Below are 57671 nucleotides of genomic sequence, written 5' to 3' on the forward strand. Positions count from 1 at the left end.
GAACTATCTCATCAAGCTTAAAAGAAACTCTATTCTTAGTCGTTTAGGGGATTTAAGTTTACCTGGTTCTGAAAATGAGGATATGACCATTTTACCTCATTCTTCCTATTCCGAGACTGTTTATCAAGCAAATTCTTGGGATCACGCCCGCCGTGTCTGCCAATTTTCAGAAAGAAAGGATGGGGAACTCTTCTATGAAGTTACTTCTCTTGTGACCAATCTAGCTGGTGGTGCTAGCGAAGAATGTTTTCAACTTTACCGAAAACGAGGACAGTCTGAAAATTTCATAAAAGAGATGAAGTCTGGATTTTTTGGGGATAAGACAGATAGTTCAACTCTAATCAAGAATGAAGTTCGTATGATGATTTCTTGCTTGGCCTATAATCTTTCCTTATTTATGAAGCATCTAGCTAGTGGGTCTGTGAAGAATTTGACGATGAAACGTTTTCGGAAACTGTTTGTGAATATAGCTGGAAAATGCGTCAAAAGTGCTAGAAAACAAATTCTAAAACTGTCTAATCTCTATTCTCTGAAAGATGAGTTTCAGGCTCTCTTTGAGCGAATTTCCAGACTAGATTTCTCACTCCCCGTTATCTATGCAGTAGGGGATACCAGTCCTCCTTTGCTAGGAAATTAGGATACCGAATCAAATAGAATACATTTTTAAAAATCGAGAGTCGCACCAAGGGCGGAGTCTACCCTTTTTTAGGGTGCTAAGGTAGCAGATCCATCTTTATTTATAGAAAAGCTTGATCGTTCATAAAAATCATCAGAACTGCAATTGTTTATTACTTGTTTCTGATGATTTTTTTGATAGTTACGCAAAGATATTCAGGGTATGAATAATTCGGGAATAACGTAATTCAGGTAAGACTGGCCCGTGCTTCCAGCCTTGAAAATCGCTTGGAAATAGTTCATTTCCCACTAAAGCGAAACTTTCTCTTTGGGCAAAATACATTAACTTTTGTAACTTCAACTCCTGAGTTTCAAAGCGTGAATTTGAAATTTGTTCATAAGCATAGATTATATATCTTGCAACATCTATTGTTTTTGTCATCATTCTATAATCTCCTTATTGAATCATTAAACCAATTATAGCATAATTCAGTTATTTCTATCTTTTTCACTGAATTTTATCTCTTACCTTCTCATTTCCCAATAAAAAAGATGAAAGTCTCCTAGGCAGTTTAATTAATACTCATTAAATTTCAAAATCTGACCTTGTCAAGCCTGACGATGAACTTATTGATTGCGTGCTTTGAACAATCTACACCGGCTTTCCTAGCCATCTCTTTGAAAGATTCGAGACTTCCGATTTTGAAGGAAGTTAAGTATAAATCTATTTTTAAAAATTGTTAAATGAAAATCAGCATTAGTGGTCACAATTTCGTTCCCTTTTACTTCTTCCTCACCATTACCTGTGTTCCTTCATCTACCTGACTTCTAACCTCAATGTCCAATTCTAGTTGGTCGAGCACGCGCTTGGCTAGGTAGAGACCAAAGCCGCTGGCTTTTTGGTGTTCACGGCCATTAAATCCGGTGAAGCCTTGATCAAAGAGGCGGGGGATGTCTTCTTGCAGAATGCCAATGCCCTGGTCGCTGATACGGACCCCCTTATCCAGTTGAATCTGGACGGATCCGCCTTCTTGGCTATACTTGATAGCGTTATCTAGGATTTGGGAGAGGGCGAAGGAAAGCCATTTTCGATCAGATTTAAGCTTCCACTTGCCTTCTATACTAACAGCAATTTGTTTATGTAAAAAGTGGGTGCGGTATTTCTTTACTAAGTCAACCATGATTTGGCGCACTTCTACTTCTTCAAAGCGGAAATCACTGCTCTGATTGCTGAGTTTTAGGTAGTTAAGGAGGTTGGCTTGGTAATTATCCAATCGTAAGAGCTGATTGTCCACGTCTTGTGGATCCAGTTTCTTCGTCTGACTCATTAACGAGAGGGCTGCAAGTGGCACCTTCATTTGATGAGACCATAACTTGACCACTGCTTGGAGATCTTCTTCCCTTTTCTTATAGGACAAGAGTTGCTGGCGGGCATCGTCCTTCTCCTTTTCAAGCAAAGATAAATAAGCGCGGTCAATGGGCTTATTGAGAAGATAGAGGTCAGATTCATGAATTCCATCTTGTAAGGCTTTCATTCGATGAAAAAATTTCCAAAAAAGGCTTAGAATGAGAATAAGAAAGATAGTCCAGGATAAAAAGACAGATTGCAGAAAGAAGGCCCAGGGAAGTTGGTAAAGATAGAACAAAATCAGATAGGAGCTTGTCAGTAAAATATAAGCAAGAAAGAAGGTACGGTATTCTCGAAGAAAAGAGCCTATCATTTAACCAAGTACCCCACTCCCCGTACAGTATGAATCCGATCAAACCCCACTTCCGCTACCTTTTTCCGCAAACGGGTCATATTGACATTGAGGGTATTCTGGTCAATAAAATCTTCATTCTCCCATAAGTCCTTGAGCAATTCGTCCTTGCTGACAACCTGTCCCTGCCCCTTAAAGAGAGCTTTCAAAATCCGTGTTTCCGTTGGGGTTAGCTGTACCTGGTTTTGTCCTCGTCGTAAGCGCCCTTCCAAACTCAGATGAAAATCATCCACACTGAAGTCCTGAGCAGGTGCAAATTGATTCACCCGTCGTAAAAAAGCACCAATTTTGGCATCCAGAATTTCCAAGGAAAAGGGCTTGGTCACAAAATCATCACCGCCCATATTCATAGCCATAACCGCATTCATCTCGTCATCACTAGAAGATATAAAAATAATGGGCATGGTCATACTCTTACGAATCTCAGTGGTCCAGTAAAAGCCATTATAGTAAGGTAAACTAATATCCATCAAAATAATATCTGGCTGGATTTCTGCAACTTCTTGGCTCACTGCACGAAAATTCTGTACGCTCAGAACATGGTGGTTCTGGCCCAAATGTTTCTTGAGAAGATCGACAATCAAGGCATCATCTTCAACAATGTATACGACACTTTGTTTCATAGTGACATTCTAACACCTTTTGTCAGAAAAATAAAAAGATAACCAGGAATTAACAGAGGAAAAGCCAGAGACTAAAATCTCTGACTTTTCAAATTATCGTTCAATAATATGGTAGTAGGTACGACTGGTCCACTTATAAATAATATAGTAGGTAATTGCCACCAAGATAAGAGTTACAGCACTAACAGTGTAAATCAGATTAGATGAATAAATCCCAAATTCAGCCAGCATTTGTCGAAGCATCACAGTTGAGACCAAAAAATGCAGAATCGCTATCGCTAAAGGTAAAAAGAAGAGGATAACAATTTGGGAATTAATGGTTTTCTTAACGGCTTCCTGGCTCATTCCAATTTCCTGTAAAATTTTATAGGATTTTTTATCCTCATGTCCTTCAGAGTATTGTTTGTAGTAGATAATTAAGGCGGCTCCCAGAATAAAACTCATTCCAATGAGAAATCCTGTGAAAAGAAAACCACCTGTGAAACCAATCATTAAATCTTGGTATTCTTGTTTCTGCATGACACTACCAAGAATTTCACCCTCCTTATTTTCGAATAGATAGCTATCACCATTAGCACTTGCAATTTGAGAGACCTGTTCAGATGAAAGATCTGTCAGAACTCGGTAAACACTGTTAACTGGAAAGCCTGTTAGCTGGAGAGATTGGAAATAATTACTAAAGGATTCTAAAACCGTATCATTGGCAACTACAAGGACTGCAGACTGAAAGGTATTCGCCACATCAGGAAACTGAGCTTTGGTTAGATTTTGAACAACCTCAAAATGTTGATCACCCAACCTCAATGCCTTTAGATTTGTTTTTTCATTCATTCGAACAAAGGCCAGTTGATTATCAGCTAGAGTCGGTAATTGGTTCCCTAATTTTCGAAAATCATCTTGGGTAACCAGGTAAGTAAAGAGAATTTCTGTTGGATTCAAATCCCCCATTGTTTCTGGATTAATTGTAACCGATTCTCCACCCTGATAGCGGATGGCAGTCTGAAAAGCCCAGTAAGATAGAGCATTCTTCTCAGTTTCGGGGAAAGAGTTTAAAACAGACTCACGATAGAGGTTCTCACCTTGCTCTCTTGTTTCCGCAAAATATTCTAAGGATGTGTCTGTTGGATAAAGATTATTTACAATTTCATTTGTTCCTGCATACAAAGAAGTCGTTGTCGCTATGGTTACAAAGGTCATAACTGCTAAAAGCGTAATATTGGCCAAGCCCATTGCATGTTGCTTCATTCGAAAAATCATTTGGGAAGTTGTAATGAAGTGCTCTGGTTGGTAAAAATATTGTTTATTCTTTCGACGTCTTTTTAAAAACCAAGTAATAAAACTCATATAAAAAAGATAGGTTCCAGCAATGACCAAAAGAACTGCGATAAAAAAGCGTAAAATAATCTCTACTCCACTCGCTTTGGATGAGAGAGAAAGATAGTAACCAAAACCAAGGCTTAACAAGGCTAGAACCGCAAAAAGACTATTTCCTCTAGGTTCTCTCTCCCCCTTCTCACTGGTTCTGAAAAGAACAAGAGGATTGGTTTTTCCAATTTGATAAATGGCTATAAACTCCAGAACTAGGAAAATTCCTGCAAAGATCAGTCCTGTAAAGAACGAAGCTAAGGGACTCCCCGTAAAATTTAGTTCATGATAACCCACCAAATTAACAAAAAGAAGATAGAAGAGATTGGATACAATCGTCCCCAAGATGGATCCGGCAATCACTATCAACAAAAAAATAAAGAATAGTTCCAAACTAGCAATCAGCGAAACCTTTTTTTTATTCATTCCCAGCATATTGTAGAGACCAAATTCTCGCGTTCGTTGTTGCAACAGAAATTTAAAACTATAAATTTCCATATTTAAGGAGAAAATTGTTAGTACTACAATACCCAAAGATAAGGTTATGCCGCCACTTCCGAGGCTAGCAATCACGGGGCTGAGCATGAGGGAAAAAACTGCCGACATGATCGTAAAGAGGACAAGACTGGCTAATACAAATGGAGCAAAGATACGGGAGGACTTTTGAATATTCTGTAAGGCTAGTTTAACATAAAACATCTATTCACCTCCTAGCAAGCTAGACATTGCTAGCGAAATTTCTTTAGCAAAATCTTGATTTGTTTTTCCCACTTTATAAAGTTGATGGTATATCCGACCGTCTTTGATAAAGAGAACTCGATTGGCGTGACTAGCCGCATTGGCAGAATGGGTTACCATAAGGATTGTCTGACCAGAATGATTGATTTCTTCAAAAAGATGGAGTAAGTCTTCTGAATTTCGATAATCCAATGCTGCTGTCGGTTCATCCGCTAAAACCAGTTGTGGTTTGGTGATTAAACTACGAGCAATGGCAACACGCTGTTTCTGTCCACCAGATAATTCAAACGGACGTTTTTGCAATAAATCTTGAATACCCAGCTGGGGAGCTAACACTGCCAGGCTGCGTTCCATCTCCTGAAACGATTTACGAGCTAACACAAGTGGGAGAAAAATATTGTCCTGAATCGTTAAGGTATCCAAGAGGTTAAAGTCTTGAAAGACAAACCCTAGATTTCGAAGGCGAAAATCAGCTAATTTTCCCTCTTTAATTCTAGTAATATCTTGGCCATTTAAGATAACAGAACCTCTACTCGGTTTATCTAGGGTGGCCAAAATATTAAGAAGAGTTGTTTTACCAGACCCACTTTCCCCCATAATCGCAATAAACTCACCTTCTTCAACTTTAAAATCCACATCCTGGAGGGCGCGTGTTTCCTCTTTGGAAAAACGAGTCCGATAAACCTTTTCTAAATGATTGATTTCTAATAACATCTGTTTCCTTCTTTCTTTACTTTTTCTGTCTCTATTATAGAAAAATATCCCTACTACAAATCTTACAAGACGAGCTCCTAACTTACATTTTTGTAAGAAAAAAGAGGTTGGGACAAAAGTCTCAACCTACCTATTTTAGTTAGTGAACCCACTTTGACGCATTTTATAAGAAATGGTAACTCTTGTTTGATTTCATACTTAACTAATTTCAAGATCAGAATACTCACGGCATATCAAAAAAATGACGAGCACAGCTGATGATGATAGTTCAACAGGTCTGAGAGACCTGTTGAATATACTCTTTTAGTTTATCTTTTATTACTGTGTTAGCTCGTCTTGCCGTACTTCAGTACTGTCTACGACTCGCTGCCTTGTACTAAAAGTAAACTAAAAGACTATATTATCAATTAAGCGTGTAAGACACGCAATCAGTAAGTTCATCAAAGAGGCTTGACAAAGTCAGATTTTGAAATCGAATGAGTATCAATAAGAATTGTTTATGACTCGCTAGACTAATGGGAGAAGACATATTGTTTGAATAGAGCAGCTTTGACTGTAGGGCTTAACTATTCTTCTGAAATATCTCGTTGCACTTCATTTTCTAATTCGAAAAAAGGTTGAATATTTTGAACATATTCTAAAACCCCCTGAAACTCTCCCTGCTGATCTCGGACGGCTTTATAAACAACATAAATAAAGGTTGCTTCATCCTTTTTAAACCACATTGGAACTTCGTCTCGCTGGCCTGTTCGAAGGAGGTCAATAATCGTTCGAAACTTCTCTACAATTTTTGGAGGGTGGCATAATTCTACGTGGCGTCCAACTTGGCTTGGCGTACGCTTAAACAACATTTCATCACTAGGGTGACTGACATTATAATACTGAAAGATATCATCTTTATTCACAAAACTTAATTCTAAGGGAAGATGGTTTAACAGCAAATTTGCCTGTTCAAGTGATAAGTACCCATGACCGAAGGGTTGGACTTGCTGTGTATCTACCAAAGTTTCCTTCATTTTTGGAGTAAACGAAATGGAGATTGTTCCTGCAGGTGTGTCCAGTTGGTACTGGGATGATGAATTTTCTGTCCCCTCTTCTGTTTCTGTGGCTGCTTCGAGAAATTCTTGGCGCTTGGGAATCCATTTGGCAGTTGGATGCACAATAGCATAGCCGTAAGCATCACTTTCATTTGCAATGGCAAGCCAATCGTCCTGTGAAAAGGTTTCTAGTAGGATCATTAATAAAATGGATTCCTCCTTGAAAATCATCTCTTCAAATTCAGACGCAAACTGATCAAAGGCTTGACGGATGGGTCCTATATCATCCCCATCTAGATGATACTGGTTAAGAAGGAGTTGGCTCTCTTTAAAGAGATTACGAATATCATCATCCACTCCCCACATCACTCTCGGAGGAGCATCATGTCCGTATCTCTCCATAATCGGAAAAAAGAGTTTTTCCTTACGAGTATAGTGGTGTTCGAACTGAGATAGGAGTTTGAATTGTCTTTTTAAGCCTTGGAGTATCTGTGCGCTAATTTCCGGATCTAGGTCATGTTTCTCAAACTGATCAAACAAGCGTCGAATCCGTAGCAAGGCAGCCCGTAAAGCAAGATTTTCTTGCTTAAAAATAAAAACAGGATGTCCTTCTTGCTCACTATCAGCCACCTCAACATTCGCGATGGCCCCCTTAAAAAGATTAGCATGAACATTACACAATTTCATCACATCTTCAAAGGTAATGCCTGTATCACTTCCCATGAGCTCGTGTTCCATCATCGAAATCTCAAGGGCTGAGACTCCTGTAAAATGTTCATTAAATAGATCTTGAACAGACTCTGGACTGGCTCCATGATGCAAGTCTATTAAGATTTGCTTTAGTAAATCAATTCGTGTCTGATTAGTCATCTAATCCTCCAATAACTGTATAACCATTCCATTCCAATTGCTCTTGAATGGATTTCAATGGAATCTTTGCCAATTTCGAACCTTGCTTCAAACTTGTGATCTTTCCAACGGTATTGAGCATTACTGGATTGGATAGTGGTGTGAACCCCAGTTCAATCAAGAGATCTTTCACTTCGGGATGCTTATCTAAAACTTCGGCTACTGGAATTGTCAAATCAATTGTATTCATAAGCCCTCTCCAATATGGTTATCTTTAGTAGCTCTATTCTACTATACTTTTTTTAGATTTTGTATTTCCAATTTCAAAAACTCAATTCATTTTTTACATAAATAAATTTCAATGAGAATTTGTTTTCAAATGCAAGTCTGCATACTTCCCATTCTTGTAGTCTTATTTCAAGTAAGTAGGTCTTCCTGTTTTGGAGTACGGTAACTGATATACTCATTAGTTTATCTTATATTACTGTGTTGGCTCGTCTTGCTCTACTTATTTGAAACTTTCTTCGAAAGTTGTATCGGCAAGCTCAAATCTCTGCCTTGTGCTAAAAGTAAACGAAAAGACTCTAAATCCCGATTAATCCTTAAAAAGGAGCCGGATTTCTTCAATCTGGCTCCTGTTTCAGGATAAGGAATACTCTTTGGACCTTATTCGCTCACTTTCAGGATTCAATTGTTTTCCATGAGTGATTCGGTTTTCTTCTTAATCTAGTTTTTACCAATCAGTCCTTGACTAAGACAGCTTCTTGCTCTCCTAGTGGAATCGTTTGTTGGCTTGAAATCAAGACTCCCTTATTCTCATCACGTCCTTGCAAGTAATAGAGTGGTTGTTCCTGATCGTAATCCGCTACTGCTTCTTTGGCTAATAAACCAATTCCCTTCTCAGGATTTCGTAAGAGGTTAAAAATCAAGCCCATCTTGAGTTCAGGGAAATCACTAAGCATCGCATAGTCTCCATTACTGTCTCCAGCAATCAGAATTGGCTGGCTATCTCCCTGTTTTGGAGCCATAAATTGGTTAATCGTCTCTGTCTTACCACTTCCCTGGGTCTGAGTGAAGGCTGAATCCAATTCTGGCATAATCACGCCTTCTTCAGATTTAGAGAGACGCATGGCAAAGACATTTTCTTCTGGTACACCGTAACCGTATTCTTTAGAAGTCGCAAAAGGTAGAATAACATCATAGTAGGAAGCAGAATTAACATAAACGTCAATTCCATTTTTCATTAGCGTTTGGTATAGGTCTTGAACTTCTTTCACCTTCCGAATTCCACGTTTGAATTCGATTTCGACTTGTCCTGCTTGTCCTTTTTGGCTTCCTGGGCTCTCCCAGGTTTCTGAGACTAACTCATCTTTCAAGGATTTGGCAATGGATTCTTCAGATAGTTTTTGAACTTCTTCCGATGTCATCCCCGCATATAAATACGTTACCCAAGGATAAGAGATGTCTGAGCTAAAGGTATCCCCAATGGCTTCATAAAGGAATAGCAGTTTAGCTCTAAAATCTTTGTACTGATCTGTTTTTTGAATCTCTTCTAAGCTCTTCGTTCCTTCGAAGCCTTTAAATTCCCGATATAGATACTGGTAATCTGCCTCTAAGTCTGCTGAAATTTCCTTAATGGAAATCGCTTGGTCGTCTTCATTGTGATAATCCTCGCTAAAAACATCTTCTGGAACTTGGGTTCGAATGACATTTCCAAATTCTTCAGGAGTTACTTTAAAAGCAAGGTTTTCAATTTGATAAACAAAAGTGGCTTCCCCAATATCATTAATGATAGTGGTGTTGTCCCAGTCAAAAACGGCATAAGGTCGTGCCTCTTCTGAATAGTTTGGAGAGGATTTTCCATACTCTTGAATCAGTTGTGTTAGACGGGCATGGGCTTTGGATTCCCAATTTCCAGACATCAGTATTTCTGGACTCTTTTGACTGGTCGAGGATTGCTCCAGCTTATCCGATTTGCTTTCCTCCTTGGTCATATTAGCCTGACAAGCTCCTAAAAGAAGGCTGGTTCCGCATACTAAAACGGCTGCTGTTTTCCAATTCATTTTATTCTCCTTTTTCCTTTAAGGTTTAGCATAGTAACTTCCATAATCCCTAACAAAATTGTTTGGCAAAGCTAAATCGATTAATGTTTCCTTGTCCAAATACCTACGAATTTTTGATTCTTCTTTTAATCGATACAGCTTCAACCAATCGGGTTCCAAAAGTAAACTGGTTCCCATTGCTAGAAGAGGGATTCCAGACTCCAATGCCTCCTCACAATCTTCGGGTTTTCTCAATCTACCCACTCCGATTAGAGGCACACGTCCTTTTATCTTATCCCGAATGGTTAAGATGACTGGTACTTCTTCTTCTGGTTTTCGCAAGGAGGATCGCCATAAATTATCCATAGAAACATGCAGGTAATCAATTCCTAAGTGAATCAGCTGGTCTATTAATGCCAGGCTGTCCTTCAGTTCAATCCCTGGAACCTCAATTTCTTCTGGTGAGAAACGATAGCCCAATAGAAAGGGTTTCGGGCTCTCTTGCACAATCAACTGACGGGCACGTTTAACGAGGGTTTTGGCAAATCGCATGCGATTGTTTAAAGTTCCTCCCCATTTATCTTGGCGACGATTAGAATGAGGGGATAAAAATTGTTGAATCAAATAAGTATTAGCCCCATGAAGTTCGACACCATCAAAACCTGCTCGTATGGCTCGACCTATAGCATCCAGGAAATCTTGGATGACTTCCTCAATTTGAGCATTGGTCAGTGCTCTAGGAAGTTCAACTGCTCCATGTTCCGCAAGTACCGCACTCGGTGCAACGGGCTGTTCCGCGATAAGGTCTGATGGAACCATACGCCCCCCATGATAGATTTGCAGGATCGCTAGATTGCCTTGCGATTTCATGGCCTCTGCTAGTCTGGTTAGCCCAGGAATCTTATCATCCTCAGCAGCACTGAAACTATCCGCATAAGCCTGTCCAAGAGGGTGCACATAGGCACTCCCTGTAATCAGCAAGCCCGCACTTCCAGCCCGGCGCCTATAAAACGCCACATCCTCTTCCGACACAGCTCCACCCGCCAGACTGGCACTAATAGTCAGCGGGGCTAAGACCAAGCGATTCTTTGTTCGCATCCCATTGGGAAAAGGGTAAGAGGTTTCTAATTGCATCTTGTCCTCCTTCAGAAAAAAGACGGATTCACCATATAGCTGAGGAGAATCCGTGCTTCTTCTAACTATTCTGCCAGTCGGCAGGATAAGTAATGTAAACAAAGCGAGCCTTGCCTTTTACAGAAAACTGAATATCGCTCCCCTTTGGAATGAAGAGGGCTTGACCCGGCCCTGCTGACATGACCTCATCCCCAACAATGATGTCTAATTGACCGTCGATAACAAAGTCAACTTCATCATAGTCAAGATGCCAAGAGAAGGTGGTGTCCTCCATAGTCATCAAACCAAAGCCTAGACGTGGACTCTCCTCTAAACTAATTAAATCGCGGGTGTAGACCTGATCTTGAGCGTTTCCAGTGTCTAGTCGATCTTCTGGTCTCACATCCATTTGATTAACAGCTAAAGAGATGACCCCTGCTTTACTGACTTTTTTCGTAGATGACTCTGTTCCCAATTCTTCTAGGATGATCTGACGAACAAGCTTTTCTAACAGTTCACGGTTAATTTGACTCATAAACTACCCTTCTTTCTGCATGGATTTTGTCAAAATGAAGGCTAGAATAACAGCAGTCACTCCTCCTACAATTTTTCCGACCATCATTGGGAAAATCATATCTGGGCTTTGACCAGCTGTGAAGCCAAGGTGGTCTCCAATCACAAAGGAAGCGGACACCGCAAAGGCCACATTGATGATTTTTCCACGATTATCCATATCTTTCATCATTTGGAACATGGCAATATTATTGGCCAAAGATGCTACCAAACCCGCGGCTGCTACATCGTTCATCCCTAAAGAATGTCCAATTTTAGCTAAAGGTTTGCTTGCTACTTTGGTGAAAACTGCTACTAATCCAAAAGCTCCTGCTAAGGTAACCGCAATGGTTCCGACAACTTCAAAGGCTTCAACCAAGGTCTCTGCTCCACTTGGGTACAGACCCAACAGCCATTCATTCCCTGTTAAGAGTTGAGCTGCTCCAAAAGCCAAGCCAAGAGTAGCAATGGTCACAATAACCTGTCCAAAGACCTCAAAGCCCTTAATCATTTTTTCAGGAGCCATCACAAGACCAAGGAAGATAAGGGCAGATACGATAATAATTGGAATTAGATTGATGAGCAAGGTACCAAATCCCAAGCCTGGTACTAAAAGACCACCCACTAAACAGCCTATAGGGACCGTTACCAATCCATAGAGAATCCCACGCGCCAACAAAGGACGATCCTCTTTTTCAATAATCCCAAGCGAAACTGGAATCGTGAAAACCAATGTCGGCCCCATCATGGATCCAAGAACATAGGCAGCAAATTTTCCAACCTCCTCATTTTCTGCCAAACTTAAAGCGAGGGGAGCTCCTCCCATATCATTGGCAATGAAAGTTGTTGCAAAAATAGAGGGATCGGCACCAACCAGTCCATAAATAGGGACAATAATTGGTTTTAACAGATCAGCTAGTAATGGGGCTACCACCATAATCCCAGCCATGGACAAGGCCAAGGCACCCATGGCCATAATTCCTTCTTCAAATTGTTCACTCAGTCCTAATTTTCCACCAATACACTTATCAATTGCTCCAATCAGTAGGAAAAGGACCATCACATAAATGATTATCTCATTGATACTCATTTGCTATCCTTTCTAATCATCATCTTCATAAGCTACCTTATCGATGATGCCAACAATTAGCATATCAATTGGAACATCCACCTTATCCAAGGCCACACGAGCACTGCTTCCTGTCGTAACCAAAACTAAATCGCCTTGACCAGCTCCAATTAAATCTGCCGCAATCACATGAGCGGGATCTGTTTGTTGGTCATTTAATTGGCGTTCCACAATTAGAAACTTGAGACCATTTAAAGCTTCCTCTTTTCGAGTAGCCCATAAGCTACCCCTGACTTTTCCCACAAACATCTCCCTACTCCTTATTCAACTATCCTAATTCTATTTCGACGAAGGAAATCGCGAGCTAACGGGGTTATCAGCCAATCTTTGGCATCCAGGTGGTCACCCGGTAATAAGCCAAGAGCTTGTGCTTTTTCCTCTGTTAACAAAGTACGTTTCCCGGTTTTAGCTGTGACTTCTTTCTGCTGTAAAAAATCTTTCAAGCCTACAAGATTTGTAAATCGTAGTCCGTATGAAGCAACTTTTTGTGTCAGGATTCCAACACCCTCACGCAAAGATTTGCTAGAACCGTTCGTGGACGGTGCCTGTCTCAAAACAAAAACAGCCTTTCCCTGCTGTAGAGCTTGTAGAATCCATTCCTCTAAGGTTGTCAATGGACAAAGATTAGCTAACCGAAAAATAGCAGCATCCGTTAAAGATTCAACAACTAGAAGCTTTCCATCTTGCGCATCTTCTACCACTTCAAAACCAAAATTTTGAATCTGACTCTTTAAGTTTTCAGAGCCAAAAACATAAACTTTTTCTAATTCTTTACCAGTATTTTCTACAGTCAATTCTTCCAAGAGGCGGTCTGTCACAGCTTGAATAAGCGCTTCAATTTGTGTCATACACAACCTCCTATTTTTCTGAAATTTTTACAATACGACCACGCATACCCTTGACAAAGCCTGCTGCATTCGCTTCATCATAGTCGATGTGCATATAGGTCGCAAACTTCGGACTGACCCGTACCACAACATCATCGAAAATAAGCGATCGTTGTCCCTCTGCTCGAACTTGAACAATTTCATGATTGGATACACCCAAGCGTTCTGCATCCTCTGGTGTCATATGGATGTGTCTCTTAGCAACAATCAAGCCCTTGTCTAAAGAAACCGTACGGTTCCCATTCACAAGGACAATTCCTGGTGTCCCTTCGATGTCACCACTCTCCCTCACAGGGGCTTGAATGCCTAATTGCAAACAGTCTGTCGCAGATACTTCTACTTGAGATTCCTTGCGAACCGGTCCTAGAATGACCACATTTCGAAAGACCCCCTTAGGACCCAGCAGGGTTACTCTTTCTTGGGCTGCATATTGACCTGGTTGAGAGAGGTCCTTCATCTTTGTTAGCGCATATCCTGGTCCAAAAAGACTCTCTAAATCTTCCTGGCTCAGATGTACATGACGGCCACTGGCTTCAATTTCGAAACTCGAATCAAGTTGTTCTTGAACCCGTTCCGCTACTTTTTCAATCAATGTTTCTAATTTCATAACACTTCCTCACTCCACAATCATGCTTTGAATTCCAGCCACTATTTCATTCAGCTGCCCTAGAAGCACTTCCTTTTGACTCCGCAACTCAGTTGACCAAGCCAACTCGTATTCATAACGAATTTGATCCAATTCTATCGATAATTGATAAAGTTCCAAGGCCCAAATCGGTTTTTCCAAGACATGATTCATTAGTCTGTCAGCATTCGAATCGGTTTGAACTCTATCAAACCCAAATTCTATTTCCTCTCCTTTTCTCAAGAGCTGAATTTGCTGAAAATAACGAAGTAACCTTTCTTCTTTATCAAGCAAATAATACTGACGTAAGACTTTTTGGGCTTTTAAAAAATAGGGATAGACCTTTTCCAAGCGAAATAAAGTGTCCGTGGGTAGAGAGAAAAATTCCGCTTTTTTCGAAGATTGAACTTCTTTCCATGAAACGTTAATTCGATGGTCTCTGAGGAAGCTTTTAGCAGAAGGAGTCAAAATGGATCCGGCATCTAAGCTCAGTTGACCAGACCTTTCCAATTGCAATTCCCGCAACATTTTGCGAATTCGTGCTTCCGTATACAAAGCCATACAGTCACTTCCTTTCCTACCCTCAAGGGAAAGTGAAAGGACCTCGTTCAGTTTTATACTCTTTTCGGTTATCTTTTATGACCGTGTTAGCTCGTCTTGCCATACTTATTGGAAACTTTCTTCGAAAGTTGTATCAGCAAGCTCAAAATCTCCCCCAGAGATTCGAGCTGTCTACGACTCGCTGCCTTGTACTAAAAGTCTATATTAAATATCAAATGAACGACGGTCCCCTCCTCCTTGCTTCCTACTTAGGAAGAATAACTTCTACTTCAGAGTGTGGGCGTGGGATGACGTGTACAGAGATCAATTCCCCTACATTTTCTGCTGCTGCAGCTCCTGCATCTGTTGCTGCCTTAACCGCACCAACGTCACCACGAACCATAACGGTTACCAAGCCGGCACCAATTTGTTCTTTTCCAACCAAGGTGACATTAGCTGCTTTGACCATGGCATCTGCTGCTTCAATTGCGCCTACAAGTCCTTTTGTTTCTACCATTCCAAGTGCGTTTGCGTTCATTGTTTGTTCTCCTTTGTGTTAAAAATGTTTATTCGTTTGGTAAGATTATTCAGCTTTGCCTGCTGGTAAAATAACTTCCACCTCAGCATGGGGGCGAGGAATAACGTGTACAGAGATCAATTCCCCTACATTTTCTGCCGCTGCAGCTCCTGCATCTGTTGCTGCTTTAACTGCACCAACGTCACCACGAACCATAACGGTAACCAAACCAGCTCCAATTTGTTCTTTCCCAACAAGTGTTACGTTAGCTGCTTTGACCATGGCATCTGCTGCTTCAATTGCGCCTACAAGTCCTTTTGTTTCTACCATTCCTAATGCGTTTGCGTTCATCTTTTATTCTCCTTTTATTTTAGTTTTTCCAAAACTTTCGCAACAAGGGCTTCGATGAGAGCCTCATCACTCAATGAGCATTCAGGTTTCAATTCTTTAACAACCTCCGCCACTTGATTTTCAGCCTTGCGTAAATCTGCCAAACTCCGCTGACCAGTTGCAATCCGACGGACATTAATGAGATTCATCGGACTGATGTTATCTGAAGTGGAACTGCCTCCAATCCCTCCACAACCCAAGGTCAAGGCTGGAAATAGATTGGTTGTGGCTCCTACACCACCCAGTGCTGAACCGGTATTCACCAAAAGTCGAGATACAGGTGTATAAAGACTGAAGTGGCGGATAATCTCCTGATTTTGACTATGGATAGCAAAGGTATGACCAATTCCTTCATTTTGCAAAATACTATTGGTTAAGGTACTTGCCTCTTTCCAATCTTTTACGGTATAGAATCCCAATACTGGACAGAGTTTTTCCATAGAGAACGGATGTTGCTTCCCAATCCCTGTTTCCCTAGCAATGAGAACACGCGCAGTTTCTGGAACCGAAAGACCGGCCAGTTTCCCAATTTCTGGAGCGGTCTTTCCGACCATTTGAGGATTCATAAGACCACTTGGTTGAATGACTGCTGCTCCCAATTTTTTGGCATCCGAATCGGGTACAAAGTAGGCTCCTTGACGCTGGAACTCTGCAATAACCGCTTCCTGATTCGATTGATCTACAATAATCGATTGTTCAGAGGCACAAATCACACCATTATCAAACGTTTTTGAATCCAGGATTTGCTGGACAGCGTGTGGGATATCAGCGGACGACTCAATATAGGCCGGTCCATTTCCAGGACCAACACCAATAGCTGGAGTACCTGAGGAATAGGCCGCTCGAACCATGGCTGTTCCGCCAGTTGCTAAAATCAGCTTGGTGTCTTTATGACGCATCAACTCATTGGTTGCTGAAATCGAAACACGATGAATTGACGTCACTACACCTGCTGGGGCTCCAACCGTTTTTAAGGCATCTTGAATAATCGCAACCGTTGCCTCAATACACTTGAGCGCATGAGGGTGAGGAGAAAAAATAATACTATTCCCTGTTTTTAAAGCTAACAAAGCTTTGTAAATAACAGTGGACGTTGGATTTGTTGAAGGAATGAGACCTGCAATCACGCCTACCGGCAAAGCAACTTCTGTTATTCCCTTTTTTGAATCTTCCGATAAAACACCAACCGTCTTTAAATCTCTTATTTCTTCATAGACTCCTTGTGAAGCTAGGGTATTTTTTAATACCTTATCCTCCCAGCGACCAAATCCGGTTTCTTCAACAGCCAGTTTAGCCAAGTATTCCCGTTGTTCATAACAAGCCTTGGTAACCACCTTGACTAGCGTATCAATTTGTTCTTGATTCCATTGGGCCAGTTCTTTCTGGGCCTTCTTTGCCGTCCGAATCAGGTTTCTCACCTCCTGAATCGACGCCAAGTCCTTGTCTTCAATAAACATAGCCAATTACTCCTTTTCTATCTTACCAAGGGCTTCTAACAAACGAGCCTTATTGGCAAACTTAATCTCTTTCTTGCTAAGCTCAATCGCAGGTTCTTGATAAGCCAAACTCCGCAATTGGACCACTTTCATTGTTTCTAATTTATGAATATCATACTTAGAGGCTGGCTCCACCTCAGGTGAAGGGGCAATAACATCGCTCTCGATCTCTTCCTTTTTTGGAAAGAGCAAGTCTTCCGTTTGTTGGTCCAGGCGAGCAATGACATGACTGGTACGGAAATAGGATTTCTGACCCAGTTCTGCTTGCACAGCATCGACCGCTGCTCTAACTGCACCGATGTCTCCAACAATTTGCACGTTTTTCAAACCGGATTTAACAGTTTCTGCTCGCAATAAATGAACATTTGCAGCTTTTAAGGCAATGTCCGCCGCAACGACTGCCCCCAAGAATCCCTTGACCTCAATGAGTCCTAATGCTTTTTGTGTCATAGGAATCACCTGCTATCTAGTATGTTCTTGGATTATCTGCAATCTGCTCCACAGTTCTTGCAAAAGCGTCACAGGCAGCTCGACAGGCTGATTGGCTTCCGACCAAGAGTCCGCCAGCAAAGTTGGTCTCACTTGGAGGTCCATAAAAGGCCCCAACTTGTACATCTGCTGCTTTTAAAGCTGCATCCAAGCCCACCATAGCCTCAGCTGGAGGAGCAATTAAGTAAGCAATAGCCGTCCCTTCGGTTGCATTGGCAGCTTGAGATAAATAGGATCCAGCCCGTGAGATACAATGGGCAAAATAAGGAATCGAATTGTCGTCATTGGCTGAATAGAAGCTAGCCCCGTTTTCAATCTCATAAACAATCACATCCAAGGCACTCCGTACTTCTTCTGGATTGGGTCCTGCCACAATACCGATGACTTCACCAGCTAATTTCGTAGAGGCATTTCCTGCGCCCGCATACATACTACGAGCATAGACAATTTCAACATTGACAGCTTTTGTGGCTTCATCCAAAGCTACATAGGTCACATCATCACAGTCGGAAGTTACAATTCCCAAACTCCGATGATGGGGTTTTAGTTCCAAGGAAGCAGCCAAGCCTCTGTCTACATTTGGAATGAGCAAGGATGATAGAACACTTGCTCCTAATCGTTCCTGTCTTACCATTTCTTTCCCCTTTATCCTTTCAAGTCAACACCCGATTTTTTCTGATCGAGAATTTTTTTGATAATTTCCGCTACATAAGCACCTGCTTCAACCGCCGGAGTTCCTCCACGATGGATGTTTGAAAGGACTGTCCGTTTGGCTTCCGGCATTCCTCGCCATGGTTTATAAGCAATATAAGCACTCATGGATTCAGCTGTGACCAAACCAGGACGTTCGCCAACTAGCATACAAACCACTTCAGCTCCCGTAAGTTCAGCTACATGGTCCATCGCTCCCACCCGTGCATGTTTGATGAATAGTACCTCTGAAAAGTCTATTCCAAACATTTTCAAGCCTTGTTTCAATGCTGGCAGAAAATCTCGAAGATTGGCTTCAATTGCAGAGGAACTCAAACCATCCCCAACAATAATTTGGACCTTGGCATTGGGCTTGCACTCACGTTTAATAATCTCTGCTTGATCATCTGGAAAGACACGTCCAAGGTCTGGTCTAGTCAGATACTCATCTTTCGAGGTCGGTGACGTATGAACTGGAATCAGTCCCATCGCTTCCACAAATTCTGGAGAAACATAGGAGAAAACTGCATCTTGAGCAGCTGCATGGTCAGCACGGAATCTTAAGACTGACTGGGTCTTATAACGTGTTCCAGCTCTCCATAGTCCTAAACGGGCTGGAGTAAACTTTTTAATTTTTCGATAAGCTTCTTCGTTCAAAGCACTCGGCACTAAAAATTGTTCCTGAATATTGACTTCTGTGATATCTTCAATCATTCCATCCTCAATGACGGATTCTTGACTTGGCTTATGACTAGATTCGCTGACTTCAACTACCTCAACACTCGGAGTGGCATCCTCCTTTACCATCTCACTTAAGAGCGAGCGGATCATGTCTTTTAATTGTTTTTCATCCACTTGCGTCCCTCCTTCTTAGTTCCGTTGCATAAAGATGGATCCATCTCCACCAAGGGCGGTCAACCGGCCGTTTTCCATAAGACCCATTTTTTCCATCCACTCTTCAAATTCTTTAATAGGGCGTTTGTCCAATAGATCACGCATGGTTGCAGTTTCATGGTAACCCGTTGTTTGGTAGTTAAGCATGATGTCATCACCATGAGGAATGGCCATGATGTAGTTAACATTGGCAGCACCGAGTAGTACCAACAAGTTCTCAGCATCATTCTGATCGGCCTTCATATGGTTGGTGTAACAGATATCACAACCCATAGAAATCCCTGAAAGTTTGCCCATGAAATGATCTTCTAAACCAGCACGAATAACTTGTTTCGAATCATAGAGGTATTCTGGTCCGATGAACCCAACGACTGTATTCACGAGGAAGGGATCAAAGTGTTTCGCAAAACCATAGCAACGAGCTTCCATGGTCACTTGGTCAGCGTCATAATGGGCATCTGATGACAATTCTGAACCTTGTCCAGTTTCAAAATACATCACATTCGGACCAGCCGCAGAACCAACTTTTAAGGCTGTATCACGTGCTTCTTGGATTGTTTTTGCATCAAAACCAAAGGCCGTATTTCCTTTTTCAGATCCAGCAATCGATTGGAAAACCAAACCTGTAGGAGCCCCTTGATTCATAGCTTCAATCTGAGTTGTCACATGCGCCAAAACACAGTGTTGTGTTGGGATTTGATACTCTTCAATAAAGTCATTGAATTTATGGAGAATTCGTTTGGTACTTTCGACAGAATCATCAACAGGGTTCAAGCCTAGTAGGGCATCTCCACATCCATATGCAAAACCTTCCATGGTGGAGGCCATAATTCCATCTGGATCATCCGTTGTATGGTTGGGTTGTAGACGTGAGGAGAAGGTACCCGGTACTCCGATAGTTGTATTAGCGGTTTTGGTAATAACAATTTTTTTAGCTGCCACAATTAAATCCAAATTGGTCATTAATTTTGCAACAGCGGCCACCATCTCAGAGGTCAAGCCTCTTGAGATCCACTGAATATCAACATTCTTGGTGTTGGTATCCAAAATCCACTCCCGTAATTCTTCAACTGTCCAATGTTTGATTTTTTCGTAAGTTCGAAGATTGACATCATCGACGATAATCCGAGTAACTTCATCTTCTTCATATGGTACAACTGGATTATTAAAGAGATCTGCTAAAGTCAGTTGTGCCAACACTACCTTGGCAGCAACTCGTTCTTCAGCTGATTGAGCTGCTACTCCAGCCAGTTGATCTCCTGACTTATACTCATTGGCCTTGGCTAGAACTTCTTTCACTGAAGAAAATTCATAGACACGACCAAATAATTTTGTTTTAAGAATCATGAAACCTTTCCTCCTTTAGGAATCAAATACTAAGGTTTTGACAACGATTGGAAGGACAGACCCCTCCACAAGCGGTTGTCCAATGTCGATATAATCGCCATTTTGAACATCCACGGAATCAATGCAAACAAAGGGATAGTCGGCAGGTAGGCGTGTATAAAGGCATTGTCCCAGTACTTTTGCCATGTCTTCTTGGAGAATGACTAAGAGCGGATATCCTTTTTGAATACTCGTCTTCATCCCTGACACAATCGCATCCGCATAAGCCTCAACCTCTAGGAAACTAGGACTTCGTTTACCTGAGAAAGCCAAAGCGATTTGTTGGACTTCATTTTCCAATTGAAACCACTCTGATTTCTGGGCTATCATCTCTGCCAAAGCCTCACTTTCAAGCTCTTCATCGCTGGCAGATAGTTTTAAGACAGGTAGGTTTTTCAAAGGAAGGATACGGTCAATATAAGTAATGGTACTTCCACTAACATCAGTCGTATGACTACCAGCTCCTACAACTGTTGCCCGAATGGTTTCGGCAGATTGAATGACCTGTTTTTCTCGGAATATGGCCGATTGTCGAATGGCTCTGCCCAGTAAAATTCCAATATCCCCATAAAGAAAATCGTCTACCTCCTTGTCAGCTACTGCAATGGCATCAGCAACTCCTCCTGAGAAGGACACACAAGCAATGTCTTGCCCTTCCTTTAGCGCATGATTGGTCACCAAAAGTTCAAAATAGGGACTGTTCTTCGGTAAACCTAAGGATTGTTCCATCACATCAACAAGTATCGTAATCAGTCTATCCAAATGTTGCCGATGAACAAGTTGACCTAAAGACAAATCCAGGTTTTCATTTTGGATAATCACTTGCAATTTTGGTGCAATGTAGCAAATCTTGTTTGAGTCATCAACTTTTAAAAGCCTTCCGCCTATATCAAAGCAGGCCGTATCCTGAATATCTCCCTCACGGAACAAGGCGTAATTAGATGTTCCCCCTCCAATATCAATGTTAACAACCGACGTATGGTGCTTTTGTGAGTAGAGATGGCTACAAGCACCCTTTCCAGCAATTATACTTTCTAGATCAGGACCTGCGGTTGCGACTACAAAATCGCCAGCGTAACCACTCAATGCTTGCAGGACTTGACTTGCGTTTTCCTTTCGAGCAGATTCACCGGTAATAATCACAGCTCCCATCTGAATATCGCTCTTTTGAATCCCAGCTTTTTGATATTCTTTTTGAAGAAAATTTTTAATATCGTCAACCAAAATTAGTTTATGATCGGCAAGAGGGGTAAAGATAATATCACTCTTATGCAGAACCTTCTTGTCTGTAATATAGATGCGAGGAATCGTAAAAACCGATGCAATATTTTCAATCGTGAGTTGAGAGAGGACTAATTGAGTTGTGGCAGTCCCAATATCCAAACCAACACTTAGGATTTTTTCTGACATGAAGACCTCCAAAAAAAGACGCTTAAAGAACTAGGCACCAATAGAACCCTAGTCTTTAAGCGTCATTGCTTGTATTCTTCCACTTCTTTGTAGAAAAAATGTTTATTCATGAAATAATATACTTGTCCGTGTTCCATTTGAACCTGATTGTACATCCAATCTTCCAGACAATTTATCTTGGACAAAACGTTCGACTAAGACCAGGCCAAGATGACCTTGGGAATAGCGACGCCTCGTATTGTAACCGCTACCATTGTCAGTTATCAATACTCTAATGATACCATTTTTTTTTGTGAGATGCAAGCCTACAGTTGCATTTTTCTTCTTAACATGAAAAGCATGTTTGAATGAATTTTGTAGGATTTCATTCGCAATCAGAGCCAAGGCTGTAGCCCGACTCGCATCTAATTCACAGTCCGCATCAACTTGACTCTGGACCTGAATAAAATCTTGGCCAAAGGAGCGACGAACAGTTGTCAAAACTTGTTCCAAAAGAGGAGCTAATGGAAGTTTCTGTCCTTTCTTATGACTGAGTAAGTCATGAATGCTAGCCACTGAAAGAATACGATGGACGCTTTCTTCCAAGGCCTCCTTAACATCCATTTTATCTGTCTGATAGGCTTGCAGTCTAAGGAGCGAAACCAAGGTTTGAAGATTATTTTTAACCCGATGGTTCATCTCCCTCACTAAAACCTTTTGTTCCTGTAGCTCCCGCTCCAAGTTGCGAATTTCCGTTACATCTCGACATTCCATTAGCAAGTATCCGTTTGTCAATAGTTGCCGTTTTAACTGGAAAAAATAACCGCCATAAGGCACCCGTACTTGGTCAATTTCATTTTTTTCGAGTCGAGCCCTTGCTAGGGCTTCTTGATAAGACAGGGTATCCAGCACCAAATTATCATAGTGCATACCTTCTAATTGATCTCGATAACCTAATCGACCTGCATATAATTCCCTAGCCTTGGCATTAGCATAAACCAAGGTCCCTTGAGGATCAAACACAAAAATTTGATTATCCAGTTGTTCCAAAAAGTTAGCCGGTAAATCCTGCTCCCAATCAAGAACTGGCTTTTCTGTTGGTGAGATAGAAGAAGAAAGAGACGGTGGTGCCATTTCAATGATCAACGTTCCAACCACTTCTTTTTCCCATACTAAAGGAAAGACTGTCTGGTAAATCACGGCTCCTTCTTGAGACATAGCCGTCAAACCGACTGAGGCTAAGCCAGTTTCCAAGGTTCGAATAACCCCAGGTTCATCTCGTAAATCTGCAACATCCCCCACAACATCCTCTCGATAAAGACTCCGTTGCTTTTGTGGACGTTTATGGTAAATGACCAAGGCTTGATTGGGTTGTGCCAAACTACGAACGTCAATAAAAACGTCCTGATGAGAATAGGTGTCACCTGTTTCCAGTTGGCTGGCCTGTTCCACAAGATATTCGATAGCCATTGGACTTAAATCTGTTTGCTGGGAACAGAGCTCTCGTATTTTTTCTTTATAGTTCATCATGTAACAAGAGTAATTTTGCGATTTCAATCATAGGAACCCTTTTTTGCATACTTATGGAACGAATTTGTTTAAAGGCTTCTGGCTCTGTCAGATTTTCTTTATACATCAGCATCCCTTTGGCTTTTTCAATGATAATCCGATCCTCAATTTTTTTACTGAGCTTATCCGTTTCATCTTTCAAAGCATAGGTTTCTCTTCCTTTTTCCAAACAAACTTCAATCATAGGAATCAGCGATTTGGCATCTAAAGGCTTAATTAAATAGGCACTAGTTCCATATTTCTTGGCTTTTTGAATGTATTGATCGTCGCTAAAACCAGAAAGTAACATAACACTATAGGCCAAGCGGTCATCAAGAATTTTTTTACTGGCTGTCAAACCATCTAATAAAGGGAGTTGGATATCCATCAAGACGAGGTCAGGATGAAATTTTTGACACACTTCTATAGCCTCAAAGCCGTCTTTGGCTTCGGCTACAACTTGGTAATCTCCAGATTCTAAGATATGACGAATATCTAAACGAACAATGGGGTCATCATCGACGATTACGATTTTACTTTTCATGTTTTCCACTCACTTACTACTAGGTCTTGGTAACGGTTGTTCCAGAAAATCCTAGGATTAGATGCAACCCATCCAGTACAGCTGCAAGGGCCGTTTCTACAGAAGCTACATCTCCCGTCATCACTACAGAACCGCTAAAGCGATCGACAAACCCAATTTCAACACCAGCAGCTTTCGTTGCTAAATCAACAGCGATAATAGCAGCTTCGCTGGGAGTAATTGTTAAAATGCCAATAGCACCCCGATCTTTTGCTTGGAGACCTAGTTTTTCAAAAATAACGGGATCGGGATTCGCAATCAAATGGGCTAGGGTGACTTGCTTACCAGGAACATATTCCTGAATCATCCTTTGTTTTTCTGTCATCTCTTCTCCTTATTTTATTATACTGATATTTTATCATTTTGCCAAATTATTCTCTATAACTAGTAGATAGAATAGTAGCTAAATCCGATACCGAGGGCTGACGAGGATTTGTCACTGTGCAGGGATCTTTTAAAGCAGACTCAGCAATGGATTCTTTTTCCCTTTCAAATAACGGCTGATCAATCCCGTAAGCTGCTAAAGTTTCAGGCAAGTCCAGTTTCCGTTGCAACTGTCTCAGCTTATCCAGTAATTGCTTCACACCTTGAGCTGGATTTGGGGCTGAACAACCCAGAATGCGAGCAAGTTGCTGGTAACGCTTTGCCACCTCTAGTTGTTGATTCCCAATCCTTGCACCTTCTAAACCTGCATTATAGGCGATAACCTTCGGTAAAAGGATGCTATTCATGCGACCATGTGGAATATGGAAGACAGCACCAGATGCATGTGACAAACTATGGACAATCCCTAACGAAGTCGTATTAAAAGCCATGCCCGCCATGGTTGAAGCAATGTGCATCTTTTCACGAGCTTCCATATCTTGCCCATTCCGGTAGGCTTTGGGGAGGTACTCAAACACTAATTGAACTGTTTTTTCAACCAGAGCATCAGAAAAATCAGTGGCCTGTGTCGAAACATAAGCCTCCAAAACATGGGTTAGAACATCTATACCAGTATCTGCAGTAATCTGCCGCGGCAAACTGCGTACCAAATTGGCATCCAGAATGGCAAGGTCAGGAAGTAATTCACGGTCCACAATTGGATACTTCCGTCCCAAGTCAGCATCTGTAATCACCGAAAAATCTGTCACTTCAGATCCTGTTCCACTAGTTGTTGGAATAGCAATCAAGGTAACTTCTTGGAACCCTCCCTCTTTCTTACCAAAGTAATAAATGGCTTTCGCAGCATCCAAGGCAGAACCACCACCGATTGCTAAAATAATGTCGATCGTTTGCTCCTGGCTAGACTGAATCCCAGCTACAATCACTTCAATAGGGGGGTCGGGACAAACTTCCGTAAAAATAGTTACTCGATTCGAAGAATCCAGGTGGTTTTTCACATACTCCAACTGCCCCGTCTTTTCTAAAAAAGGATCCGCGACCATCAAAATCCCCTGATTTTGAAAGCTTCTTAATTCCTCTAACGCATTGGTTCCAATTACCAGTTCTGTTTTGTAATGAATCCTATACATAGTTTCTCCTTTTGTACAAAAATAAGCCGCACGAAAAGACTAAACATCACCGTTGTCGCCTCTTCTGCAGCTTCATTGCTTGATTGGTTTCTATGTACACCATTGTACTTCACAAATAGTTTAGCACAAAAACGCTTACAAAACAAGAATATGAAATGACTGATTTCAAATACAAACTTTTTGGGAATCGCTTTCCTTTTCCCTTGCTTTTTTCTCATAAAAAAGGTAGACTTAAGTCAGAAGAAATTGATAATGTACTCTTAGACTCATGGAAGTTTGGTGTAAATCCAACACGGTCCCGCCACTGTGATAAGCCTAGCTTTAAGTCAGATCTTTGAATCTAAGTTTTAGTAGAAGTCGGGTTTCGATGTAAAGCTTCGGCCTCATGAATAAGATTCATTTTCATTCTACGATTAGTACCATTCATTTCTTGGACTTTGTCCAACTGCTTATAGCAGTTCAAGTCTTTTGGAAGCTCGTACTAATCGAGGATGCTTAGTGAATGACTACAATGGCGTAGCCAAGCTTTCAGAAAACAAAACAAGAGGTCGCCAAGCGACCTCTTTTCCTATGCTTTTTTAGACCAACGTTCCACATCTTCCTTAGTAATGGCATGAAAAACCTTACTTCCGCGTTCATAAGGAATGTCTTTTACTCCCATTTGGTAATTGACAAAACGAGCAAGGGCAAAAAAGTAATCGGATAAGCGGTTTACAAAAATCAACACCTCTTGGTTAATATCCGTAGACCACATAGCCGCTACAATATGACGTTCTGCTCGACGGGCAATTGTCCGAGCGACGTGTAAGGAAGCAGCCAGTGGATGGCCACCTGGTAGAATAAAGGTTTCTAACTCAGGGGGGATGGGGGCATAAAGGTCAATTTTTGACTCAATCCAATCCACAAGACTTTGGTCCACTTTATATGGATAAACACCCTGTGGGGTCGATAAATCAGATCCACAATCAAACAAATAATGCTGCAGCTCCAATAATTCTTCACGGAGCACATCCTCCTGACTCAGATCACACATCAAGTAACCAATCCAAGAATTCAATTCATCAATCGTCCCATACGCCTGCACCCGTTCCGAATCTTTGGCAACACTTTGCCCACCTACTAATTTTGTAAGGCCCTTATCACCTGTTTTTGTATATAATTGCATCTTATTCCTCCTGTAAAAATTCTAAAAGGTCCGTTAAACCGCGATCGTCTACTGCTGAAAGTTCAAAAACTCTTTGGCACCCCGCCTCGTGGAGCTGACGATGGGCCCAGTCCACAGCTTGCCCCTCTTCACTCAGATCCATTTTGGTAATCAGGCCGATCATCTCCTTGGTAAATAAATTGGAAAAACCTTGTGGGAAGAACTGTTCTTCCTTGCTAGCATCCAGCATCAAGCCAATAACATCCGCCTGCATAGCTGTTACATTTAAAGCATTATAATACTGTCGGTGTTGAAGAAATTCGCCCGGTGTATCAATAATATCTTCATGATATTGAACCACCTGAGTTTTTTGGTAATCCAAGTCTAAGCCATGCAGGCGTTGGGTTAAACTCGTTTTCCCCACACCAACTGGCCCGATAAACATTATTTTTTTCATCGTTTACTCCTAAAAAAGGCAAAGGGAACCCGTTCCAAATTGTATCGCTTCATCGCGATTGGAATCAGGCCCCTTTGCCTTGGTTTATTCTATGTAAGCAAGTTCATTTTACGCTAATAACTGCTAGAAATCAAGTCCTTTTATTTTAATTGTTCAAATTTAAGATGCACGCTGATGCGGTCTTCATAGCCATTTCGCTCTAAATCCCGCTGCAATCGGTAGGAAATATAATGCTCAGCAATGTTAATGTAACCTGCATCTAAAAGACGATTTTCAACCATGGACTGAATCATACTAATCGTTGCTTTTTCAACCTTGGCTTCTTCCAAATCCATAACCACTTTCTTGGTTACCTGTGCTAAATTTTGCCGCAAAGAGTCGTCCAAGACAAAAACAGATTGGGCTGCTTTTAAGATAGCCTGGTAGATTTTCTCTGGGTTAAATTCGGTTACTTGTCCATCACGTTTAATGACTTGCATATGATTCCTCCATTTCCTTACAAAAAATCCCTCACTCAAAAAGAGGAGGGATCCGAAAGGCACTTCCGTGTGATGAGCCGGTTCACACAACTCATCAAGGTCCGCTCCTGCGATATGACCTCCTCTGCTTCAATGTGCAACGTTACCGTTACAAATCGACTCATCGCATAGTTTCATTCTAGCAAATTGAAACCGTTTTGTCAACTTTCTAGAAAAGACCGAAAACGTTACCGTCCTCATCCAAGCCCATTTTCAATGCTGCTGGCTGCTTAGGTAAGCCTGGCATCGTTAAGACACTTCCAGCCAAGGCCACGATAAATCCTGCACCGTGACGGACCTGAAATTCACGGATGGTAATTCGGAAATCTTGAGGTCGTCCTCCTAGTTTTGGATCATCTGATAGGGAATAAGGTGTTTTAGCCATGCAAATAGGGAAGTGATCCCAGCCCTGAAGCTGGAATTCCTTCAGTTGCTTGAACGCTTTAGGAGCTAGGTCCACACCTTGTGCTCCATAAGCCTTTTGAACTAACGATTCAATTTTTTCCATAAAACTTCCCTGACGGTCGTAATAAGGGGTAAAGCTCTTTTCTTCTGACAAGTAAGGTAGAAGGGCTTCAACCAACTCTTGGCCTCCTTGAGGCCCTTTTTCCCAAACTTCTGTGAGGGCAAGAGGGATGGTGGCTTCTAGGCAGAGGTGCTTCATTAGATCCAACTCTGCACTAGTATCTCCAGAGAAGCGATTGAGAGCAACAACAACAGGTTTCCCAGTTGAGGCCAGAGTCTGAACGTGATGCTGGAGATTGGCAAATCCTGCTTCCAGGGCTGGCAAATCTTCCTGGGTTAATTCCTGTTTAGATAGACCACCATGCATCTTAAGGGCCCGAATGGTAGCAACAACCACAATCGCATCTGGAGCCTTCCGTAGATGGGGGACCTTGATGTCTAAGAATTTTTCAGCCCCTAAATCAGCTCCAAATCCAGCTTCAGTTACAGTAATATCCGCCAAGGACAGTGCAGTTTCCGTAGCCACCACCGAATTACATCCGTGGGCAATATTGGCGAAAGGACCTCCATGAACCAGTGCTGGAGTACCATAAATGGTTTGGACCAAATTTGGCTTTAAAGCATCTTTTAGCAAAAGGGTTAAAGCCCCTTCAACCCCCAAATCCTTCACAAAGACAGGACTCCCATCTCGTTTATAACCAATTAAAATATTGGCTAATCGCTGTTCCAAATCTTGAAGATCACGCGCCAAACAAAGAATGGCCATCATCTCACTGGCAACGGTAATGTCAAAGCCATCTTCTCTTGGCTGGCCATTGATAGGACCTCCCAGTCCAATCACAATCTGACGCAAGCTCCGATCATTGATATCTAGGACACGCTTCCAAACAATGCGACTTGGATCCAATTCTAAGTCATTCCCCTGATGAAGGTGGTTATCAATCAGAGCTGATAAGGTATTATGAGCAGAGGTCAAGGCATGCATATCCCCTGTGAAATGGAGGTTAATATCCTCCATGGGTAATACTTGAGCGTATCCCCCACCCGCTGCTCCTCCTTTCAAGCCCATGACTGGACCGAGGGACGGCTCTCGGAGTGCAATCATGGTTTTATGACCAGCAGCAGTCAGGCTATCTGCCAGTCCAATGGTTACAGTTGATTTCCCTTCTCCAGCTGGAGTCGGATTGATAGCTGTCACCAGTATCAATTTACCAGCCTTTTCTTTTTTCAAACGGGAAAGTGTTTCATAGGAAATTTTTCCCTTATAGGGACCATATTGTTCAATTGATTGAGCCTCTAAACCTAGGCTAGCTGCAATCTCTGTGATTGGTTTCAAGGAACTTTCTTGTGCAATTTGAATATCCGTTTTCATGAGCAATCCTCCTCTTCACTCCTCATTATACAGTAAAAGGTGTATAATGAGGATATGAAAATTTTAATCACATCCGGCGGAACGAGTGAGCCTATCGATCAGGTTCGGGCCATTACCAATCAATCGACTGGTCGCTTAGGCGCTCAGATTGCCCAAGCTTTTTTGGAAGCTGGTTTTTCAGTAACGTTGCTAACAACGCAAAACGCTGTCAAGCCTTCAGCACATCCAAAGCTCCAGCAAATTCTTATTCAAACAACCAAGGACCTAGAAGGAGCCCTTCAAGACCAGGTTCCCCAGCATCAGGTTCTTATTCATAGCATGGCTGTTTCAGACTATCGTCCTCTGCAGATGGTCCCTTTGGAAAAAATTCAAGAAGCAGCTAATCTTCAACGGTTTTTGGAGTCAGAGCAAAAAGAGGGAAAACATTCATCCAAAGCTGACCATCAAGTGATTTTCTTGGAGAAAACACCTAAACTCATTCAAAAAGTAAAGGACTGGAATCCCGACCTACGCTTGATCGGTTTCAAACTACTGGTTTCTGTCAATCCAGAGGAACTGATTTCTGTGGCACGGGCCTCCTTGGAGAAAAACCGAGCCGACTTGATTGTCGCCAACGATCTATCCCAGATTGACCAAGACCAGCACCCAGCCTTTTTAGTGGGGCCTGATTCCATTGAGCAAGCCAAAACCAAGCAAGAAATCGCTCAGAAACTACTTGATTTCATACTTAACAACATTCAAAATCAGAACACTTGACGAATTTTAAAAAAATGACGAGAAAGCCAATGAAGTTCGTTTAACTGGTCTGGGAGACCTGTTGAATATTATCGATAAGGCGTGCAAGGTACGCACTCAAAAAGTTCATCGAAGAGGCTTGACAATGTTTGATTTTGAAAGTCAATGAAAATTATAGTCTTTTAGTTTACTTTTAGTACAAGGCAACGAGTCGTAGACAGTACTGAAGTACGGTAAGACGAGTTAACACAGTAACAAAAGATAAACTAAAAAAGTATATTAGAAAGGATTCCTAGCATGGCCACCATTACTCTAGCCGTGACCGGCAGCATCTCCGCCTATAAAGCCGCTGATTTGGTCAGTCAATTAGGCAAATATGGTCACCAAGTTCATGTGCTGATGACTGAATCTGCACAAGCCTTCATAACACCCTTAACCTTGCAAGTTCTTTCCAAACATCCTGTCCATTTGGACACCATGGTGGAACCAGACCCAGCCAAGGTCAATCATATTCAATTAGCTAAGGAAACAGACCTATTCCTCGTTGCCCCTGCTTCAGCCAATACCCTGGCTAAATTAGCCAATGGTCTTGCAGATAACATCGTAACAGCTACAGCCTTGGCCCTGCCGCCTACGACTCCAAAGTTGCTGGCTCCGGCCATGAACACCAATATGTACCTGCATCCGGCAACCCAAAAGAATCTTGAGACCTTACATGACTACGGTTACCAACTTGTCTCACCTCGGGAATCCATTCTAGCCTGTGGAGATCGCGGTGTCGGTGCTCTGGCCGAAATTCCAGCTATTTTAGAAAGTGTAAAGGAGATTCTTGACCTTGCATAGATCAAATACAACTGCCGTTCTCGCCATTTTCCTAGCTGCCATGCTGGTGATTCAATGGCTCAGCGGGCTTATCTTCAATGTCCTCCCCTTTGTCATTCGCCCGACCTTGATTCATATCCCTGTCATTATCGGCTCCATTCGCTATGGTCCTAAAACCGGAATGATTCTTGGATTTTTTATGGGGCTTATCTCCATGATCAACAATACCCTCTTTATTCAACCCACAAGTTATCTCTTTACCCCCTTTGTTGAGAATGGAAGCTGGGCATCTTTGATGATTGCTTTTGTCCCTCGCATCCTGATTGGTCTCTTCCCTTCCTTTGTCTATCGCTGGATTCCCAACCGTTTGGGATTGGGGCTAGCGGGTGTTCTTGGTTCCTTAACCAATACCTTCTTTGTACTTTCAGGAATTTTCTTGCTATTTCCGTCAATTTACCAAGGGAACTTGCAAACTTTCTTAGCCGCCATTCTCACAACCAACTCTTTAGCGGAAATGGCACTAGCAGGATTTATCACAGCTGCTGCTTTTCCTATTTTGAAAAAAAATTAAAAAAGTGCTATAATGTAAGCGATTCCGAATATAACAAAAGGAGATTATAGTATGACCTATTTAGAATCTTACCAAAACTGGCTTGAACAAGAAAACCTTCCAGCTTACCTCCGCGAAGAATTGGAAGCTATGGATGACAAGCAAAAAGAAGATGCCTTTTATACCAATCTAGAGTTCGGTACTGCGGGTATGCGTGGTATTATCGGAGCTGGTACGAACCGCATCAATATCTTTGTTGTGCGTCAGGCAACAGAAGGTTTAGCTCGTCTGATTGAAAGCAAAGGGGAAGAATTCAAGGCGCGTGGTGTAGCCATTGCCTATGATAGCCGTCACTTCTCTCCTGAGTTTGCGATGGAATCTGCCGCTGTTCTGGCCCAGCATGGCATCAAATCTTATGTTTTTGAAAGTCTTCGTCCAACTCCGGAATTGTCCTTCGCAGTTCGCCACCTCAACGCCTTCTCTGGAATCATGATCACCGCTTCACACAACCCTGCACCTTTTAACGGTTACAAGGTTTATGGAGAAGATGGTGGACAAATGCCACCTGCAGATGCGGATGCCCTAACCGATTTCATCCGTGAAATCTCAGATCCGTTTAGCATTGAAGTTGCAGATGTAGAAGCTGCTCAAGCAAGCAATCTCATTGAGATCATTGGGGAAGCAGTCGATGCAGAATACCTCAAAGAAGTTCAAACAGTTACCATCAATCCTGAGTTGATTGAAGAGTATGGTAAAGACATGAAGATTGTCTATACCCCACTTCACGGAACTGGTGAAATGTTGGCTCGTCGTGCCCTTGCCCAAGCAGGATTTGATTCCGTACAATTAGTTGAAAGCCAGCTAACAGCTGACCCTGACTTCTCTACCGTTAAATCTCCAAACCCTGAAAGTCAAGCAGCCTTTGCCCTTGCGGAAGAATTGGGACGTGAAGTAGGTGCGGATGTATTGATCGCTACAGACCCAGATGCAGACCGTCTTGGTGTTGAAGTCTTACAAGCAGACGGTTCCTATAAAAACCTTTCTGGTAACCAAATCGGTGCCCTCATCGCTAAATATATCTTGGAAGCTCACAAATCTGCTGGCACCCTTCCAAGCAATGCGGCCTTGGCTAAATCCATTGTGTCCACAGACTTGGTGACTAAAATTGCCGAAAGCTATGGCGCTACTATGTTCAATGTCTTGACCGGATTCAAATTTATTGCTGAAAAGATTCAAGAATTTGAAGATACTGGTAGCCACACCTACCTCTTTGGATTTGAAGAAAGCTTCGGTTACCTCATCAAACCGTTTGTTCGTGATAAAGATGCCATTCAAGCTGTTCTCATCGTAGCTGAAATCGCTGCCTACTTCCGTTCCCGTGGCTTAACCCTAGCAGATGGAATCGAAGAAATCTACAAAGAATACGGCTACTATGCTGAGAAAACAATCTCTGTTACCCTTTCTGGTGTCGACGGAGCTACTCAGATTAAAGCCATCATGAGTAAATTCCGTGAACAAGCTCCAAACAGCTTCAACCAAAGCCCAGTTGTTCTAACAGAAGACTTCAAAGAATTAACCGCAACAGATGCACAAGATCAAGTTACTGCTCTTACAACACCTCCAAGTGATGTTCTCAAATATACCTTGGAAGACGGATCTTGGATTGCAGTTCGCCCTTCAGGTACCGAACCAAAAATTAAATTCTACCTAGCAGTCGTTGGCCAATCCAATGAAGACGCTGAAGCAAAAATCACTGCTATTGAAGCTGAGATTAACGCTTTTATTAAATAAGCTTAAAAGCCCTAGAGTGTTTACACTCCAAGGGCTTTTTCTTGCTTACATGACGTAAGGATCTCTCTAATTTTACAGCAGCTCGTTTTTTATAGTAACACAGAGGACATTTTCATATTCGATTTACTTAAGACATTATCACTTTCGAATGATCTATTTCCGTAAAATTCAAAAAAACAGATTGACGATTTTAATCTCTTCTTGTATAGTAGGGAACGGAGGGAAATATGAAACAAAATATAACTGTTAAAGAGCTTCGTCATCGAGCGGAAATGCCGATGATTGTCTTATGTATCGTACTGACTATCCTTGCTTGGATAGCTGTATTCGTGAGTGTTTTTGTCCTAGAATCACCACTGGAAGATTGGGCCGTGCCTATTTTAATTGGTGCGCTATCCCCATTTTTAGCGGTCATTGTCATTTTCAGACACCATTATTGGAAAGAAATTACCAATGGTGTTGAAATTACTGAAAAGCAATTTCCTGAAATCTACCAAGTCTATGTTGGATTAGCAAAAGAAATGGGCTTTGGAAATGGAAAAGGTGTCATGGCAGAAATTCCGCGTCTTTACCTTAAAAATGGTGACGGAACCTTGAATGCTTTTGCATCCAAATGCCAACTTCACAAAGGCTATGTAGTCCTTTATTCTGATTTAATGGACATCGCCTATAAGGAAAATGATTTTGAAGGCATTGCCTTTATTCTTGCACATGAACTTGGACATATCAAATGTGGGCACGTCTCTGCTTGGCGGACTATTCTTCAACCTGTAGCTAAAATGCTCTTCTTAGAGAAATCCCTTACACGTGCCCAAGAATGGACAGCTGACCGGTGTGGTTACTACTATGCACCTGAAGGTAAGCGTTCCATGATGGTTCTCTCAGCAGGTAAAAATCTGTATTCAAAAGTGGATTTTGATGAGTTCATCCGATCAGTCGATAATCATAAAGACGGATTCTGGCTCAAATACTCCAATTTCATGGCTGACCATGCCGTAGGTTTCCGTCGTATCCAAGCAATTAAGGAAACAGAAGAAAAAGGTTGGGATGTTCACGGGAAAATGCTATAGTCTTTTAGTTTGCTTTTAGTACAAGGCAGCGAGTCGCAGGCAGTACTAAAGTACGGCAAGACGAGCTAACACAGTAATAAAAGATAAACTAAAAGAGTATATAAGAAAAAGAGTTTCAAATCCACAGTTAATGTGGACTTGGAACCCTTTTTATGTTGCTTTAAGATTGCTTTCGACTATTTCCCAAATCTTTTGCTGAGGTCTCGCAAAGGGATAGGAACTGAAATCCTCTGCAGAAACCCAGAGGCTACCTACCGGCACGTCTGGATTCCCTTGCACGTGACCTAGCTGGATGTCAACATGCCATTTGCGGTGGCTAAAGACATGTTTTACTTGTGGCAAGGTGATCTCTTCCCATTCAATATCGAAAGGATAATCAGCCTCCAGTCGTGTACGTGCATCTAAAACGTCATTTCCTTCAGATACGGGATTGAATAAGTTCAATTCTTGTTCTTCTTCTACTTCCAACAAGGGGAAATGCCAAAAACCTGCCAAAAGTTTACTATGGTCATTTTTTTCAAGAAGAAATTTTCCCTCTTGATTTTGTAGAACAAAGGCCTTCAAATAAATGGAAATTGGTTTTTTCTTGGGTGCTTTAATAGGATATTTGTCCATGGTTCCATGTTTGTAGGCTGCTGAAAATACTTTAACAGGACTGTCTTCTGGTCTTGGATTAACTGGTGCTTCAATATCTGATCCCAAATCCATCAAAGCTTGGTTAAAATCACCAGGTCTTTTAGGGTCAATCAAAACATCCATCATAGCCTGAAAAACCTTCCGATTACTTGGATTTCCAATGTCCAAATCAACTTCAAAAAGCCGCGCCAACACTCGCATAACATTACCATCCACAGCAGGTTCCGGTAAGTTAAAAGCGATACTTGCTATGGCACCTGCAGTATAGGGACCAATCCCTTTTAATTTGCGAATCTCTTCAATAGTCTCAGGGAATTTTCCGTGATAGTCCTCAACCATGGTTTGAGCTGCAATCTGCATATTTCGAACGCGGGAGTAATAGCCTAAACCTTCCCAAGTTTTTAACAGAAGCTCTTCTTCCGCAGCAGCTAAATCTTGGATAGTTGGAAAAGTCTTCAAGAAGCGATGAAAATAAGGGATAACAGTATCGACACGAGTTTGTTGCAACATAATTTCCGAAACCCAGATGCGATAAGGGTCTGTATTTTCCCTCCAGGGCAAATCTCTTTTTTCTTGGTCATACCAAGTCAGCAAGGCCAACCGAAAGGCCTGAATTTTCTCTTCAGGCCACATTTCGATTCCATATTTTTCAAAATTAATCATATTGCTAAATCAAATTTCAATTGTGGTTGAACTGGATCATAACCGACCAATTCAAAATCCTCAATCCTAATATCATAAAAATTCGTTCCATCTGGGACATTCAAAACTAAGCGTGGAGTCTGTTCAGGGGCCGTACGACGCAGTAGCTCTTCTGCTTGTTCAAACTGATTATCATAAATATGCAGGTTATTGACAAAGTAAAAGAATTTACCGACCTTCCAACCAAAATGCTTGGCAATCATCATTTGCAAGGCAACATACTGCATGGCATTAATATGATGGGCCACCAGCATATCATTGGAACGCTGTGTTAAAGTAGCATCCAAATAGAGATCTTCCCCTACCCGACGAACATCAAACATGGTTTGAAAAGCACAAGGTAAAAGACCTTCTGTCTGGTCAAAAGCCTGGTAATCCCATAGCGAAATGACATTCCGGCGATTCCAAGGGTTTTCTGCTAGCTGTTCTAAGATACGGTCTATGATTCGGTGCTCTTTTACAACAGCCCCATATCGCTGCCCGATTGTCCCGGTATCCCCAACTTCCCAATCATTCCAGTAGCGAACGCCATATTTTTCATTTAAAAGGTCTAGATTATTGGATTGATCTTGGTAAATCCATAAAATCTCTTTAATCGCTGATTTAATTGGAATTGGTCGGAGACTGGTAATGGGAAAATCCCCCTTAGCCAAATCATATTCGGCAAAGGAACCAGTGATGTATTTTGAATGGGCAGTTCGTCCATCCTTGTACTGAGGCCTAGCCAGTTCGCTCATCACACCTTCATCTAAGATTTTCCGTATATTGCTTTTAAAAATTTTGTCTGCGCGTGTCATTGCCTATTTCCTTTTTAAGATAGAAGAGAGTGAGACGACGAACGATTTTATTTGTAAAAATCGTTCTGACTCACTCTCTTTTTTATTATTGGCGAACCAATGAAGCAGCACCAATGACACCTGCGTCATTGCCTAATTGAGCTAAGGACAATTTGGTGGAACTCGCTACTTGTGGGAAAGCGTTCGCTTTGAAGACTTCTTCCACACCCTTCAAAAGGAATTCTCCAGCTGCAGAAACCCCTCCACCTATAACAATTGTTGATGGGTTTAGAATGCTAGCAATGTTGGCACAAGCTATTCCAAGGTAACGAGAGAAATTACGGTAAACAATCAAGGCCAACTCATCCCCTTCTTTAGCTAGGTCGAAAACAAGTTTAGCCGTTACATCATCCCCATCATCGATTAATTGTTTTAAACGAGCATCTCCAGCGTACTCATCTGCATAACGACGAGTCAGGTTGACAATACCAGTCGCAGAAGCAACGGTTTCCAAACAACCCGGTTTCCCACAGGTACACATAATTGGTTGATCAAAATCGACAACAATATGTCCCAATTCTCCACCGGCACCTGCGACTCCATGAATCAGATTTCCATCAGCAATGACACCACCACCAACACCAGTACCAAGTGTCATAAAGACTACATCTGGATCATTGCTTCCGGCACCTACCCATTGTTCTCCAAGGGCTGCTACGTTGGCGTCGTTATCGATAAAGAATGGTATGCCGAGGCCTGCTTCCATCTGTTCTTTGACAGGCTGCAGCGTTTTCCAGTTCAGATTATATGCACCTACAACAGTACCCGCTTTAGGATCAACAACGCCTGGAGATCCCATCCCGATTCCAAGGAAATTTTCAGCACTTAAGTTCAAGAGTTCCAAACGGTGTTGAATGGAAGCGATCATATCATCTACAATATGGCTACCCTCATCAAGGATGTTGGTTTTGATCGACCATTTTTCTTGAATCTCACCCGCCTGGGTCAAAATTGCAAATTTAACGGATGTTCCACCGAGGTCAATTCCAATAATTTTCTTCTCCATTTTTCGAACTCCTTCGATTTTTCTACTAGAATCAGTATACCAAAAAACGCCCTTTATGAAAAGAGGAAAACGTTTGCTTTATTGGTGACAAGCTATGATTTCACGGATCCTTTTTTGCAAGTCTGGGATGACTTCTGCTTCAAACCAAGGATGCTTTTTAAGCCAGATATTATTCCGGGGAGATGGATGAATTATTGGAAAAAAGCTGGGGAGGTAATCCGAGTAGTTTCGAACCGTCTCCGTTAAGCTTGCCCCGTCTTGCCCTCCTAGATAGCATTTTTGAGCATACGTACCCATTAAAATAGTTAACTCTACTTCTTTTAAATGCTTCAAGCAGAGAGGGTGCCATTTTTCGGCAAAACCTTTTCGGGGTGGTAAATCTCCACTTTTTCCTTTTCCCGGAAAATAAAAATCCATGGGTAAAATTGCTAATTGTCCAGAATTATAAAACCAATCAGTATCAACCCCCATCCATTGTCGGAGCCGATCCCCACTCGGATCATGAAACAAGATCTGACTCTCTTGCGCCCTTATTCCAGGAGCCTGGCCAATGAGTACGACCTTGGCAGACGCTGGCACTTGAAATAGTGGAGCTATTCCTTGTTTCGTATATTCATGGTTCATAGCATCATCCATAATTTGACGAACCAATACCTGATTTTTCATCATTTTTCCCTTTAAAAAGCTGGGAGACCCCAGCAACTTTAACTATTCAAAACTTTCATCAATTGTACCAAACCCGCATAAACAAAGGCAGAGGCAACTAAAAGGGCTGCAACACCACCTCCAACCATAGGGTGGTTGATCAGAAAGAAACCTAAAACAACCCCAAGCATACTGGACCAAAATAAATAGTTAGTCAGAATAGGAACTTCCTTGCGCTGACCTAGGGCCTGACCAAAGCGAATCAGAGAAAGCACCACCAGCCAAATTCCTAAGATCGTTGGAATGAGGACGGGAAGACTTAGAAATCCACCAAGTAGCAGATAAGCCCCGATTAAGATTTCTAATCCCGCAGCCAGTAACAACCAAAGAGACTTTGCCAGACTCGGCAATTCTCTATAAAAATATAAACCGGCGATTCCGTTGAACAGTACCGAAACGGATAGGAGCCAGGAGATGGCCATCAGGTTGGTCCTTGGGTTTAAAAATAGAAAAATCCCTACTGATATGGAGATAAAAGCCGAAGTCATCACTCCCCATTTACTGCCTTGATTCATCAACCAGGCTCCTTTCCTTATGTCTGTTTCTACTATATAGATTTCCAATATCCTTGTCAAGAAATCTCTACAATCGTCCGTCCCAAATGCCGTCCAACCTTAAGTTCTTGGGCAACCTCAACAACCGCCTCCAACTTCACCATTGTAACCGCCACATTCCCTGAAATTTTCCACTCATTGGCCAGTAGTGACCATATTTCTTGCCGTTTCTTTTGGTCAAAGGCAACAGAATCAATGCCAATGAGACGAATTCCTCGGAGGATAAAAGGGGGAACTGTGGTCTCCAGGTTGAGACCATCGGCATTATAGTCTTTTAGTTTGCTTTTAGTACAAGGCAGCGAGTCGCAGACAGTACTGAAGTACGGCAAGACGAGCTAACACAGTAATAAAAGATAAACTAAAAGACTCTACATTATCTTCAATGGAAAAACAAAAAGCTGATTCTCTCAGGTTCGGGTTCCCAGTTTCCACAAACCTTGAGAAATCAGCTTTCTGCCCATGTTTTCCTACGATTTGGAGAAGACTTACCTTCTCAATCTAGGATAAGCATTACTCATCTAAATCATCATCGTCCTCTCCAAATAAGAGGGAATTGACGTGTAGGGTATTCTGCCGTGCCTTCTCAACGAAGTCTGCTTCCTGTCCAGTCCACAAATAGTTGAGATAAGCAATGACCATGGGCATGTTCATGCCTGCGAAGATATCAAGTGAGGCACCTTCCAATACCATGCGGCTGACAACATTACAAGGGGTTCCGCCTTGCAAATCTGCAAAGATAACGAATTCATCTCCCTCATGTGCTGCCAATATGGCTTCAACTTTCGCTTGAAAGTCTTCTGGTCCCTCGCTCTCCAAGAGTCCAACCGCATGAATATTGTCCTGTGGACCCATAATCATTTCCGTACTTTTTTTCAACTCTGTAGCGAAATGACCATGACTGACCAAAATTAATTGTTTTTCCATAGGGACCTCATTTTCTATTTAGTTAGGATATCCATACCAATCGCTTGTCCAAGTGCTGATAGGGCAACAATGATAGCAATGACGATAAAGATAGCCTTTGTTGAAGACATTCCTTTTTTACCAAGAAGCCAGTAAACTCCACCAGCAATCAAGGCTGGTACCATCCGTGGCATGATCATATCAAGGTAATTTTGAATGTCCAATTGAACGCCAAATACTTCAGGAACGGCAGCAATTTTAACATTGATCATGGTTGCGATAAGAGCACCAACCATGAAGATCCCTAGCACTGAAGCCGCATCAGTCAAGGCTTCCAAGTGTGACTGCATGGTGGTCACAAGGGATACCCCTTCTTTATAGGCAATTTCCAATTGTTTCCAACGGAAGACGTTGATAGCCATCGAAACGGCAACCCAGAGGAAAACCCCAATTGGATTCCCTTCAATCGCCATGTTAGCTGCAATCGCACCCATGATGGCTGGAATGATAGCTGCAAAGATTGCATCCCCGATCGCTGCGAATGGTCCCATCAAAGCGGTTTTAATACCAGAGACAGCATCTTTAGAAGCAATTCCTTCTTTTTCTTCCAAAGCAATATCAATACCAGTTACAATGGTGTGGAAGAAGTTGGATGTATTAAAGAACTGGGTATGAGTTTTCATCATTTGCTTAAGCTCTTCAGTACCATCTCCATACATCTTCCGCAATTGTGGAAGAATCATATAGAGGTAACCAGACGCCTGCATCCGTTCATAGTTCCAACCTAATTGGAAGGTGAACAAACTCCGTTTATTAATTTGGTTAAAATCTTCTTTGGTTAATTGGTATTTAGATTTCATCATCTTCAATCTCCTCTGTGTCGCTCGGGTCGGCTGCTGCCACTACTTTTGGTGCTTCAATGAGTTTCTTGTAGTGAATAGAGGCGATAGCAAAACCGATCAAGGCAATTCCCAAAATGGATAGTCCGTTAAATTTCGCAGTAAAGTCTTCAGACAAACCAGCTACTGCTCCACCCAAAGTTGAGGTGTATCCAAAGAGAGTGGTCAAAAGGGCAGTGATGACGAAACCACCAATCAAATAAGGGAAGTGTTTCTTAACTGGAAGGTAACGAAGCAAGATTGCAAATCCGACACCTGGAAGAGCTCCACCTGCTACAGTCAACCCTTTAGTCAACCAAGGAAGGGAAGTTTCCAAAAAGTCTACTGTTGACTGAACCGCTCCTGCTCCAAAAGTAAGAGCTAGGAAGACTGGAAGAGCACGAGAGAGAGCCCAAGGAACTGCACCGAGTAGGTAGTTTACTTCAATACCTCTGTAATTGAAATCTTCAACGTGTTTGTCAATCCGGTGAGCAAAGTAGGTGGTAGTGAAACGACCCAAAACGTCAGTCTGTACCATCAAAGCTGCAACGGGTACGGCAATGGTCGAAATCGCCAATAATGGATCCATCTTAAGGGCAACTGAGAAAGCAGTTGCTAGGACAGTCCCTGAGTTGGCATCGATACGAGAAGCTCCCCCGAAAGTTCCAACCCCTAAGACGGTCAATTGAAGTGATCCACCAATGAAGAGACCTGTTTGTAGATCTCCCATAATTAAACCAGCCATAAAACCGGCAAATACAGGTGATCCAGCTGAGGACACAATGGTCAATTCATCCAAGATTTGGTAACCCGCATAGAGGGTTAGAAGTAAGATTTGCCACCATTGAATCATAAGTGATTCCTCCTATCTACTATTTATTTAGCAAGGCCATGAAGTCTTCTGCCCCATCGTTTGGAACCATTTGATGGTACAATTTAACTCCTTTAGCGTGCAATTGTTTAAAGTCTTCAACATCTTTATCAGTGACATTAACACTCCGCGTAACTGAGCGAGTTTCGTCACTTTGAGACATATTCCCAACGTTAAGCTCCTCAAGTGGAACACCATTTTCAACCAATTCTAAGAAACGGTCTGGTTTACGGGCTACAATCATCAAACGTTGAGAGTCATATTTTCCAGCATTGATATTAGCTGCTGCTTTAGCAACTGGTAAGATACTAAGACGAACCCCAGGTGGGACAGCCAATTTCAATCCTGCTTTTTCAATGTCATTTTGAGCAACTTCGTCATCAATCACCATGATACGAGAAATGTTTAATTTCGATGCCCAAAGATTAGCTACTTGTCCGTGGATCAAACGTCCATCGATTCGAGTTGCGATAATTGCCATTAGTTTTCCTCCTTTTGCGCTTCCAAACCTTCTTTGATAATCGGTTTGGGTCCGAGTTGAATATTGTCTTTTATAACACCCTCACTTTCAAATAGAAGCAAGGTATTGTTCCCTTTTTTTAGAAAAGCTGCTGGTAAATAGAGGCTAAGGTAGGGCCCCACCTCCCAAAAACGACCCAGATTGTGACCATTAACAGAAATAAAACCCTTTCCGAAACCGCTTACATCGATGTGGCAAGAAAGAGGTTCCTCTAGCTCAAATTCAAATTCATGAAATCCAGGCTGTCCTTCTTCCCAATTGCCATCAAAATCCACCTTTTGTAACATCTTGTTGTCAAAGGATAACGGATACTGTTCCCATCCGGCCAAAAAGTGAAGATCCTTAATGACTCCGGTACGGATGCCTTTTTCTTGGGTCGGAGCTAGTAACTTGTGTCCATAGTTAACCCGTCCTTGGTTTTCAATCAAGATATCCAAGCGGTCCATCTGCTCCTGCGAATGAAATTCAAAGGATTCACCGATGGTATCTTGATCTTGAATCACAACTGGGATTTGGTTAATGAACACTTGAGCCCTATCCCTCACATCGACCAAGCGATAGTATTGCGGGTAACCATCATAAGCGACTTGTTTCCGATAGAGAGTATAACCTGTTGCTTGTCCAAGTGCTTCCATGGTCATTGGATACAGGGACTTTTTACTGGATGTCAACTGATCCAAAGTAGACCAAAGCGAAACACTGCGTTTCCGCTGGATAACCCTGCTCTCCATCAGAGGTTTTACCAAAGGTTCCGTCTGTTCCAAATCTGGATTCCACTGGCCAAGTGCTTCCTGTAAAAGGTAATATTTCTCCGTTGGATTCCCCACTTCATCTAGAATGGCATCATAGTCATAGGAGGTTACCTGAGGTAAATCGGTATTTCCTCGCGCTGAAGTCCCGTTCATAAAGCCAAAGTTGGTTCCACCGTGAAACATATAAAGGTTAATGCTGCCACGTTGAATGGTTTCCATAATCGCAGTGACAGTCTCTTGAGGATCACGTTGTATAATCGGCTCTTTCCAGCGATTAAACCAACCCAACCAAAACTCCATACACATGAGAGGGCCTTCAAAACTATTTTCCTTCATATAGTTCTGTAGATTTTTAAAATTCTCCTCAGCCTTTGAGCCAAAGTTTCCGGTCGGTAAAACACCTTCTTCTAGTAGTGTTCCAGCCTTAAGCGTAGCTAACCAAGCTCCATCTGAGGTAAAGTAGGGCATATCCCAGCCTTGCTTTTCCATTAACCTTTTTAAGCTTCTGAGATAGTCCTTATCTTCCCCAAACGACCCATATTCATTTTCCACTTGAAACATGAGGATATTCCCCCCACGATTCAGCTGCCGAGAGGCTAAAATTGGACCTAATTGTTGGTAATAGCGTTTTACGTAAGTTAGGAACTGCGAATCACTGGAACGAATTCGTATGTTTTTGGTCAGAAGCCAAGCTGGTAAGCCACCAAACTCCCATTCTGCACAAATATAGGGAGAGGGCCGAATCAAGGCATAGAGACCAATTTCCTGAGCCAAATCAAGAAAGGCACCCAGGTCATTCTGACCTTCAAAATTGAAATCTCCTTCCTTGGATTCATGGAGATTCCAGGGAACATAAGTCTCAACCGTATTAAATCCAAGAGCTTTAAGATTGTATAGAGAGTGATACCATTCTTCACGTGGGATACGAAAGTAATGGATAGCTCCCGATAGAATCTGGAAGGGTTCTCCATTAAGGATAAAATCCTGGGCCACTGAAAATGTTTCCATATTTCTTCCCTCACTAGGTAGAAAGCGTTTTCCTACTTTCATTCTAGCTTTTTCTTTAAATCATGTCAATATATTAGTCTGTTAGTTTTCTGAAAATTTTTCTGTCCAAGCCTGTGCTGTATCTTTTAAAACAGCATTGAGCTCTTCAATATTTTGTCGTCCCTGAGAACGGAGCCACTCACGACAAGCTTCTTCTCCATCCTGCGCATAGATACCAACTGCATCTTTCCAAGTAGCCCGCCCACATAAGACACCATTGAAATTAGAGCCAGCTTCTTTGGCAAAGACCAAGGTATCTTGGAACAATTTGGCAGATACACCTGCACTTAAGAAGATAAATGGAAGGTGACTCGCCTGTGCTTGATCTTGGAATGCTGCTTGTGCTTCTTCCTTACTATAGACCACTTCATCTTGGTTAAAGCCCTCTACAAAGTTCATGTTGACAGGAACTTCCACTTTGAGAACATCAACTTTATAGCGATCTTTTGAAAACTCACGCATCGCTTCATTGACTTTGTGTGGTTTCAACTTAGCAAACTCGGGACCAGTCACATCATCTAATTGAGCATCATAAGTTAAAAGCTCTAAGAAAAGAGGAATATCCTCCGCCAGACACTCACTTCCCACACGCTCGACAAAGGCATGTTTGCGCTCATTGATGGCCGCATCTTCATCTACGTCATAATAAAGGAGAAGTTTTACCGCGTCTCCACCAGCTTCCTTGATTCGCAAAACGGAAAGGTCATCAATCAGGTCCGGAAAACGGCCTGGTTCACTGGCATCATATCCCGTTTTTTCATAAGCTAAGAGTAAACCCGCCTCTTCAGCTCGTACGCGTGAAGCAGGAAGGCCGTACTCAGGATCTAAGAGAATGGAGGAGGCATAAGACGTCAATTCTTGACTAACCAATTCCTTAAAATGCACAACTCCTTCAGCTCCTAATGATTGTCCACCCTGAGATAACATCCGTTGGAGGGCGCCGCGTTGGTCAATGGCTAGGGCACCAAAAACCCCATCTTGATCGGCTAAACGTTTGAGAGCTTCTACTTTTGTAGAACTTGGTCGAAAACTAGACATAAGAATCTCCTTTTATTTATTTTCTAAGGGATAGAGAGTCACTCCCTTGACCACCCGATTTACGGTGCCGGTAGGGGATGGCGTATCCGGTAGGTTACCAACCTTAATGGAAGCGTGCAAGGCAAAGATTTGCCCCACCAACACAAAGGCTACTGCAAGATAAGCATCTGGTAAGTTGGCGTGAACCTTATCAAAGGTCAAGTGCGTTCCATCAAACTCTTCAACCGCTCCGACTTCCACTGCAACTACCTCGAGTGCTTGTTGATCTCCTGCTAATTCTAGCAGAATGTCTCTGTCATACAAGCGTGTGTATGGATCGTTAGAAACGAAGGTAAAGATAACGGTGTTTTTGTCGACAAATGATTTAGGACCATGTCGGAAACCAAGTGAAGAATCAAAGCCCGTTGCAATACGACCCGCTGTTAATTCCAAAATTTTCAACTGAGCTTCTCGTCCCATACCTGCATGAGCACCTGATCCAAGGTAGACGAGGCGTGTGAATGGTTTTTTTACGATTCCTTCTAAAACGCTTTCAAAACCGAATGCACGTTGTCCCAAAGCAATTACTTGTTGTACGTAGTCTTTTTTGACATCCAAGGAACTTGGATCAAATACCAGTAAACTAGCTAAGGTCATGCAGGTGAAACTACCGGTCATCGCAAATCCTTGATCATTGGATCGTTCTGGCATAAGGAAGAGATAGTTGTGGCTATCACCTTGTGCACGTTGAGCCAATTGTCCTTCAGGAGCACAAGTAATGGTTAGCTGGTAAAAATCCTTGACTAGGAATTGCCCTGCTTCAACAGCTCCAATACTTTCTGGGCTGTTTCCGGAACGAGCAAAGGATACCAAGAGAGTTGGCACGTCCTCTTTAAAATATTGTCTTGGATTTGAGACAAGGTGGGTAGATGGGACCGCCTGTAAATCTAGTTGATCTTCATTGGCTACTTCTTTCAAGTAGGGCAGAATGGTATCGCCAACATAGGCAGAGGTTCCCGCTCCCGTGAAGATAACACGTAACCGTTTATGTTGATTGACTAGCCCTGCTAAGAAGTTTTGCAGCTGCTTTTCTTGTTTTTCATAAGAATCCCATAACTCTTGCCAAAGTTCCGGCTCCTGCTTAATTTCAGAGGTGGTAATCCAGGCACCGAGTTTTTCGAGTTCTTCTTTTGTTTTTTGGAACATAAGATCCTCCTATTCCAAATAGGTATTGAAGTGGCGAACTTTATAGGAAAATTGGTCACTTCGAGCAGTAGTAAAGGTCAATTCAATGATTTTGCGTTCCTGATTAAAGGTTTCGCGTCGAATATTGAGGCAGGGAGTTGAGATCGGCTGATTCAGATATTGGGTCACATTTTCACCAATCTGACCGGCTGAGAAGAGTTCATCCGCGTAAACGATTCGTTGGCCGTAGTCCTCTTCCAGGGTTTTATAAAGCCCCTTTTCCTGGATCCGCTCCTTGGTCAAGTTCGGAAAAAGATGAGCTGGTAGATAGGATGTTTCAAACATCATGGCCTCACCATCTGCTAGTCGGAGGCGTTTGATTTTGTATACCAAATCTTGTTCTTCAATATGAAGGTAAGTTGCCACTTTCTTGTGGGCCTGAACCAGTTCAAAATATTCAATCTGATCAGAGGGCTGTTTTCCCAAATTCACCATATGCTGGTTAAAATTATAGGAATCCAGAAGATTTTGTTTGCGCTTCCATAATCCTGAAACAAAAGTTCCCTGACCATGTTTACGATAGATATAGCCCAGATCTTCCAATTCTGCAAGTGATTTTCGAACTGTGGTTCGACTGACATGAAACTGGTTGCAGAGTTCGCGTTCTGAGCTGAGCTTTTCGTGGATGCGCATTTCTCTAATCGCTTCCATCAATTGATCCGTTAGTTGCGTATGTAAGGGCATGGACAAATTCTTTTTCATGATTTCTCCTTTCCTTATGTATATTATATCCTTATTCCCTGCATTTTCACAAGGATTTTACTGGTACTTTAAACAAGTAAAAACTTGAAAATAAGACTGGTACTGTGGTATTCTGACTAAGATACCACTTTAAACTGGTATTCTACATGCTTTCACAAATCGTGCAGGGACTAATGGATAGCCCCCCTCACACATCGTACGTGCTGTTCGGAACACTGCGGTTCAATTTCATGTTTACGAGAACACTTTCAATTTCCACATCTACCTGTATAAAATTTTGTTCTACTTGTGCCATCCTATATTTACGAACAGCCTCCTTCGATTTACGTTTTGCGATTGCCCTCGTTATAGACCAGGAGAAAGGGGAGACAAAATCAATTTGATAGATAATCATTTAATCGTTCACCCCTTCGCTCCACTCCCATTACAAAAACTTCTTTACTACTATGGGTTCGACTGAGGGGCTGCCCCAGCTATTGAACCTCAGTGAAGAATGAGCTGTAAGAGTCAATAGGCGAGCGTACTTTCTCATGATTCGTTGTTATACTCTTTTAGTTTATCTTTTATTACTGTGTTAGCTCGTCTTGCCGTACTTTAGTACTGCCTGCGACTCGCTGCCTTGTACTAAAAGCAAACTAAAAGACTATACTACGCAAGTGGTGCTCATGAGACATCACGGGATAAGTCGCACATCATGCCTTATTTACTCTCGTGATTTACGAATATCTTCTTGGACTTTGGAGTTTACAGCCCTCTTATCCACTACGTAGGCCTTCATATCCCGTTTCTATTCATAGAGACGGGATTTCGCTATCCCTTCCTCTCCCCGCTACCTCACGATAGTCAGGAAGTTTGGGAGTCGCTATTGGGTTCACCGATAGCTGGTGCCCACAGAGGACTTACACCTCAGATGTACGACATGCTCGTCCTACCTAAAAAGCCGCTAGATTTACTAGCGACTTCAAGCTTATTCAAAAGAAGAGAGATATTCATAGCGTTCATACTGATAAAGCAGGTCTTCATTTAATTGGTCCAGCTCGGATTGAAGAGGAGCTAAGGCCCCGTAGTCACTGGCATTTTCCTGCATTTGATTTTCAACTTCTTCGATTCTGGTTTCCAATTTTTCAATTTTTGCTTCAATTTCTTTCCATTCCTGCTGTTCCTGGTAAGTCATCCGCTTGGTTTGTGCACGTTCTCGTGGCTTGCTAGACTTGGTCTGGGATTCCTGCTTTTGAACGAGTTCTTGTCTGAACTTCTTTTCATCCAGATAATCTGTATAGTTTCCAAAATACTCACGAATCTGCCCATCTTCAAAGGCCAAAAGTTTTGTTGAAACCTTGTCTAAGAAGTAACGGTCATGGCTGACTGTTAAAATGGGGCCGGCAAAGTGTTGAAGAAAGGCCTCTAAAACCGTCAAGGTCGCAATGTCTAAATCATTGGTTGGCTCATCCAACAAAAGAACATTCGGTTGCTGAATGAGTAATTTTAACAGGTAAAGCCGCTTCTTCTCTCCTCCAGATAATTTTCCAATTAGCGTACCATGACTGGAACGAGGAAAGAGAAATTGTTCCAAGAGTTCCGAAATACTAACACTCCCACTGGAAGTCTTCGCTTCGCTTGCGACCTGACTCAGATACTCAATCATCCGCATGGACTCATCCAGATCTTCTGCAGATTGGGAGAAGTAGGCGATTTTAACTGTTTCCCCACGAATCAGTTCACCGTCACTTGGTTCTAGCTGCCCGTCAATCAGGTTTAAAAGACTGGATTTTCCAACTCCATTGTCCCCAACAATCCCAATTCGATCCCGATTTTGAATGAGAAGGTTGAAGTTTTGAAAGAGCAGTTTTTGCTCATATCCAAAACTCAGGTCCTTAAATTCCAGAACCTTTTTTCCAATCCGACTGGTTTCAAACTGGATTTCTAATGAATCCTTAGTCTGATAAGCAGCCATATCTTTTTTCAGACTTTCAAATCGTTTGATGCGGGCTTCCTGTTTCGTAGCGCGTGCCTGAGGCTGCCGACGCATCCAAGAAAGCTCTTGTTTATAGAGCTGTTGACGCTTGTGTTGCATACTCGCCGCTCGTTCTTCTTCGTCAGCCTTTTGAGCTACATAATCCTGGTAATTTCCTTGGTATTCCGCAAGCCTTCCTTGATCCAATTCAAAAATGCGATTAGAGACTTGATCTAAAAAATAACGATCGTGAGTAATAAAGCAAACGGTGCTGTTATTACTGGTCAGGTAATTAGCCAACCAATCGACCATATCAATATCCAAGTGGTTGGTTGGCTCGTCTAGCAGTAATAAGTCTGCCTTCCGCAAGAGTACCTGTGCCAACTGTACCCGGCGGCGCTGTCCTCCGGACAAGTCATCCACAGATGTCTGCAGATTCTCCATCCCTAATTTAGAGAGAATGGTCTTGGCTTGACTTTCCAGCCCCCAAACATCCTGTGCTTCCAATTGTGCAACCAGTTGATCCAGTCTGTCCTGCTTAGACTCCTCGTAGGTTTCCATCAGGTTTTGATAGTCCTTCAATAAAGCCATCTCCTTGGGACGACTAGAAAGCACTGTATCTAAAATACTAGCACCCGCTTGGAAATCCGGTTCCTGAGTCAGATAGGCAATCTCATAATCCGTTTTGGTCTGGAATGGACTGCGATCCCCATCAAAGCCTGCTACACCGGCTAGCACATCTAACAAGCTTGATTTCCCAGTTCCATTTAAACCAATCAAGCCAATCCTATCCTGTGGATGAATAATGAAAGATAGATCCCGAAACAAGACCTTATCTGCCACCGACTTGGTCAGTCCTTCCACAATATAATCAGTCATGCAGTCGCTCCTTTACAAAGGCTAGGATAGCCCCTTTTTCATTTGTTAATTCTCCCTTGACAATCGCCAACTCAACTTCTTTTAATACGTGTCCCATTTGAGGGCCAGGTTGAAACCCTTCTTCCTGCATCAGAGTTCTGCCAGTGACGACGATTTCCTGTTTATCTCGAATGGCTAAGCCAGCTATGGTATCTGCTAGATACTGAGAATTGGTTTCCATCTTCATAGCAGCTCGCAGCTCTTCAGCCTGATAGAGGAGTTCTTCTTGATAGGAGTAACAATCCCAAGCGGACAAAAGTCCTTGTTCACGTTTCCTGAGGATCTCGACCATTTCCAAAACTTGTTTTTGGAAATCCCTAGAAGTCTTCCAAGCCCTTAAAATAGGGGCTACTTGCTTATTTTCAAAGTAATACAGCATGGCCGCCCAGGCCTGTGCCGAACTGGTGAAACTGAAATCAGACCTGATTTTTTCCAAAAAAGAAGAAAGGGCTTGAGACTCCGATGCAAAACCTGGCAAATAGTGATAGGCTTTTGCGGCAAGAAGAGATGAAAGCCCTCTTGCCCAAGAATTGGCAAGGAGCAGTTTTTCAAATTCAATAAAGATACGCTCGATGGCAATTTTCTCAAGTAGGGGGGCACCAGCAATCATGGCTTGAAAGGTCTCCGCCTCCAAATCAAAGTCTAAAGAAGCTTGGAAACGGAAACCACGCATGATTCGTAAAGCGTCTTCTTGAAAACGTTCCTGTGCTAAACCGACAGCACGAATCAACTCTGTCTCCAAGTCCTCTAAACCATGAAAAAGATCAACCAGATTTCCTTCGGCATCCAAGGCCAAGGCATTGATGGTAAAATCCCGCCGCTTCAAATCTTCTTCCAAAGAGCGCACAAAATGAACCTGACTAGGTCTACGATAATCCACGTACTCTTCTTCTGTCCGGAAAGTGGTGATTTCATACTCCTGACCACCCTCTAAAACTAAGACCGTTCCGTGTTCAATACCGACATCTACTGTCCGCTCAAAAAGATCTTTAATCTCTTGGGGATAAGCCGAAGAGGCAATATCCACGTCATGGATTGGATGATCCAAAAGCACATCTCGTACGCAACCACCTACAAAATAGGCTTGAAAACCAGCCTCTTGAATTTTTCTTAATATAGGTAAAGCCTTCTGAAATTCAGAAGGCAAACTTGATAATTTCATAAAATACTTCCATAAATGCGAGGTTAAGACGAAAGTCTCAACCTTTCTATTTTAGTTAGTGAAATCACATTGACGCAGTGGTCGATTCCGTTAAACAGCTCAAGGAGTCAGAAATTGACTCATTGAGTCCAGAAAACAACCTTATCAACTGCCCACTCTTAGCCTACACGAGGTAGAAATCCAACAGCTACACTGCCTGCTCCTAGATGAGTCCCGATGATGCTTCCAAAGGTTACCAAAGGAATTTCACCTGGTACACCAGCCTCCTGAAGCAGCGCTTGCATCTGCAGAGCCTTCTCCTCACAGTCAGAATGGATAACCGCGACATAATAGTCCTCACCCTTAACTTCCTGGCTGACCAAATCACAGAGGCGCTTCATCGCTTTCTTCTCAGTCCTTACCTTCTCGAAAACTTCAATCTTACCTTCATCTGTAAAATAGAGAATCGGCTTGATGCTGAGAAGACTACCTAAGAGAGCGGCACCATTGGACAAACGACCACCTTTGACCAAATGGTTGAGGTCATCGACCAAGATATAAGCCTGAACTCCATCAATTTGTTTTTCAATATTTTCAAGAACTGTAGGAAAATCTTGTCCAGCTTCTAAAGCTTCTAAAGCCGTTTTAACCATAAGTCCAAGTGGGGCACTGGTAATTTTAGTGTCTGGAAAGGCAATTTCCAAATTGGAAAACTCCTCTTTCAAGAATTGGATATTTTGGTAAAAACCTGAAATCCCACTTGAGAGAAAGAGACCTAGCACATGGGTATAACCATCCAACTCCAATTGCTGCAAGAGAACTTCCAGCTCTGCTAAACTTGGTTGACTTGTTTTTGGCAGCTCTTTAGAAGCTGCCATTTTTTCATAAAATTCTTCCGCAGTCAGATTTTTGCCTTCTAGATAAGTCTCCCCATCAATGAGGACTGGAATATCTAGAACAAACAAATTCTTTGCATCTGTCAAACCTGTTAAGTAGGCAGACGCATCGGTAATCACTGCAACTTTCATCATTTTTTAAAACTCCAAATTAATGCCTGGCATATCCAAGGCAATTTCTGTTACTTCATAAGTCAGGCGGTTCAACATACCAAGACTCGGTTCTGCCAATTGTTGAACCTCAGCATGTTCCAATTCATTCGGTTCATTGATAAAACGGTCCTGTACATGATTGGTTTGAGAAATAACTCCACTAATAACAAAGGTATCGAAAACAACCATAAAACTCACAATGACAACCATAGAGGTTTTTTGACTCGCTTCATCACGACTAATGAGCTGGAAATTAACGTCAATCTTTGTCTCAGGAGCACCATTTTCCTTCTCCCATTCAAAGTTACGAGCATCATAATGGTATTGACTTACAAAAATTTTATCACGAACTAATTCCATGGACTTTTCTCCTTACAAAAATGCTAGTTCTATTATAGCACTTGGGCTTTCATTTGTCTTGGTTATCTCAAATTTATAGACACTTTTCAATATTATGTTTTCTATTTATGAAAAAATGACCTTTCTTTTCAGAAAAGTCATTTTCCCATTTTTAATTTGTTTTTTTCAAGTATCCATATAGGAAACCGGAAACCACTGCTCCAATAAGGATAAAGACAAGATAAAGGAATGGGTTTGAAGTAAGGGCAACGACGAAGATTCCTCCATGAGGTGCCATTAGCTTTATTCCTGCAAGACCAACTAATCCTCCAGCAAGAGCGGAACCGGCCACGAAGCTTGGAATAGCGCGTGCTGGATCAGCTGCCGCAAATGGAATGGCACCTTCTGTAATAAAGGATAGACCCATGATAATATTGGTCAAACCAGAGTTGCGTTCTTCCTCACTAAATTTATTTTTAAAGAGCAAGGTAGCCACAAAGATGGCCAATGGTGGAACCATACCACCTGCCATGACAGCAGCCATCACTACGGAACCGCCTGTAGCCACACTAGCTGCCAAGGTACCCGTACCAAAGATGTATGCAGCCTTATTGAATGGTCCACCCATATCGATGGCCATCATACCACCAACCACAAGCCCTACAAGGACCGCTGAGCTGCCTGATAAGCCTTCCAAGAAATTGTTCAGACCAGTGTTAATCGCCGCCATAGGAATATTGACAAAGAGCATCAGGAAGCCAGTCAAACCAATTCCCAAAAGTGGGAAAAGCAGAATAGACTTGATTCCTTCCAAGGAACGTGGCAAGTTGGCCAAGGCTTTTTTCAAGAAGTTTACAACGTAACCGGCCAAGAATCCACCTACCAAAGCTCCAAGGAAACCTGAGGAAACTCCGCTTAGGGCTAGGCTAGCCTCTCCACCAGCAGCGAAGGGAACGTGGCCCCAAGCCGCACCTGAGGATGCCAAAGCACCCGCCACAAATCCGGCTGCCAAGCCAGGTTTTTCCGCAATGGAATAAGCAATATAACCAGCCAAAACTGGAAGCATGAAGCCAAAGGCTGCTCCACCGATTTCCTTAAATAAGGCAGAAATTTGATGGTAAGAACCAAGGCTAGCCAATTGATCTTGAGGTACACCCAACATTTGGTCAAAGAGGAAGGCCAAGGCAATCAGAATCCCCCCACCGATCACAAATGGCAACATCTGACTAACCCCACTCATCAAGTGTTTGTAGAGGTTCGAACCACCAGAGGAGGCAGCTGAAGGAGCCGCTTCTGGACTAGCTTCATAGACAGGAGTTGCTGGGTCCAAGGCCAACTGAATCAATTCTTCTGTTTTACGAATACCATCTGCAACAGGACGGTTCACAAGTGGTTTGCCGGCAAAACGAGCCATTTCAACAGCCTTATCTGCAGCAATGATAACTCCCTTAGCACGCGCAATGTCATCAGCTGTCAAAGCATTTCCAACTCCACTGGCACCATTGGTTTCAACTTTAATACCAATGCCCATCTCAGCGGCTTGTTTTTGCAACGCTTCTTGAGCCATGTAAGTGTGTGCAATACCAGTTGTACAAGCGGTTACCGCAACCAAGAAATCTGCATCTTGATCAACTTCAGCCACTGTTGCTGCATCCGCTTCTTCTTTTTCATCGAAGAGGGCTAGCACTTGTTCAGGACTAGATACCTGACGCAACTGTTCTGCAAATCCATCTTGCAACAAATATTTGGACAAATCAGCAAGAGCAGCTAAGTGAGTGTCGTTAGCACCTTCTGGAGCCGCAATCATGAAGAAAAGATTGGTTGGCTGACCATCCAGACTTTCATAGTCCAAACCAGCAGCAGACTTGGCAAAAAGAACAACCGCCTCTTTCACAGCTGCATTTTTACTATGCGGCATGGCAATACCGTCTCCAAGTCCTGTTGACGTTTGCGCTTCACGGGCCATAATGCCGTCTTTGAAAACTTGGAAATCCGTAACATATCCATGATCCACCAAGGACTGAATCATTTCATCAATCGCTGCTTCCTTGCTTTGAGCTTGCAAATCCAGCAGCATCACTTCTGGCTTCAATAAATCTTGAATTTTCATCTTTTTTCTACCTCCACTTGTTGGTACATTTCTTGAATATAGGCGGCGCTTGCTAAATCATCTGAGAAAGTTGTAGCTGTACCACAGGCCACCCCCCATTTGAAGGCTTCCAGGGCATCTCCGGTTTCCGCATAAGCACCCGTAAAGCCAGCTACCATTGAATCTCCTGCCCCCACAGAATTTTTCACCACTCCTTTGATCGGCTTGGCGAAGTATGCTTCATCTGCGGTTACTAGCAAGGCACCATCACCAGCCATCGAAATAATCACATGCTGAGCCCCTGCCTGAATGAGTTTTTCAGCATATTCTTGAATTTCATCTAAATCCTTCAACTTCTTCCCATAAATGGCTCCCAATTCATGATTATTGGGTTTAACCAAAAGAGGTTGATGGTCCAGCGAATCAATCAGAGTCTGACCTTCAAAATCGCAGACAACTCCTGCACCGGTCTCTCGGGTAAGGGCAATCAAATCTTTGTAAATGGCATTGCCAAGATTGGCTGGGCTAGACCCTGCAAATACGACCGTGTCGTCTGCAGATACGCTAGATAACAGTGCTTTTAAGTCTTCCAAGGAATCCGTATCAATGTCTGGACCAGGACCATTGATTTCTGTTTCCTGATCCGCTTTTACCTTGACATTTATCCGTGTATCCCCAGCTACTTGGATAAAGCTATGAGCAATTCCTTCCTGGTCTAAAACATCTGTGATAAAACGACCTGTAAAACCTCCAATAAAACCGGTGGCTTTGTTGGTTTTCCCCAAACGTTGAAGGACCCGACTCACATTAATTCCCTTACCACCCGCAAATTTATCATCCGATTGCATACGATTAACGTGACCAAGATCCAGTTGATCCAGACGGACAATAAAATCAATGGAGGGATTGAGTGTTACTGTATAAATCATACTTCAAGTACCTCTGTTTTCTCTACTAATCGTTTCACGAGAGAAGAGTTTGACTCTGACGTCACGATGGTTGCTGTCTCAACTCCTGCAACTTTTACAAAAGCAGTCTGATAGTATTTGGAAGGATCTACCAAGACATAGACCTTTGATGTATTCTGAAGGACAGCCTTTTTAAGCGCCGCTTCTTCAGGGTCTGGTGTGTAGAACCAATCTTGGTCTAACCCATTCATTCCCACGAAAGCTCGATCAAAATTCAAAGCTTGAACCTGTTCCAAAGCCGACGCGCCGATACAAGCATCAGTCGTCTCTTTAATCTGCCCCCCGATCATCAGGGTCGGCACATGTAAATCAACCAAGCGAGCAGCATGGTGAATCGAATTGGTCACTACCCGAATGGATTTTTGAGCCAAGCCTTCAATTAAAAAGGCAGTCGTTGTCCCAGCATCCAAAAAAATCGTTTCTCCATCTAGGACCTGCTTTAAAGCACCGTTAGCAATCGCTTGCTTTTCAGGAACATGCTTGATGGCTTTCTCCTGCATACTTTCTTCCTTGGAAAGAAAGCGGAGGTGTTCAGCCCCACCATGAACCCGTTTCAACAAGCCTTGACTTTCCAGCTCAGCCAAATCACGCCGAATGGTCGATTCTGACGTTTGCAATAACTCTTGCAGAAAGTCTAAACTGACAAAGCCTTGACCTCTTAATTCTTCACGAATTCGATGATGACGTTCTTCTTTTAGAATAAGACTTCCTCCTTATGAAATCGATTACAAAAACTATTATACTCTAAAAATTTTCAATGTCAATCAATTTCAGTCAAAAACTTTCATTTGTCTTCCTCCAATTACTCACCCCACTTACCAAATGCCTCTTCCCAACCTCTCGTTGGTGGTATCCATAACTTCAGACAACTCAAAAAGAACCAGCTGACAATATGGGATAATCCAACTTTTTTCTCAAACACTATGGTTTAAATTGACAAAACAAACTATTACAAGTAGTATGGAGATACATAAGAAATAGCTTTCGGGCAAGCTCAAGGGCCCCGATTGCGAATTGCATCTCCATTTAGAGGTGCTTTTTTGCTCAAAGAATTTTAAAACAACAGATGATTGGTGTCTTGTTTTAGAAAGAGTATTTCTTTTCATTTTTTGTTAAAATAAAAAAAGAACCCGTAGAAATAAAGAAAAAGGAGATCTCATGTCTGAGATTTATGACATTACCATTATTGGCGGTGGCCCCGTAGGCCTCTTTGCTGCCTTCTATGCCAACCTCCGAGAAGCCAAAGTCAAACTCATTGATTCCTTAGAACAGCTAGGAGGGCAACCAGCCATCCTCTACCCCGAAAAAACCATTCTCGATCTACCAGGTTTTCCCTCCATCACAGGACAAGGTTTAACGGAGAACCTGATCGCCCAACTGAGTACATTTGAAACTGAAATCTGTTTAGGCGAAACCTTATTGGAAATAGAACACGAGACTGATTACTATCGACTTGTCACAAGCAAAGCGGAACATCTGTCAAAAACGGTCATTATCGCCATGGGTGGCGGAGCCTTTAAAGCTCGTCCTTTAGATATTGAAGGTGCAGAGAATTTTGACAATGTTCACTACCATGTTCAAAGTATGGAGCAATTCAAGGATAAAAAAGTAGCCATTCTTGGAGGTGGAGATTCTGCAGTCGACTGGGCTTTGGCCTTTGAAAAAATTGCGGACACAACCCTCATCCATCGCCGAGACAACTTCCGAGCCCTGGAACATTCCGTCACCAACCTCAAGGCCTCCCAGGTCCAAATCAAGACCCCTTATATCCCATACGGACTTGAAGGAAAAGATGGCAAAGCCACCCACTTGCATGTAGCCCACAGCAAAAGTAAAGAAACTCACCCCATCGAGGTTGATCACATTTTTGTGAACTATGGATTTAAATCATCAATCGGAAATCTCAAGGAGTGGGACTTAGAGCTTGAGCGAAATAAAATCGTAGTCAATACTAAGCTCGAAACCAACCGTCCTGGTATCTATGCCATCGGAGATTGCTGCACCTATCCTGGTAAGGCAGCTATGATTGCAACAGGATTCGGAGAAGCCCCTACTGCTATCAATAACGCAGTACATTTCATCGATCCCAAACAAAAAGTCCAACCCAAACACTCCACAAGTATGTAAAATGAAGACTCCCCTGACCACACAAAATCAGGGGAGTTTTTAATCTTCAAAGAAGTCACTATCTAACTTCTTTAAATGAAAAGTATTTTCAATTGAAACACCAAGATCATGGTCAATCATAAACTGAGCTAAAGAAGAACCATCTACAAGAACAATTTTGGCATTTAGATTTTTTTCTGCGAATTCAATGGCGCCTTTTGTGTAGGATGAAGTCGTTATAAAGAGGCCTTTTTTGGCCCCATGTCCAGCTAAGGCCCCAACAAAAGACTGGAGTTCCTTTCTTCCAACTTTATTCCTCTCCTG

The 57671-nt window shown here is 42.3% G+C and carries 60 protein-coding genes and 1 riboswitch (1 of these 61 running past the window's edge); of the genes, 7 read left to right on the forward strand and 53 right to left on the reverse strand.

What is annotated here, in order from left to right; genetic code table 11:
• The coding region (locus tag I1A59_RS01605) for a transposase (RefSeq protein WP_196091081.1) at positions 1 to 637 on the forward strand (637 nt) is incomplete at its 5' end.
• A gap of 180 nt (positions 638 to 817) precedes the next feature.
• Here I1A59_RS01605 and I1A59_RS01610 read toward each other — a convergent pair.
• From I1A59_RS01610 to I1A59_RS01760, 31 genes are all read right to left on the reverse strand, one after another.
• Positions 818 to 1060 carry a type II toxin-antitoxin system antitoxin SocA domain-containing protein gene (locus I1A59_RS01610; protein WP_210766421.1) on the reverse strand — a complete coding sequence of 81 codons (243 nt, stop codon included), beginning with the start codon at positions 1058 to 1060 and terminating at the stop codon, positions 818 to 820.
• A gap of 337 nt (positions 1061 to 1397) precedes the next feature.
• The gene (locus tag I1A59_RS01615) at positions 1398 to 2336 is read right to left on the reverse strand and encodes a sensor histidine kinase (RefSeq protein WP_196091082.1); all 939 of its coding nucleotides are present in this window, start codon (positions 2334 to 2336) and stop codon (positions 1398 to 1400) included.
• Positions 2333 to 2998, reverse strand: a complete 666-nt coding sequence (locus tag I1A59_RS01620; RefSeq protein ID WP_196091083.1) for a response regulator transcription factor — start codon at positions 2996 to 2998, stop codon at positions 2333 to 2335. The genes I1A59_RS01615 and I1A59_RS01620 overlap by 4 nt, the downstream gene beginning before the upstream one ends.
• A 93-nt stretch (positions 2999 to 3091) precedes the next feature.
• Positions 3092 to 5062 (reverse strand): ABC transporter permease, encoded by a 1971-nt coding sequence (locus I1A59_RS01625; protein ID WP_196091084.1) that lies wholly within the window; start codon positions 5060 to 5062, stop codon positions 3092 to 3094.
• On the reverse strand, positions 5063 to 5815 hold the full coding sequence (locus I1A59_RS01630) for an ABC transporter ATP-binding protein (RefSeq protein ID WP_196091085.1): 753 nt from the start codon (positions 5813 to 5815) through the stop codon (positions 5063 to 5065).
• A gap of 566 nt (positions 5816 to 6381) precedes the next feature.
• Positions 6382 to 7722 (reverse strand): DUF438 domain-containing protein, encoded by a 1341-nt coding sequence (locus I1A59_RS01635; RefSeq protein WP_196091086.1) that lies wholly within the window; start codon positions 7720 to 7722, stop codon positions 6382 to 6384.
• Positions 7715 to 7951 (reverse strand): DUF1858 domain-containing protein, encoded by a 237-nt coding sequence (locus I1A59_RS01640; protein ID WP_196091087.1) that lies wholly within the window; start codon positions 7949 to 7951, stop codon positions 7715 to 7717. Before I1A59_RS01640 ends, I1A59_RS01635 begins: the two co-directional genes overlap by 8 nt.
• Positions 7952 to 8441: 490 nt before the next feature.
• Positions 8442 to 9764 (reverse strand): haloacid dehalogenase-like hydrolase, encoded by a 1323-nt coding sequence (locus I1A59_RS01645; protein WP_196091088.1) that lies wholly within the window; start codon positions 9762 to 9764, stop codon positions 8442 to 8444.
• Positions 9765 to 9782: 18 nt separating this feature from the next.
• On the reverse strand, positions 9783 to 10877 hold the full coding sequence (locus I1A59_RS01650; protein ID WP_196091089.1) for an NADH-dependent flavin oxidoreductase: 1095 nt from the start codon (positions 10875 to 10877) through the stop codon (positions 9783 to 9785).
• A gap of 61 nt (positions 10878 to 10938) precedes the next feature.
• A complete protein-coding gene (locus I1A59_RS01655) occupies positions 10939 to 11391 on the reverse strand; it encodes an ethanolamine utilization protein EutQ (RefSeq protein ID WP_196091090.1) in 453 nt (150 codons plus the stop codon).
• 3 nt (positions 11392 to 11394) lie between these two features.
• Positions 11395 to 12498: an ethanolamine utilization protein EutH gene (locus I1A59_RS01660; protein ID WP_196091091.1), complete on the reverse strand. Its 1104-nt coding sequence runs from the start codon at positions 12496 to 12498 to the stop codon at positions 11395 to 11397.
• 12 nt (positions 12499 to 12510) lie between these two features.
• Positions 12511 to 12786: a EutN/CcmL family microcompartment protein gene (locus I1A59_RS01665; protein ID WP_196091092.1), complete on the reverse strand. Its 276-nt coding sequence runs from the start codon at positions 12784 to 12786 to the stop codon at positions 12511 to 12513.
• Positions 12787 to 12797: 11 nt separating this feature from the next.
• Positions 12798 to 13385 (reverse strand): hypothetical protein, encoded by a 588-nt coding sequence (locus I1A59_RS01670; protein WP_196091093.1) that lies wholly within the window; start codon positions 13383 to 13385, stop codon positions 12798 to 12800.
• Positions 13386 to 13395: 10 nt separating this feature from the next.
• On the reverse strand, positions 13396 to 14031 hold the full coding sequence (gene eutD / locus I1A59_RS01675) for an ethanolamine utilization phosphate acetyltransferase EutD (protein WP_196091094.1): 636 nt from the start codon (positions 14029 to 14031) through the stop codon (positions 13396 to 13398).
• Positions 14032 to 14040: 9 nt separating this feature from the next.
• The gene (locus I1A59_RS01680; protein ID WP_196091095.1) at positions 14041 to 14610 is read right to left on the reverse strand and encodes a hypothetical protein; all 570 of its coding nucleotides are present in this window, start codon (positions 14608 to 14610) and stop codon (positions 14041 to 14043) included.
• Between the two features lie 244 nt (positions 14611 to 14854).
• Positions 14855 to 15127 carry a propanediol utilization microcompartment protein PduA gene (gene pduA, locus I1A59_RS01685; RefSeq protein ID WP_135035019.1) on the reverse strand — a complete coding sequence of 91 codons (273 nt, stop codon included), beginning with the start codon at positions 15125 to 15127 and terminating at the stop codon, positions 14855 to 14857.
• Between the two features lie 45 nt (positions 15128 to 15172).
• Positions 15173 to 15457 carry a BMC domain-containing protein gene (locus tag I1A59_RS01690; protein WP_196091096.1) on the reverse strand — a complete coding sequence of 95 codons (285 nt, stop codon included), beginning with the start codon at positions 15455 to 15457 and terminating at the stop codon, positions 15173 to 15175.
• 14 nt (positions 15458 to 15471) lie between these two features.
• The gene (locus I1A59_RS01695; protein WP_196091097.1) at positions 15472 to 16953 is read right to left on the reverse strand and encodes an acetaldehyde dehydrogenase (acetylating); all 1482 of its coding nucleotides are present in this window, start codon (positions 16951 to 16953) and stop codon (positions 15472 to 15474) included.
• A 6-nt stretch (positions 16954 to 16959) separates the two neighbouring features.
• Positions 16960 to 17442 (reverse strand): BMC domain-containing protein, encoded by a 483-nt coding sequence (locus I1A59_RS01700; protein WP_196091098.1) that lies wholly within the window; start codon positions 17440 to 17442, stop codon positions 16960 to 16962.
• A gap of 16 nt (positions 17443 to 17458) precedes the next feature.
• Positions 17459 to 18115 (reverse strand): ethanolamine utilization microcompartment protein EutL, encoded by a 657-nt coding sequence (gene eutL / locus I1A59_RS01705; RefSeq protein WP_196091099.1) that lies wholly within the window; start codon positions 18113 to 18115, stop codon positions 17459 to 17461.
• 11 nt (positions 18116 to 18126) lie between these two features.
• Positions 18127 to 19026: an ethanolamine ammonia-lyase subunit EutC gene (gene eutC / locus I1A59_RS01710; RefSeq protein WP_196091100.1), complete on the reverse strand. Its 900-nt coding sequence runs from the start codon at positions 19024 to 19026 to the stop codon at positions 18127 to 18129.
• A 15-nt stretch (positions 19027 to 19041) separates the two neighbouring features.
• Positions 19042 to 20412, reverse strand: a complete 1371-nt coding sequence (locus tag I1A59_RS01715; RefSeq protein ID WP_196091101.1) for an ethanolamine ammonia-lyase subunit EutB — start codon at positions 20410 to 20412, stop codon at positions 19042 to 19044.
• A gap of 15 nt (positions 20413 to 20427) precedes the next feature.
• Positions 20428 to 21861: an ethanolamine ammonia-lyase reactivating factor EutA gene (gene eutA / locus I1A59_RS01720; protein WP_196091102.1), complete on the reverse strand. Its 1434-nt coding sequence runs from the start codon at positions 21859 to 21861 to the stop codon at positions 20428 to 20430.
• Positions 21862 to 21963: 102 nt separating this feature from the next.
• Positions 21964 to 23370: a histidine kinase N-terminal domain-containing protein gene (locus tag I1A59_RS01725; protein ID WP_348769633.1), complete on the reverse strand. Its 1407-nt coding sequence runs from the start codon at positions 23368 to 23370 to the stop codon at positions 21964 to 21966.
• Positions 23357 to 23932, reverse strand: a complete 576-nt coding sequence (locus I1A59_RS01730) for a response regulator (RefSeq protein WP_196091104.1) — start codon at positions 23930 to 23932, stop codon at positions 23357 to 23359. The genes I1A59_RS01725 and I1A59_RS01730 overlap by 14 nt, the downstream gene beginning before the upstream one ends.
• Before the next feature lie 19 nt (positions 23933 to 23951).
• On the reverse strand, positions 23952 to 24296 hold the full coding sequence (locus tag I1A59_RS01735; RefSeq protein WP_196091105.1) for a BMC domain-containing protein: 345 nt from the start codon (positions 24294 to 24296) through the stop codon (positions 23952 to 23954).
• 46 nt (positions 24297 to 24342) lie between these two features.
• The gene (locus I1A59_RS01740) at positions 24343 to 25485 is read right to left on the reverse strand and encodes a 1-propanol dehydrogenase PduQ (protein WP_196091106.1); all 1143 of its coding nucleotides are present in this window, start codon (positions 25483 to 25485) and stop codon (positions 24343 to 24345) included.
• Positions 25486 to 25729: 244 nt separating this feature from the next.
• Positions 25730 to 25873, forward strand: a riboswitch (adenosylcobalamin (AdoCbl) riboswitch).
• A 180-nt stretch (positions 25874 to 26053) separates the two neighbouring features.
• The gene (locus I1A59_RS01745; protein WP_196091107.1) at positions 26054 to 26650 is read right to left on the reverse strand and encodes a cob(I)yrinic acid a,c-diamide adenosyltransferase; all 597 of its coding nucleotides are present in this window, start codon (positions 26648 to 26650) and stop codon (positions 26054 to 26056) included.
• 1 nt (position 26651) lies between these two features.
• Positions 26652 to 27086 carry a EutP/PduV family microcompartment system protein gene (locus I1A59_RS01750; RefSeq protein ID WP_196091108.1) on the reverse strand — a complete coding sequence of 145 codons (435 nt, stop codon included), beginning with the start codon at positions 27084 to 27086 and terminating at the stop codon, positions 26652 to 26654.
• 140 nt (positions 27087 to 27226) lie between these two features.
• On the reverse strand, positions 27227 to 27565 hold the full coding sequence (locus I1A59_RS01755; protein WP_196091109.1) for an ATP cone domain-containing protein: 339 nt from the start codon (positions 27563 to 27565) through the stop codon (positions 27227 to 27229).
• A gap of 208 nt (positions 27566 to 27773) precedes the next feature.
• Positions 27774 to 29441 (reverse strand): formate--tetrahydrofolate ligase, encoded by a 1668-nt coding sequence (locus I1A59_RS01760; RefSeq protein ID WP_196091110.1) that lies wholly within the window; start codon positions 29439 to 29441, stop codon positions 27774 to 27776.
• A gap of 54 nt (positions 29442 to 29495) precedes the next feature.
• On the opposite strand from I1A59_RS01760, the gene I1A59_RS01765 reads away from it, so the two are divergent.
• The 5 genes from I1A59_RS01765 to I1A59_RS01785 all read left to right on the forward strand — a co-directional run bounded on the left by I1A59_RS01765 (position 29496) and on the right by I1A59_RS01785 (position 34409).
• The gene (locus I1A59_RS01765; RefSeq protein WP_196091111.1) at positions 29496 to 30197 is read left to right on the forward strand and encodes a phosphopantothenate--cysteine ligase; all 702 of its coding nucleotides are present in this window, start codon (positions 29496 to 29498) and stop codon (positions 30195 to 30197) included.
• A gap of 276 nt (positions 30198 to 30473) precedes the next feature.
• Positions 30474 to 31019 (forward strand): phosphopantothenoylcysteine decarboxylase, encoded by a 546-nt coding sequence (gene coaC / locus I1A59_RS01770; RefSeq protein ID WP_196091112.1) that lies wholly within the window; start codon positions 30474 to 30476, stop codon positions 31017 to 31019.
• Positions 31006 to 31569, forward strand: coding sequence for an ECF transporter S component (locus I1A59_RS01775; protein ID WP_196091113.1), 564 nt, complete (start codon positions 31006 to 31008; stop codon positions 31567 to 31569). Before coaC ends, I1A59_RS01775 begins: the two co-directional genes overlap by 14 nt.
• A 51-nt stretch (positions 31570 to 31620) precedes the next feature.
• Positions 31621 to 33339 (forward strand): phospho-sugar mutase, encoded by a 1719-nt coding sequence (locus I1A59_RS01780; RefSeq protein WP_196091114.1) that lies wholly within the window; start codon positions 31621 to 31623, stop codon positions 33337 to 33339.
• A gap of 227 nt (positions 33340 to 33566) precedes the next feature.
• Complete coding sequence (locus tag I1A59_RS01785) at positions 33567 to 34409, forward strand: M48 family metallopeptidase (RefSeq protein WP_247644652.1); 843 nt, start codon at positions 33567 to 33569, stop codon at positions 34407 to 34409.
• Between the two features lie 150 nt (positions 34410 to 34559).
• On the opposite strand, the gene mutY is transcribed toward I1A59_RS01785, so the two are convergent.
• From mutY to I1A59_RS01890, 21 genes are all read right to left on the reverse strand, one after another.
• Complete coding sequence (gene mutY / locus I1A59_RS01790) at positions 34560 to 35708, reverse strand: A/G-specific adenine glycosylase (RefSeq protein WP_196091115.1); 1149 nt, start codon at positions 35706 to 35708, stop codon at positions 34560 to 34562.
• Positions 35705 to 36544, reverse strand: a complete 840-nt coding sequence (locus I1A59_RS01795) for a thymidylate synthase (RefSeq protein ID WP_196091116.1) — start codon at positions 36542 to 36544, stop codon at positions 35705 to 35707. Before I1A59_RS01795 ends, mutY begins: the two co-directional genes overlap by 4 nt.
• A gap of 85 nt (positions 36545 to 36629) precedes the next feature.
• Positions 36630 to 37589, reverse strand: coding sequence for an ROK family glucokinase (locus I1A59_RS01800; RefSeq protein ID WP_196091117.1), 960 nt, complete (start codon positions 37587 to 37589; stop codon positions 36630 to 36632).
• 78 nt (positions 37590 to 37667) lie between these two features.
• A complete protein-coding gene (locus I1A59_RS01805) occupies positions 37668 to 38258 on the reverse strand; it encodes a uracil-DNA glycosylase family protein (protein WP_196091118.1) in 591 nt (196 codons plus the stop codon).
• A gap of 35 nt (positions 38259 to 38293) precedes the next feature.
• A complete protein-coding gene (locus I1A59_RS01810; RefSeq protein ID WP_196091119.1) occupies positions 38294 to 38809 on the reverse strand; it encodes a DUF308 domain-containing protein in 516 nt (171 codons plus the stop codon).
• 56 nt (positions 38810 to 38865) lie between these two features.
• Positions 38866 to 39177 (reverse strand): hypothetical protein, encoded by a 312-nt coding sequence (locus I1A59_RS01815; protein WP_196091120.1) that lies wholly within the window; start codon positions 39175 to 39177, stop codon positions 38866 to 38868.
• A 181-nt stretch (positions 39178 to 39358) separates the two neighbouring features.
• Positions 39359 to 39772, reverse strand: coding sequence for a PTS sugar transporter subunit IIA (locus I1A59_RS01820; protein ID WP_196091121.1), 414 nt, complete (start codon positions 39770 to 39772; stop codon positions 39359 to 39361).
• Between the two features lie 14 nt (positions 39773 to 39786).
• Complete coding sequence (locus tag I1A59_RS01825) at positions 39787 to 40614, reverse strand: PTS system mannose/fructose/sorbose family transporter subunit IID (protein ID WP_196091122.1); 828 nt, start codon at positions 40612 to 40614, stop codon at positions 39787 to 39789.
• Entirely contained in the window at positions 40601 to 41482 is an 882-nt protein-coding gene (locus I1A59_RS01830; RefSeq protein ID WP_196091123.1) for a PTS sugar transporter subunit IIC, read from the reverse strand. The genes I1A59_RS01825 and I1A59_RS01830 overlap by 14 nt, the downstream gene beginning before the upstream one ends.
• Positions 41483 to 41501: 19 nt before the next feature.
• The gene (locus I1A59_RS01835; RefSeq protein WP_196091124.1) at positions 41502 to 41981 is read right to left on the reverse strand and encodes a PTS sugar transporter subunit IIB; all 480 of its coding nucleotides are present in this window, start codon (positions 41979 to 41981) and stop codon (positions 41502 to 41504) included.
• The gene (locus I1A59_RS01840; protein ID WP_196091125.1) at positions 41981 to 43780 is read right to left on the reverse strand and encodes a beta-galactosidase family protein; all 1800 of its coding nucleotides are present in this window, start codon (positions 43778 to 43780) and stop codon (positions 41981 to 41983) included. The genes I1A59_RS01835 and I1A59_RS01840 overlap by 1 nt, the downstream gene beginning before the upstream one ends.
• 81 nt (positions 43781 to 43861) lie before the next feature.
• Entirely contained in the window at positions 43862 to 44857 is a 996-nt protein-coding gene (lacD, locus tag I1A59_RS01845) for a tagatose-bisphosphate aldolase (RefSeq protein WP_196091126.1), read from the reverse strand.
• 12 nt (positions 44858 to 44869) lie between these two features.
• The gene (locus I1A59_RS01850; RefSeq protein WP_196091127.1) at positions 44870 to 46042 is read right to left on the reverse strand and encodes an SIS domain-containing protein; all 1173 of its coding nucleotides are present in this window, start codon (positions 46040 to 46042) and stop codon (positions 44870 to 44872) included.
• 9 nt (positions 46043 to 46051) lie between these two features.
• On the reverse strand, positions 46052 to 46783 hold the full coding sequence (locus I1A59_RS01855; RefSeq protein WP_196091128.1) for a GntR family transcriptional regulator: 732 nt from the start codon (positions 46781 to 46783) through the stop codon (positions 46052 to 46054).
• A 967-nt stretch (positions 46784 to 47750) separates the two neighbouring features.
• Positions 47751 to 49616 carry an ABC-F family ATP-binding cassette domain-containing protein gene (locus I1A59_RS01860; RefSeq protein WP_196091129.1) on the reverse strand — a complete coding sequence of 622 codons (1866 nt, stop codon included), beginning with the start codon at positions 49614 to 49616 and terminating at the stop codon, positions 47751 to 47753.
• Entirely contained in the window at positions 49609 to 50817 is a 1209-nt protein-coding gene (locus I1A59_RS01865; RefSeq protein WP_196091130.1) for a CCA tRNA nucleotidyltransferase, read from the reverse strand. Before I1A59_RS01865 ends, I1A59_RS01860 begins: the two co-directional genes overlap by 8 nt.
• A gap of 158 nt (positions 50818 to 50975) precedes the next feature.
• Complete coding sequence (locus tag I1A59_RS01870; protein ID WP_196091147.1) at positions 50976 to 51824, reverse strand: DegV family protein; 849 nt, start codon at positions 51822 to 51824, stop codon at positions 50976 to 50978.
• A 6-nt stretch (positions 51825 to 51830) separates the two neighbouring features.
• Positions 51831 to 52205, reverse strand: coding sequence for a DUF1149 family protein (locus I1A59_RS01875; protein WP_196091131.1), 375 nt, complete (start codon positions 52203 to 52205; stop codon positions 51831 to 51833).
• 151 nt (positions 52206 to 52356) lie between these two features.
• Positions 52357 to 54294: a fructose-specific PTS transporter subunit EIIC gene (locus I1A59_RS01880; RefSeq protein WP_196091132.1), complete on the reverse strand. Its 1938-nt coding sequence runs from the start codon at positions 54292 to 54294 to the stop codon at positions 52357 to 52359.
• On the reverse strand, positions 54291 to 55202 hold the full coding sequence (gene pfkB / locus I1A59_RS01885; protein WP_196091133.1) for a 1-phosphofructokinase: 912 nt from the start codon (positions 55200 to 55202) through the stop codon (positions 54291 to 54293). The genes I1A59_RS01880 and pfkB overlap by 4 nt, the downstream gene beginning before the upstream one ends.
• Positions 55199 to 55942, reverse strand: coding sequence for a DeoR/GlpR family DNA-binding transcription regulator (locus tag I1A59_RS01890; RefSeq protein ID WP_196091148.1), 744 nt, complete (start codon positions 55940 to 55942; stop codon positions 55199 to 55201). Before I1A59_RS01890 ends, pfkB begins: the two co-directional genes overlap by 4 nt.
• 457 nt (positions 55943 to 56399) lie before the next feature.
• Here I1A59_RS01890 and I1A59_RS01895 point away from each other — a divergent pair, with 457 nt between their 5' ends.
• On the forward strand, positions 56400 to 57368 hold the full coding sequence (locus I1A59_RS01895) for an NAD(P)/FAD-dependent oxidoreductase (RefSeq protein ID WP_196091134.1): 969 nt from the start codon (positions 56400 to 56402) through the stop codon (positions 57366 to 57368).
• Positions 57369 to 57407: 39 nt separating this feature from the next.
• Here the strand turns inward: I1A59_RS01895 and I1A59_RS01900 are convergent, their stop codons facing one another.
• Positions 57408 to 57671 carry the final stretch of a restriction endonuclease gene (locus I1A59_RS01900; RefSeq protein ID WP_196091135.1) on the reverse strand. The gene runs 645 nt beyond the window's last position, so the window shows 264 of its 909 coding nt (coding positions 646–909); its start codon lies off the right edge, out of view; it ends in the stop codon at positions 57408 to 57410.

This window comes from Streptococcus sp. NLN76, from assembly GCF_015686645.1.
Classification (GTDB): domain Bacteria; phylum Bacillota; class Bacilli; order Lactobacillales; family Streptococcaceae; genus Streptococcus.

Coding starts and splice junctions, on each gene's coding strand:
- I1A59_RS01875 (WP_196091131.1), bottom strand. CDS start 52,205: ATGGAATTAGTTCGTGATAAAATTTTTGTAAGTCAATACCATTATGAT.
- I1A59_RS01640 (WP_196091087.1), bottom strand. CDS start 7,951: ATGAATACAATTGATTTGACAATTCCAGTAGCCGAAGTTTTAGATAAG.
- I1A59_RS01620 (WP_196091083.1), bottom strand. CDS start 2,998: ATGAAACAAAGTGTCGTATACATTGTTGAAGATGATGCCTTGATTGTC.
- I1A59_RS01715 (WP_196091101.1), bottom strand. CDS start 20,412: ATGATTCTTAAAACAAAATTATTTGGTCGTGTCTATGAATTTTCTTCA.
- I1A59_RS01615 (WP_196091082.1), bottom strand. CDS start 2,336: ATGATAGGCTCTTTTCTTCGAGAATACCGTACCTTCTTTCTTGCTTAT.
- I1A59_RS01665 (WP_196091092.1), bottom strand. CDS start 12,786: ATGTTTGTGGGAAAAGTCAGGGGTAGCTTATGGGCTACTCGAAAAGAG.
- I1A59_RS01850 (WP_196091127.1), bottom strand. CDS start 46,042: ATGTTCCAAAAAACAAAAGAAGAACTCGAAAAACTCGGTGCCTGGATT.
- lacD (WP_196091126.1), bottom strand. CDS start 44,857: ATGTCTAGTTTTCGACCAAGTTCTACAAAAGTAGAAGCTCTCAAACGT.
- I1A59_RS01840 (WP_196091125.1), bottom strand. CDS start 43,780: ATGGAAACATTTTCAGTGGCCCAGGATTTTATCCTTAATGGAGAACCC.
- I1A59_RS01800 (WP_196091117.1), bottom strand. CDS start 37,589: ATGGAGAAGAAAATTATTGGAATTGACCTCGGTGGAACATCCGTTAAA.
- I1A59_RS01680 (WP_196091095.1), bottom strand. CDS start 14,610: ATGGCTTTGTATACGGAAGCACGAATTCGCAAAATGTTGCGGGAATTG.
- I1A59_RS01830 (WP_196091123.1), bottom strand. CDS start 41,482: ATGATTCAATGGTGGCAAATCTTACTTCTAACCCTCTATGCGGGTTAC.
- I1A59_RS01630 (WP_196091085.1), bottom strand. CDS start 5,815: ATGTTATTAGAAATCAATCATTTAGAAAAGGTTTATCGGACTCGTTTT.
- coaC (WP_196091112.1), top strand. CDS start 30,474: ATGGCCACCATTACTCTAGCCGTGACCGGCAGCATCTCCGCCTATAAA.
- I1A59_RS01655 (WP_196091090.1), bottom strand. CDS start 11,391: ATGAGTCAAATTAACCGTGAACTGTTAGAAAAGCTTGTTCGTCAGATC.
- I1A59_RS01895 (WP_196091134.1), top strand. CDS start 56,400: ATGTCTGAGATTTATGACATTACCATTATTGGCGGTGGCCCCGTAGGC.
- I1A59_RS01725 (WP_348769633.1), bottom strand. CDS start 23,370: ATGATGAACTATAAAGAAAAAATACGAGAGCTCTGTTCCCAGCAAACA.
- I1A59_RS01880 (WP_196091132.1), bottom strand. CDS start 54,294: ATGAAAATTCAAGATTTATTGAAGCCAGAAGTGATGCTGCTGGATTTG.
- I1A59_RS01855 (WP_196091128.1), bottom strand. CDS start 46,783: ATGAAAAAGAATTTGTCCATGCCCTTACATACGCAACTAACGGATCAA.
- I1A59_RS01750 (WP_196091108.1), bottom strand. CDS start 27,086: ATGAAAAAAATAATGTTTATCGGGCCAGTTGGTGTGGGGAAAACGAGT.
- I1A59_RS01690 (WP_196091096.1), bottom strand. CDS start 15,457: ATGAACGCAAACGCATTAGGAATGGTAGAAACAAAAGGACTTGTAGGC.
- I1A59_RS01635 (WP_196091086.1), bottom strand. CDS start 7,722: ATGACTAATCAGACACGAATTGATTTACTAAAGCAAATCTTAATAGAC.
- eutL (WP_196091099.1), bottom strand. CDS start 18,115: ATGGTAAGACAGGAACGATTAGGAGCAAGTGTTCTATCATCCTTGCTC.
- I1A59_RS01785 (WP_247644652.1), top strand. CDS start 33,567: ATGAAACAAAATATAACTGTTAAAGAGCTTCGTCATCGAGCGGAAATG.
- I1A59_RS01645 (WP_196091088.1), bottom strand. CDS start 9,764: ATGAATTGGAAAACAGCAGCCGTTTTAGTATGCGGAACCAGCCTTCTT.
- eutA (WP_196091102.1), bottom strand. CDS start 21,861: ATGTCAGAAAAAATCCTAAGTGTTGGTTTGGATATTGGGACTGCCACA.
- I1A59_RS01745 (WP_196091107.1), bottom strand. CDS start 26,650: ATGCAATTATATACAAAAACAGGTGATAAGGGCCTTACAAAATTAGTA.
- mutY (WP_196091115.1), bottom strand. CDS start 35,708: ATGATTAATTTTGAAAAATATGGAATCGAAATGTGGCCTGAAGAGAAA.
- I1A59_RS01730 (WP_196091104.1), bottom strand. CDS start 23,932: ATGAAAAGTAAAATCGTAATCGTCGATGATGACCCCATTGTTCGTTTA.
- I1A59_RS01700 (WP_196091098.1), bottom strand. CDS start 17,442: ATGACACAAAAAGCATTAGGACTCATTGAGGTCAAGGGATTCTTGGGG.
- eutD (WP_196091094.1), bottom strand. CDS start 14,031: ATGAAATTAGAAACATTGATTGAAAAAGTAGCGGAACGGGTTCAAGAA.
- I1A59_RS01740 (WP_196091106.1), bottom strand. CDS start 25,485: ATGTATAGGATTCATTACAAAACAGAACTGGTAATTGGAACCAATGCG.
- I1A59_RS01870 (WP_196091147.1), bottom strand. CDS start 51,824: ATGAAAGTTGCAGTGATTACCGATGCGTCTGCCTACTTAACAGGTTTG.
- I1A59_RS01695 (WP_196091097.1), bottom strand. CDS start 16,953: ATGTTTATTGAAGACAAGGACTTGGCGTCGATTCAGGAGGTGAGAAAC.
- I1A59_RS01860 (WP_196091129.1), bottom strand. CDS start 49,616: ATGACTGATTATATTGTGGAAGGACTGACCAAGTCGGTGGCAGATAAG.
- I1A59_RS01865 (WP_196091130.1), bottom strand. CDS start 50,817: ATGAAATTATCAAGTTTGCCTTCTGAATTTCAGAAGGCTTTACCTATA.
- I1A59_RS01835 (WP_196091124.1), bottom strand. CDS start 41,981: ATGGCAATTATCGCAACTCGAATCGATGGACGTTTGATCCACGGACAA.
- I1A59_RS01755 (WP_196091109.1), bottom strand. CDS start 27,565: ATGCAAGTCATTAAACGTGATGGACAAGTAACCGAATTTAACCCAGAG.
- I1A59_RS01650 (WP_196091089.1), bottom strand. CDS start 10,877: ATGCAATTAGAAACCTCTTACCCTTTTCCCAATGGGATGCGAACAAAG.
- I1A59_RS01660 (WP_196091091.1), bottom strand. CDS start 12,498: ATGAGTATCAATGAGATAATCATTTATGTGATGGTCCTTTTCCTACTG.
- I1A59_RS01610 (WP_210766421.1), bottom strand. CDS start 1,060: ATGATGACAAAAACAATAGATGTTGCAAGATATATAATCTATGCTTAT.
- I1A59_RS01795 (WP_196091116.1), bottom strand. CDS start 36,544: ATGACACGCGCAGACAAAATTTTTAAAAGCAATATACGGAAAATCTTA.
- pduA (WP_135035019.1), bottom strand. CDS start 15,127: ATGAACGCAAACGCACTTGGAATGGTAGAAACAAAAGGACTTGTAGGC.
- I1A59_RS01760 (WP_196091110.1), bottom strand. CDS start 29,441: ATGAAAACGGATATTCAAATTGCACAAGAAAGTTCCTTGAAACCAATC.
- I1A59_RS01765 (WP_196091111.1), top strand. CDS start 29,496: ATGAAAATTTTAATCACATCCGGCGGAACGAGTGAGCCTATCGATCAG.
- I1A59_RS01625 (WP_196091084.1), bottom strand. CDS start 5,062: ATGTTTTATGTTAAACTAGCCTTACAGAATATTCAAAAGTCCTCCCGT.
- I1A59_RS01810 (WP_196091119.1), bottom strand. CDS start 38,809: ATGAATCAAGGCAGTAAATGGGGAGTGATGACTTCGGCTTTTATCTCC.
- I1A59_RS01805 (WP_196091118.1), bottom strand. CDS start 38,258: ATGATGAAAAATCAGGTATTGGTTCGTCAAATTATGGATGATGCTATG.
- I1A59_RS01820 (WP_196091121.1), bottom strand. CDS start 39,772: ATGGAAAAACAATTAATTTTGGTCAGTCATGGTCATTTCGCTACAGAG.
- I1A59_RS01780 (WP_196091114.1), top strand. CDS start 31,621: ATGACCTATTTAGAATCTTACCAAAACTGGCTTGAACAAGAAAACCTT.
- I1A59_RS01825 (WP_196091122.1), bottom strand. CDS start 40,614: ATGATGAAATCTAAATACCAATTAACCAAAGAAGATTTTAACCAAATT.
- pfkB (WP_196091133.1), bottom strand. CDS start 55,202: ATGATTTATACAGTAACACTCAATCCCTCCATTGATTTTATTGTCCGT.
- I1A59_RS01670 (WP_196091093.1), bottom strand. CDS start 13,385: ATGACACAAATTGAAGCGCTTATTCAAGCTGTGACAGACCGCCTCTTG.
- I1A59_RS01735 (WP_196091105.1), bottom strand. CDS start 24,296: ATGACAGAAAAACAAAGGATGATTCAGGAATATGTTCCTGGTAAGCAA.